The sequence below is a fragment of the Acinetobacter sp. GW821-FHT01C12 genome, from assembly GCF_059422625.1.
In genome coordinates this window covers 1-57,671 of the sequence record NZ_JBWKXD010000014.1, presented here as the reverse complement: position 1 = coordinate 57,671, position 57,671 = coordinate 1, and the positions used below count along the sequence as shown (strand labels likewise).

The following is a 57,671-nucleotide window of genomic DNA, read 5'->3' as shown; positions in this document are numbered from 1 at the left end:
CCGTTCATACGACCTAACATTTCAGCAGTTAAGCCCATCATGTTAGATGCTTTCGCATAATGCTTAGATGCTTCTGGGTTAAGGTCGATGCCGTGCATCATACCAACGTGACCCATGTGCTCTACACCACCGATGATGAATACATCACCTTGGTTGGTTGCAATTTGCGCCGCAGCAGTATGGATTGACTGCATAGAAGAACCACAGAGGCGGTTTACAGTTTGACCACCAACAGTCTTCGGTAAGTCAGCCAATAACACGATGTTACGGCCAATGTTCATACCTTGTTCTAGGGTTTGGTTAACACAACCCCAGATCAAATCTTCAACTTCATTGACATCAAACTGGTTACGAGCAACTAAAGCACGAACCAATTCAGCAGATAAGCTGTCAGCACGTACATTGCGGAACATACCGTTTTTGGTTTTACCCATTGCAGAACGTACGCCATCAACGATGACAACGTCACGTGGATTTAAAGTAGCCATTCACGTTGCTCCTTAACCGTAGAATTTTTTGTTGTTTGCAGCCATGTCACGCAACATTTGTGGCGCTTCATAAGCCTTACCTAAGTGTGCATATTTGTCGCAAAGCGCAACATATTCAGCAACACCTGTTTGGTCGATGTAACGCGCTGGACCACCACGGAATGGAGGGAAACCTACACCCATGATCATTGCCATATCTGCTTCAGAAGCAGTAGAAACAATGTTGTCCTCTAAGCAACGAACAGTCTCGTTACAGAACGCGAGCATCATACGGTCAATAATTTCTTGAGCATCAAACTCGTGCTTTTCAGTTGTTGCCATCGTTGCAACAAGCTCATACGCAGTTGGATCAATAGATTTCGCTTTCTTACCTTTACGATCAAGCTCGTATTTGTAGAAACCGATGTCATTTTTTTGACCAAGGCGTTTGTTTTCGTACATGATTTCGATCGCGCCTTTATAGTCAGGCTTCATACGGTCTGGGAAACCTTCAGCCATAACTTCAGCACCATGCACACCAGTGTCGATACCCACAACGTCGATCAAATAAGCAGGTCCCATAGGCCAGCCGAATTTTTCCATGACTTTGTCAACTTGTTGGAAGTCTGCGCCATCTTTAAGTAGAAGGTCAAACGCACCAAAGTAAGGGAACAATACACGGTTTACAAGGAAGCCAGGGCAGTCATTTACAACGATTGGTGTTTTACCCATTTTCTGAGCAAGAACAACAGTTGTCGCAATTGCTTCTTCAGATGTTTTCTCACCACGGATCACTTCAACCAAAGGCATCATGTGAACTGGGTTAAAGAAGTGCATACCCACGAAGTTTTCAGGACGAGTCAATGCATTTGCAAGACGCGTGATTGAAATCGTAGAGGTATTTGAAGCAATGATCGTATTTTCACGAACTTTTGCTTCTGTATCACGTAACACAGCTTCCTTGATTTTAGGATTCTCTGTAACTGCTTCAATCACGATGTCAACTTCTTTAAACTCGTCATAGCTTAAAGTAGGACGGATACGTGCAAGTGTTTCACCCATTTTTGCAGGTGTCATCTTTTTACGTTCAACTTGTTTAGTCAACAAGCCATTCGCTTCAGACATACCCAAAGCAAGCTGTGGGTTACCGATGTCTTTCATGATGATTGGTGTGCCTTTGCTTGCCGCTTGGTAAGCAATACCGCCACCCATAATACCCGCACCTAAAACAGCCGCCTGGTTAACAGGGTGAGCACCTTTCTCATGTTTTTTAGATGCTTTTTTCACAACTTGGTCATTGATAAACAAACCGATCAATGCGCCTGCTTGTGGTGTAATCGCAGCTTTAGCAAATGCTTCAGCTTCAATTTTTAACGCTTCATCACGTTTTTGGCTTACACCAGCTTGAAGTGAATCAAGAAGAAGTTTTGGCGCAGGGTATTGAGCAGGATTTGCTTTCGCAAGGACTACACCTTTAGATGAGTTAAATGCCATCATTTGTTCAAGCATGTCTAATTTAACAGGCTCTAATTTTTCTTGACGTTTTGCTTTCCAATCTAAACGACCAGAGATTGCTTGTTTAACAAGATCAATCGCCGCTTCTTGGAGTTTGTCAGCCGCAACAACTGCATCTACAGCACCGTCTTTCAGCGCAGCATCTGGACGTTTGTTTGCTGAAGTCGCGATCCACTCAACCGCATTGTCAATACCAATCAAACGGCTTAGACGAACAGTACCACCGAAACCAGGAATGATACCCAGTTTAACTTCTGGTAAGCCCACTGTTGCAGCATTTGACATTACGCGGTAGTCACATACCAAACACATTTCAAAACCGCCGCCCAATGCAATACCATTGATCGCAGCAACTTTAGGAATCTCTAGATCTTCAAAAGCGTTAAAAATCTCGTGAACAGGCATTGCCCATTCTACAATTGCACTTTCACCTTGCTTAAAATTTTCACCAAACTCAGTGATGTCTGCACCAACGATAAATGTTGATTTACCAGAGGTAACGATGAGACCTTTCACTTCACTGTTATTTTTTACAGCTTCAATAGCAGCTTTAAAGTCTTCAATCGTTGCACGGTTGAATTTGTTAACCGACTCACCTTGTAAGTCAAAGCGGAATTCTGCAATTCCGTCCGAAAGCAATTGGACGGTAATGGCATTGCCAGCGTGGATCATGCCCTGATCTCCTTTTTTGGAGGACTTCTTAAGTTGATGTTTTGAAGTGTGTATGCAATTCCCGCACACATTTCGACTTCACTAATCTTACGATAACTATATCTAAAAATAACCTAACAAGTTGTATCAAGCCGTGACGCAAGGGTCATCAATTTTTTTTGAGTAGAAGATTAAATTAAGCTTTTAAATTTTAAGATTTTTATAGGTTTTTTGCATAAATATTTGAAATTTATTTATTTAATGTAAATTCCTTTGTGCATTTCTTTACAAAAATGAATAAGAATAGCCATCCATAGTGATTCATTTTTTTTGTCATTTAGGTCAATTGGTGTGAAATTTAATTATTTGTTTAGAAAATCTTTATAATCTATTGAATGTTTTGTATTATATATGTAATATTTGGTTGGTATTTAATCACAAAAAGGACCTGTTATGACTACACAAAACAAAAAACTCGCATTTACAGCTATTTTTTTATCACTCTCTTTGATTGGATGCGGAGGAGGTGGTGACTCTTCATCAGATAATTCCAATACTTCAACAACACAAGACAGTTTGGATAATGGAACACGCTATTACTTTGTTGACTATGAATTAGATGATGGCTCTGATAATTTGACTATGGAATATTTTGAAATATTCAATAAACAATTTAAGAATTCTGAAGCTAACAAGTTTCTAGGTGAATATATATTAACAGCCAACAAATTGTATACTCCGCGTGAAATTGCTGTGAATACAGTAGTATTGAATTCTATGACCTCATGGACCTCAACCTTAATTGGTAATGTTAAAACTGATCTTAAATTAGAAAAAGTTGATATTTCAGGAAAAAATATTTTTGATACGGTTTTACCAGGCTATCGTAGTTTAGGTTTCGATAGTGAAAATAGTTATTCTGAAGCACGAAAATTGTTGGCTTCGTACGGTAATGATCGTTTTCCACAGGGGAGTAACTGCTATCGTTTTACCTCTCGAAAGAACAACCAAGACTATTTTAGCTTTAAGACAGATAATGAATTTAATCAGACATTTGAAGATTTTAAAGAAACAAGTTCGGACTATGTTGATTTTTTAAATCAACAACTTAAACCATTGGGCGTAACCTATCGTTATTCAAGCGGCAGTTGGCAGAATATTCCGTGGACGACTGTTTATGAAACTGATACTGGTGCAGCTAATGATGATTATGTTGCAGTTAAATATCAGAATAAAACATATTTAGCTGATTACGATAGTGAAATTGAATGGACGAATGCCAAAGAAATAAGACAATGGGAGAAATTGCTCGGAATAGCCACAACAGATAAACAAACAAGAACAGCAAAGTTAAATATTGAACAACTCAAGAAAGGGTGTGCTGTATATAATTCGAAAGCTGCATCAACTTTGGCTTCTCTAAGACTGATTGATTGGAATAATTAAGAAAATAGCTGAGAAGTCTGTCAATAAAACTTTAACCAAATTTGTAGGCACTTCTACAAATTTGGTTTATTTATAATAATAATCAATAAAAACATATAATTAGGTCGTTGTGGCTTTTTGATTTATAGATTTGTTATAATTTGTAGAAACATTCTCCCTTTTTGAGATTTAAAACTCTATCAGCACATGTTGCTTGATTAACCTGATTAATGAAAAGAGTGCTGTATGATTAAATGGATCATATTGGCGATTTTTGTGATTTCTGCTTTGTATATCCAAAATCGCGGTAAAGTGCGACATTCGTTTTATCGTCAATTTTTTGACCATTCAACGATACTCGCACCAATTAACTTTCTCATGTATATGTTTTCAAACGTGCCGAATCAGCCGTATATCGACACACAACATTTTAAAGATTTAAAGGTGTTAGATGAAAACTGGGAAATGATTCGTGAAGAGGCACAAGCGTTATATGCCAAAGGTGGAATTAAGGCTTCAAGTACATATGATGACTTAGGCTTTAATTCATTTTTTAAAACAGGTTGGAAACGGTTTTACCTAAAATGGTATGACTCAGCACATCCTTCAGCAGCAGAACTTTGCCCAAAAACAACTGAATTGCTGAAAACTTTGCCAAGTATCAAGGCAGCAATGTTTACAGAGCTTGCACCTGATAGTCGATTAGTGCGCCATCGTGATCCTTATGCAGGTTCATTGCGTTATCACTTGGGGCTCATTACGCCAAATGATGATCGTTGCTTTATTGATGTAGATGGTCAACGTTATTCATGGCGAGATGGTGAAAGCGTGGTTTTTGATGAAACCTATATTCATTATGCTGAAAATACCACGGACCAAAATCGTATTATCTTCTTTGCTGATGTAGAACGCCCACTAAAAACAAGATTTATGCAGCGCTTTAATCACTGGTTCGGTAAAAAAGTGATGACTGCTGCCAGTTCTCCAAATGAAGTAGGGGATCAAACAGGCGGGTTAAACAAAGTTTTTGGTTATGTGTATCAAATCCGCATTAAAGCCAAAGCCTTGAAAAAAACCAATCGTCAGTTGTATTACTTTTTGAAGTGGTTCTTGATGTTAGGGATTTTCTTCCTGATTTTTATTCGACCATATATGTCACAGATTATCGCATTTTTCGAAAAGATGATTTGATTTAAAGCGCCCGTCAGGGCGTTTTTTTTAATAACAAATTTTGACTTGAGTTTAACGCTCGATTTTTTTAATTTACTTTCATAATTTATAAAAGCGCTGGAAAACACAAAATGTTTAAAAATTTAGCCTCAGAAATGATGGGTATGAGTGATATTGGGACAATTATTGAGCCGCATGATTTCAATAAAACAGATATTGATGATTATATTTTTCATGAAGATAACGAGAAAATTTTCTTTGTCATCAAAAGCAAAACAGATGAATATTGCTTTACCAATGTGGCTTTTATGCACCTAGACGGTAAAAGTGCGATCAGTAAAAAACGTATGCTGTATCGCTACTTATATAAGCACAACCCAATTAAAAATGTACTTTTAGAAACTGCTGGTACCGTGGATTTAGATGCTGAAATCAAGTTCCAGTTAGGCGAACAACACTTCTCTATCGATATTGATAAAAAGCAAATTGAGAAAATTCGCGATCTCTATAAAGCATTATTTACCATTGGTGAAACCTGCAAAGAGATCAATCGTAAACGTAATGTGCTATTACAAAGCACTGACAATGTGCAGAAAATGTTTAACTTACGAGAGCTTAGTGAACAGGCAATTTTAAATTTACCTGAAATCATCAATCAGACTGCGCAACAAGTTGAAGATTATGCCAACCAGCGCATTCGACAGATTGAGAATTATGATTTTTCTGAAATTTTTGATCGCTATTTAAAAAATTGATGCTTAGACATTTAGTCAAAAATTAAAACGCTCGAAAGAGCGTTTTTTATTATGTAAATTGATGATTTTATAGTCATATTTAACTCAAAATTCAGATAGAATAATATTTTGTATGGGAAAACTTTGAAGAGCGTGATGCAAAAATTTCATACTAAAATTGATTGGTGGATTTTAGGCTTTTTAATCGCAATGACAGGTCTACTGATTCAATTGCTTTATACCATGTATGCAAAAGGCACTATGGTTGAATATCCTGAGCATACAGCGGTGTATATTTTAACTATTGCTGTGATTTGGTGGCCAGTTTTCAATACACGCTATATCATTGAAAATGAAGCATTGATTATTCATAGTCTATTTTTAAAATGGCATATCCCATTGGCAAATATTCAAAACATCAGTAAAACCAATAATTCGATTTCATCACCTGCCTTATCTCTAGATCGTTTGAAAATCGAATATATGAAAGATGGAAAAATCAAACAGGTCTTGGTTTCTCCAAGAGATCAACAGGCCTTCCGTCAGGCAGTAGAAGTCGCTCGTACTCAGATTTAAATAAATAGAGAATAGCGATCGTTTGTGATAAATCTTTTAGAATCATCATAAGACGTGAATTATACGGGTATTGAAAGTGCCTTCTCGCTTTGGAAGAAGATTGAGATGAGAGGGCTTTTATGTTTTATGGTTTTAAAATATTTATAAAAGCAGCCTAAAGTATAAGGCTTAACGGAGACGAGAATCTCGTAAAATTTACTTTAATAATCAACTAAGTGAAAATAAAAAACAGTGAAAATTTAAGCGATTTACACTTGTGATTTCATGAAATATTGGTTAATAATGATTCAAAACAAATAGTATAGTGAATCTATATAATGAAAAAAACAATATTTTTTGTAATCAATGCTTTAATTTTAACAGCTTGTGGTGGTGGATCGGATGATTCATCTGTTTATCAACCACCCGCTAAAATATATGCTATAGATACTTTTAGTGGTGAATACGATCTTACATCATTATTAGTTTTCTCAGCAGTTTATACAAATTATAAAATATATAACTTTGATTCAAATAAGGATTTTTTTGTAAAATATAGTGATAGACCTGTTTTTAAAACAGAAGCATTACGAAATTTTGTTACACAAGAGAATATTTCTACAATTGTGCCTCCTCAAATGGAAAGCTATCAGTTTTTAATAGGGGAAAAAGTCAATTTTGATGAAGAAACTCTACGATATACGGCTAGTAATTATATTGCATTTAAACCGTTAGTCTTGTCTTGGAAATATAAGAAAATTGATGTTTCAGGTCAACTCATTGAAAGTGATAAAAATAATCCAATGCATATGATTAGAAAGAGCCCAAATGCTGAAGTGTTTGCAGCAATTCTGGGGGTAGGTTATGGTACATCTAATCTATTTCCTGAAGGATCAATCTGTTGGCAAAAGCAAACAGCCCAAAGTAGTCAAGAATATATTGAGTTTTACCCAGAAAAGATTATTCGCCATGTGAGAGAGGATTCTGAAATCCAAAGGTCTGGTCTGTGGAACAAAGTAAGTTGGGTCGAGTTTAAAATAGATATTAATGAGCCTGAAAGAGCAAATGTAAAACTCATTATTGACGATAAGATTTATTGGGGATTTTATCACCCGCTAAATGAAACATTTATAATTGAACCTAATCAATTGAGTTGTGATTATATGAACGAAACCGCTTTTAAAGCAGCGATGTTCAAACCTGATGTGCTATCAGAGTTAAGAAAGATAGAATTATGGGAGACTTGGGCTACGATATATTTAGACGACTAGTTTATAACTAAAATATTCTTATTGAAGCGTAATTTTATGAAAATGAGTGGCTCATAAAGGCAGTAGAAACTAATAATATTTAAAAATTGAATCACTCATAGACTTGAAAAATGGATGATCTAACTACATCATCCATTTATAGTCCAAAGTTAAAAGTCTACTGTGAACGAAAACGCACGTGAAAATATCGAAAAGATTCTAGCCAATATGACGACTTTACCTGGTGTGTATAAAATGCTGGGAAAAGAGGGTGAATTATTATATGTCGGAAAAGCCAAAAATCTAAAAAATCGCGTACTGAGTTATTTTGTCAAAACGATTGAACATCCGAAAACACAGGCTTTGGTTGCACGTATTTATAATATTGAAACTCTTGTCGTCCGTTCTGAAACAGAAGCTTTATTACTCGAACAGAATCTAATAAAACTGCATCGCCCACCGTATAACATTATGTTGCGCGATGATAAATCTTATGTCTATATTTTTGTCTCCGCAGATAAACCTTATCCACGTATTGCTTCAGGACGGGGCAAAGGCAAACATCAAGTGGGTAAGTTTTTTGGCCCCTATCCAAGTGCTTATAATGCAAGAGATACGCTTTTAGTTCTACAAAAATTATTTAATGTTCGTCAATGTGAAAATAGCTATTTTTCACAGCGTAAACGTCCTTGTCTGCAATATCAGATCAAGCGTTGTACTGCGCCTTGTGTGGGGCTGATTTCACCCGAAGCTTATAATGAAGACGTACAAAACTCAATTCGTTTTCTAAATGGTGATACCAAAGAACTGAATCAGGAATTGATTCAAAAAATGGAACAAGCGGCAGAAAATCTAGAATTTGAGAAAGCGGTATTTTACCGTGACCGCATGGCCTTACTGCGTGATGTCCAAGCACAGCAAGCTATTTATAAAGTCAAAGGTGAAGCTGATATTCTCGCCATTGCCTATCAAGCGGGTGTGACCTGTGTACAGATCATGCATGTGCGTAATGGGAAAATGCTGGGTGGGAAAAGTTATTTTCCAGATATGTTAGATGATGATTTGGGGCAAATGTTATCTGATTTTATCGCCAATTTTTATTTTCAGGTCGCAGATGAAGTTCCAGCCGAACTGATTGTCAATGTGAATGTGACAGACCGAAAAGAACTGGAAGAGGCTTTACATCAACAGTTTGAAAAGAAAATTCAGATTAAACACAATGTTCGTGAAACTCGTGCTGAATGGCTTGAGTTGGCTGAGATGAATGTTCAGCATGCGATCAAAGGAAAATTAGCCAATCATTTAGAATTAAATGAGCGTTTTCATCAACTGGAACAAGTCTGTGGACGACCTGTTGATCGTATAGAATGCTTTGATATCTCCCATACTATGGGCGAAGCGACCATTGCATCATGTGTGGTTTTTGATGCAGGTGGCGCACGTAAACGCGATTATCGCCAATTTGCGATTGAAGATATTACTGGCGGTGATGATTATGCCGCAATGCGCCAAGCCTTAACACGCCGTTATAAAAAAGCCATGTTACCCGATTTATTATTGATTGATGGGGGTAAAGGGCAACTTCATATGGCGATGGAAGTTATGCAAGAGCTTGGTTTAGATGCATTTATGGTGGGTGTTTCCAAAGGTGAAGGGCGTAAACCCGGTTTAGAAACACTGCATTTTACCGACGGCACGAAGATTCAGCTTCCTGAAGACCATAAGGCACTGCATTTGATTCAGCAAGTTCGTGATGAAGCACATCGTTTTGCAATCACCAAGCATCGCGCTAAGCGAGATAAACGTCGTGGAGGTTCGGTACTTGAGGCTATTCCAGGGTTGGGCCCAAAACGTCGGCGTGACTTACTGACTCATTTTGGTGGGATTCAAGGTGTACTTAAAGCCTCTGAACATGATTTAAAAAATGTTCCCGGCTTAGGCGATGTTATGGCACGAATGATTTATAAAGTGTTGCATGAATAACGCCGTTATTTTAGAAATAAAGCGGAATAGGATTAATTTAGTAGTTGCTTAATTTCTGGTTACGAAAAATTCTGCACCTGAATTAAGTATATTAATTAGCATATTTCTATCAAATTCTTTATTTGCTACTGCACTAACCATCCCAAGACTTAGTTGTAAATCGGGTTGTAATATTACAGCGTCACTTTTTTGTTTAGTCAGCTCAACATCCAATTTTTTTAAACCATTGAGAATATTGGCTAATTTTCTGCTTATAAACTGATGCTGCACTTTCGTTTGAGGAAGTGTAGCATTTTGCAGTGGAATATAAGTTTCCACATTTATTAGTATAATATTTTTTTCATGAATTATTTCATAACCATCCTTATTTTTAGGGCTGACTAATAAATCACTATAGATGTATATATTTTCACAATAATGTTCTAGCTTATCAGGATCTAAAATATATGTTTGGTTTTCAATTGAAATTTTCATGAATTCTATTTTGCTTTACTTGGTTAGTAAGCGACAGTGAAACGTTGACATGCAAATTTTTTCTGTTCCATTTCATCAATTAATGCAATTGCTAAATCTTCAGCAGAAATTGTGCCTGGCTGATTTTCATTCATTAATGGTGAATCAGTACCTAAACGATATGTTCCAGTCCGAACCCCAGGATTTGCTGGCGAAAATCCAATTGGAGGGCTGATCATTGTCCAATCCAATTGCGTTTCTTTTTTCAACTCGTCAAGTAGAATTCGGGGACCATTTGCTCCCTCGAAATATTCTTTTGGGAATTCTGGAGTGTCAATTATTTGTACACCTGGTGCAACATAAAGACTACCCGCACCTCCAACGATCAAAATGCGTTTAACTTTGGCTCTTTTTACTGCATTTAGAATGGAGCGTGAGCCTTTTAGATAATCCTCACAAATATTAGGATTAGCCCAACCTGGATTAAATGCACTCACAACTATATCCACATCTTCTAAAACAGATACTAATGAATCCTCATGCATTACATCTATTTGGATAATCTCTAAATTATCTCCTGCTTTTATCGAACTTGGGTCAAGAACAAGTGCTTTTACTTGATATTTACGATCAAGCAATTCGGTAAATAAAGCTGATCCTACATATCCAGTTGCACCAATTAGAGCTATTTTCATTTCAGATTACTCAATATTAAAATTACTTCTTAATTAAAATAGTATTTGAAACTCATAAGCGAAAATAGTAGTGTTTTTGATCTACCACCTTGAAGCTGTAGTTTAAAATGGATCATTACAAACGGATGGTTATTTTCACCAAAGTTGTTGAGCAAGGCTCAATGAGTGCAGCAGGGCGGCTATTGGATATGTCACCTTCAGCTATAAGTCAGCAAATTCGCTATTTAGAAAATCATAGTGGTATCACTTTATTACACCGCTCGACTCGAAAATTGACTCTAACGGGCGTTGGTAAACGCTATTATTACTATTGTCAGCAGTTATGTCAGGCTGCAGATAATGCTCAGGCAGTATTGGAATCTGAAATAGAGGAACCCTTTGGTGAGCTTCGTATAGCAGCTCCTGTTGGGTTGGCCACTTATTTGGTCAGCAGTTTGGGAGAATGGAGTCAAGAATTCCAACACTTAAGTATAAATCTACAGGTTCATGATGACCATATTGATTTAATTGAACAAAGAGTTGATTTAGCAATACGGATAGGGGAGATGCCAGATTCTTCTTATGTCGCACATAAAATTGGAACAATGCGAATGGGGTTGTATGTAACTCCGAGATGGATAGAAGAAAATGGTATGCCTAGTCACCCAACTGATTTAAAAAATTGTGAATGGTTACACGTGCAATTCAATAGTACAGGATTGAGACAATTACATTTCTTTAATGAATATGAGTATTTGAATTTTACAGTGGAAATGAAACCGAAGTTTGTAATTAATAATATTTTACTTCTTCGGAAAATGTGTGAACAGGGGTATGGAATTTGTACTCTAAGTGAGTTTGAAGTAGAGCAATCAGTCAAGGAGCAAAGGTTGATCCGTATATTACCACAGTGGCATTTAGGAGAAACCAATATTTGGGCAGTGACAACACATAGGAAAGCACAATCAGCGAAGGTAATTCAGGTAATTGAACATATAAAAAAACAATTGATATTGAAATAGTGCTGCTCTGAATCTTAATAAGATTGTTCACAACTTTATGAGCAAAGATAATGCTTGCATAGTTGATCAAGCAATTCGTAATAGTAAAAAGCACGTTTTAGTATTTCTGGTAATGCACGATCATGTCGCCCTATTTTGAATATAAAGTAGAGCATAAATAAACGGTTATTGTTGCCAAGAGATGCTGCTTTTGGAAATATTCAAGTGCTGTAGGATTGCCTTTTTCTGCAATTAGATAGTCTATCTAAAACCAAAAAAAGATTGATTGTATATATAATACAATGTGTTAAAACCTTATTCTTATTGTTGTAGACGTGCGTCAACTGGTTTGGAATCTGAATGATCGCTATTGATCCTAAATCGCATTTGCAAAAACAACCATTGACGCATGAGTCACTGATCATTTTCATCTCACGTTAAATATGAAACAGTACAACAAAGATTGGAAAATTGGACGGATCATGTCATTAGAATCGCTATTTCAGCAGATTGAACAAGAAGAGTGGATTGATATTCCTCAAGGGTGGTTGCAGGGGCGCACCATCTTTGGTGGTCTTGTTGCAGGTATGTTGGTTTATAAAGCAATTGCAACTATTCATGATCCAGTTAAAAAGTTGTTAAGTTGTAGTGTCACTTTTGTTGGGCCTGTTGAAGAAACGCCAGTGAAATTGACTGCTGAAATTCTGAGACAGGGTAAGTCAGTTACCACAATTGAAGTCAGACTGTGGCAAAATGAAGCTGTGCAGAGTATTTTAATTGCAAGTTTTGGTAGCCAACGCGATTCTAAAATTCAAGTGTCTTTAGAGCCTCAAGCCCCTGATTTTCCGCCACTTGACCAGATTAATATTGTCCCTAAATATTTACCTTTTCCTGAGTGTGTAAAAAATTTCCAACTGGCATGGACTGAAGGGAATTATCCAATGTCAGGCAGTAAGCAGCCTGACTTCTCAGGTTGGTGTCGTTTTGACCCTGAGATACATGCCAATCGAGCAATGAATGTCTCAGATATCATGACCTTAATGGACGTTTGGCCTCCGGGTGTATTGCCAATGTTTAAACTGCCTGCGCCTGCAAGTACACTGACTTGGCAAGTAACGTTTATCCATCCTTTACAAAATCAGTTGAATGATTGGTTTAAGTATAAAGTGATTACAGACTTTGCTGAGCATGGATATGCAACAGAACATGCCTATCTTTGGGATGAACAAAATCGACTCATTGCGATTGCAAGACAGACGGTTACGGTATTTACCTAGTCGACAGTTTCATGTGAATCGTTTAAAGTACTAACGAAATAGAGCTTTACTCTAAATTATTATTTACCTTCATTCGGGTAAGTAGGGGACTCACTGGCGGTGTCTATGACTACAGGTCGTATCCTGAATATTCCAAATATCTTGACGCTTGCTCGAATCGCGTTAATTCCTGTTTTTTTAATTATTGCCTATTGGCCACCTGCAATTGGAGTGGCTGGACATACTGGTGGTATGACGCGTCATATTATCTTGACTGCAATTTTTGTTGTTGCAGCAGTCACAGATTGGTTTGATGGTTATCTGGCACGAACATTAAATCAAACCTCAGCTTTTGGACGTTTTTTAGATCCAGTTGCAGATAAATTAATGGTGGCAGCAGCATTGATTGTTTTAGTGCAATGGCAACCATCAATCACTATGGCATTTGCCGCAATTGTGATTATTTCACGTGAAATTACTGTTTCAGCACTACGTGAATGGATGGCTGAATTAGGTGCACGTACCAATGTGGCAGTCTCTACGGTGGGTAAATATAAAACAGCCTTTCAGATGATTGCAATCACGGTGTTTTTACTGAATTGGCAGCCGCTTGAAATACTGGCTTATGCCTTGTTATATACCGCGGTCATCTTGACACTCTGGTCGATGTTTATTTATTTAAAAGCAGCATGGCCTTATTTAAAACAGCCTTAATCTGCGCAATTGAATGCAATATACAGATCAAAGCCTTTCTCTCGTGAAAGGCTTTTTTTGTGCTTGAAAGTCAGTACAATGTAAAGATTGATGAACACAGATACAAATCGTTAAACATCATCTTGAGCTATATTGAAAATCAATCAAATTACAAGAAACACTGTAACTGGAATATTGAGAAACACGCCATTGCAGGTAAAATTAAGGAATACACATGGCAGCATTGCTTTATTTATCGAATCAAAATTTGTATTTATTGGATGGGAATAAAAGTATTACGGTTCCTTGCCAAGCCATTGACTTATATAAAAAGAATTTAGTTGAGATTCAACAACGTAAAGATTGGAAAACCAAAGGTACGGGCGCACAGTTCATGGGAGCATTGTCACAAAATGATGAGGTGGATTTAAACCATATTTTTCCCACAGATGTTGCTCTCACTGCTGATCATAAAATGATTTATACCGCTTGTTTGCAAGAAGGCACTTCGATCAATATCAAATCATTGACAGATTTACAAGAAACCGAAGGCTTAGTATTACGAAAGAATGATTTTGTGGTGCAGGACATGGCTTATGATGAATCTAAAAAGCGTTTAGCACTCTCCGTTCACACACAGGGCTATGAACGACATATTTGTATTCTGCCTTTAGACGCCAATCGAACACAGTATTTGACCGAAGGGGATTGTCAGGATTCAAATCCATGTTTTGATCCGCGAGATACCATGCAGTTATATTATGACTCATGTGGTTTAGCTTATGGTGAACACCGTATTGCCTATAGTCCCAAAGAAATTTTTCATTTGGATATGGGAACAGGCGATTTGCAAACAATCGCTTCAAATCCAAAATATGATTTCTTTAAACCAAAAATGGATGGGCAGGGCAATTTGTACTTTATTAAACGCCCGTATTCCCGTGATGGCGCTCATCAATCCCCGTTAACAACGTTTAAAGATATTATTTTTGCGCCTTTTAAAATTATTCGTGCGATTGTGGGGTGGTTGGATTTCTTTACTCAACGCTATACGGGTGAATCGTTAAAAACAACGTCTGGAAATAATCCAGCCAAATCGCAACAAAAGTCAGAAGAAGAGTTATTTGTTGAAGGTAATTTGATTAAGGCTCAGCAAAATTTAGAACGTAATCAGAAGGCGGGCGAAAAATATCCAGGGATGATTCCAAATTCTTGGGAGTTGATCAAGATGACAGCTTCTGGTGAGATGATTGTATTAAAAAAAGGCGTGATGAGTTTTGCTTTAAAAGACAATTCTATTTTTTATTCCAATGGAAAATATTTGGTTGAAATTGATCAAAACAACAATGAGACCTTACGGGTTGAAGCCAAGCTAATTTCAAAAATTATCTGTTGAGGTCTTGTGTTTCCACACTACATTTAAAATAAACCAAAGCTTAAATAAGACTTTGGTTTATTTGCGAACTTGTTTTGAGAAGGAGACAAAGTATCAGGCTTAATTAGTTTTTGATAATCGTCAAAGAGGTATGTTCAAAGCGCGATTTTAATTTGTCTGTATATGTTAGAGAGAATGCCCCTTTTTCAGATTCCCGAGAAAGAAATACTGAAAGTGACTGAAAATCTACACGGCTAATCAGTAAATCTTGTATAGAAACAGTCCATTTTTCACCTGAATGTAGTCGCGCAATTTGGTTCGAAATGTGGTTAAGCAGATCCATTTTATTCATCCTGATGCAAGTGATTGGAAATTTTTATCTTGAAAATAAAAACTCACTGAGTTGATCACTTAAAATATTTTTAACCTGTACACATAAGCGTTAAAGCCATCCGAGATGACTATCATGTGACATTAATATTGCATTTTCGTGACAAGTAAACTTGGACATCTGATTAAAATAAATAAACTTTATTTTTTCTCTGCAGAAAAATTCGAATTTGCCAAAATATATTCAATCTCTTCTTTTGCAGCAGTTTGTAGTTTGCTACGTAAAGCATTTAGGCTCTGTTCGATGAGCGTTTCTGCTTCTAACTCAAGACGTAGACGAACACTTTCCAACTCTGAAGTCATTTGTGCATCTGTGATGCGGAATTGCCCATTGGCATAATCTATTGCTGGATAATCAGGATTTTTAGTGTATTTTTCACTATATTCTGAAATTTCAATATCAATTTGTTGACGTAAATCTTGTAAGGTCAATTGTTGATGTTCAAACTGCTGAATTTCATCTTGTTGCAGTGCTAAATTATAGGCGTGCTGTAATGCTCGTTTTTCCGCTAAAGATTTTTCAAGTGCCAATTGTCTACGGATACGTGCTTCTTCAATCAGTTGGGCTTTTAGCTCAGCATAAGCGTGTTCAACTTGGAGTTGCGCCACTTGCATTTGGCGTTGGTCGTTACTTAGCCAGTCCTGTACATTTGTTTTAGGGCTGAGAAGGTCACAGATGCGGTTGAGGTCATCTACAAAAGTTTGGCGTACGCCTTCAGGCGTCTCTAACCAGCGCTTTTTAAAATCTTGACCGACATTTAATGCCACCACGCATCTCCTTGATATAAAATGAGAATAAAGAATTAAAGTTTAAATGTTTGAGGCGAAACACCCATTCGTCGATAAGCTTTATATTTCTCTCGACCAATTTGTTTTGCTGATTCAGCATTTTCAATAATTTCTATAATGTGACTAAATTGTGTCACTTGTTCAAGTGCTTGATTGTTAAAATTAAACACAATCCAGTCTAAAGACTCAGGTAATCTTGAAGAAATACAGATCGGTGCATCAATTTGATCAATTCCATGCGCAATAAAACTGGTCGGATCAAAACTCCATAAACGTTCATCCAGTTGTTGCTGCATTTCTATATCAGGGCAATGCAACCAAACTTTGGCTGCATTTCGTAAAATTTTACGACATAAACGACAGGCACTTTCGACCTGCCGTTCAGGGCTTTTTTCAAACAAATAAAAGCTAATTTTAGCCATTCTTTTGTACACGGTTGGCAATTAACTGCATCAACAATGGTACTGGGCGGCCTGTTGCACCTTTATTTGCACCAGAATTCCACGCTGTACCTGCAATGTCTAAGTGTGCCCAACGATAGTCACGGGTAAAGCGTTGTAAGAAACAGGCTGCTGTAACTGCACCAGCTTTTGGCCCGCCAATATTGGCAATATCTGCAAATGGCGAATCAAGTTGTTCTTGATAATCGTCATATACGGGCATACGCCATACACGGTCAAATGCAGTGTGTCCTGCTGCTGTAATTTCTTCTGCAAGTTCATCATCTGGTGTAAATAAACCTGAAACCACTGAACCTAAAGCCACCACACAAGCACCAGTCAGTGTTGCAATATCAATCACTACTGCAGGATTAAAGCGCTTAATATAGGTTAAGGTATCACAAAGGACTAAACGACCTTCGGCATCGGTATTCAGGATTTCAACCGTTTGACCACTCATGGTGGTTACAATATCACCAGGGCGAGTTGCATGGCCAGAAGGCATGTTTTCAGCAGCGGCAATTGCACCGACTACATGAATCGGGAGTTTTGCTTCACAAAGTGCACGAATCGTACCCAGCACAGATGCTGAACCACACATATCAAATTTCATTTCATCCATGCCTAAGCCTGGTTTTAATGAAATACCACCTGTATCAAAAGTCACACCTTTACCGACAAGCACGATCGGTGCTTGATCAGGATTGGCTTTATACTCAAGGGTAATCACTCGTCCCGGACGGTCAGAACCTTTACTTACTGCAAGGAAAGCATGCATACCTAGATCAGCAAGTTGTTGTTCTTCAAGTACCGTTACTTGTAAAAGCTCAGGGAATTCAGCTGCTAAAGCACGTGCTTGTTCTGCTAAATATTCAGGGAAGCAAATATTAGGAGGGCAGTTGCCTAAGTCACGAGCAAAGTTTTGCCCTTTTTGAACAGCTTCAATAAGCGTGATCTGCTCTGCACTCAGACTTGATTGCGTTGCAATAAATTCAATATTTTCTAAAGTAAATTCATTCTTCTTCGATTTGAATTCATCATAAGCATACGCAGCTTGCGTCAAATTTAAAGCAAATAGATAATGTAACTCAGACGGCAAAGCCGAAATATCAATGCTGATTTTTTGGAATTTTTTTTGTGAAGCTTTGATAATGGTTTGTGCGATTTTTGCTAATTTCGCGGCTTTAATTTCGGAGGCTTTATCTATGCCGACTAAAGTACATTGCGTAACTTGAGTTAGCTTTCCGATAAGTGGTAGAGTTTCGTTTAAACTTGCTTTGAATTGAGTGTCTTCAATTATGCTACTCAAATCATTGATTTTATATGTTTCTTGAGCTTGCTTAGCGTTTTCAGAATCCACCAGAATAAATAACGACTGGCTAGATGTAGACGCTGAAAATGACGTATTGATCGTAAGTTTCATGTGTTGTCTTTGTGCCTTTTGTACATTTCAAATCATTAAACCATTGAACCACTTCAAATGGTAGAATTTCAATCTAGTTTTATAATTTTAACTTCGGGTAAACTAGCGCTACATCACGATATTACCCTTATTTGGAAGATTAATTTGATTATTCGACGTTACCTTGTCAAACAAGTCGTTTCGACCTCTCTTGTGGTTGTCACATTATTGACAGTCATTATGATGGGTGGGCAATTGATTAAACGATTTGGTCAAGCTGCTATGGGGCGTGTAGATCCGAGTATTCTATTGAGTATTATCGGTTTTCGTTTACCTGAGTTTTTGACTTTAATTCTTCCTTTAGGTTTCTTTATTGGGTTGATGCTGGTTTTTGGTCGTTTGTATGTCGATCATGAAATGGCGGTACTGAACGGGAGTGGTATTAGCCGTATTCAAGTCGCCAGATTATTGATTCCACTGACCGTTATTTACTTGTGTGTACAAAGTGTCTTAATGATCTGGATGTCTCCATGGGGAATCCGTCAATATGAGCAACTGATCTCTACACAAGCGGTACGAACAGGCTTTGATTTAGTTCGGCCACGTGAGTTTATTTCTTCGGGGGCTTATACGATTTATGCAGGCTCTTTATCTGAAGATCGTAAAAATCTAAAAGATATTTTCTTTTATCAACGTGCTGAAAAAGAAGGCAAACCTGATGTCATGATTTTGGCAAAGGAAGCAACACGGATTGAAATTGCCAATGAAACTGCCAGCGTTGTCGATTTAGTTCAAGGCCGTCGTTATGAAATTTATCCTGGAACACCCAAATATAGTCAAACTGAATTCCAATCATATCGTTTGCGTTTAGAAAATAATAAAGAAGCCAAGTTTGAAAGTGATGAAGTCGAGGGGCTATCTTTTGGCAAATTGCTTGAAAATAGAAATGACCCCGTTGTGGCAAGTGAATTGGGATGGCGCTTATTTGTTCCATTTTCTATTATTGTCGCCTTAATGTTGGCAACCGCATTGTGTGAAGTCAGCCCAAGACAAGGTCGCTATCTCAAACTTTTTCCTGCATTATTGATTTTTGCCAGTTTAATTGTGGCACTTATGGCAATACGAACCCGTATCAGTAAGGATGAGGTGGGTGTTTGGGCATATCCTGCAGTGTTATTATTCTATGCTGTTGCTGCCGCTCTATTTTCAAGAAAGCAGAAATTAGCACCTAAGATTAAAAAGCAAATACAGCGAGTAAAATCATAATGTTAGCACGTAGAATTGTCGCAAAACATGTGACGAAAACCACCTTGCTCGCCATGTTAGGTGCGACCGCAGTCCTTGCTAGCTTACAGATTTTATTCACCTATTTGGGTGAGTTAAGTGATCTAAAACAAGGTTATACCGCTTGGAATGCACTGCAATATGTTTTATGGGGTGCACCTCGTTATTTGTATGAGATTCTTCCAATTGCTGCCTTGATCGGCGCTGTATTAGGTTTAGGCTCAATGGCTTCCAACAGTGAACTGATTGTGATGCGAGCAGCGGGTATTAGCCTATGGCGTATTGTTGGTTGGGTGATGCGTTCTGCGATGCTTTTGGTGGTGCTTTCATTTTTATTGACGCAATTTGTGATTCCTTATACCAACGAGCAAGCGAAAAGTGTTAAAAGCCATCGTAGTGTCGCGGCGCTTGGGGAAGTTAAAGGCTATTGGACACGTGAAGGGCAACGCTTTATTTATATTGATTATGCCAACTCGCAAGGGACGCTAAAACAAGTTCAAGTTGTCGATTTTGACGAAAATTATCGAATGAAATCATTGCTAAATTCGGAAGAAGGGCAGTTTTTCAAAGAGGGTCAATGGAATTTAAAAAACAGCGCCCAAGTCAATTTATTGGACAACGGTCAAGCTCAAGTTGTCAATAAAAACCAACAGGATTTAGCACTCGCATTGCAACCGAAATACGTGCATATGGTGACCATCAATCCTGAGGACTTAGCCCCTACGCAGTTGTTGAGTTTTATGCAATATATGCATGAATATAGCCAAGTACCGAAGACATATCTGTTGGCTTTCTGGAAAAATATTGGTTCACCATTTGCGTTACTTGCATTGGTGCTGATTGCCTGTTCATTTATTTTTGGGCCTTTGCGCCAACAATCGATGGGTTTTCGTTTAGTCATCGCATTATTTGTTGGTTTGGGCTTCTATTACATACAAGACTTCTTGGGCTATGCGAGTTTGGTCTATGCACCATCGCCAGCTTGGTTTGTATTTTTGCCAATTGTATTGATGTTTGGTATCGGCAGTTATTTGTTGTATAGAGCAAGATAATTTGATGAATCAATTGCTTAGATCGGTTGAATTTTAACTAGATTAGAAATTTAGATGATGGCAACCCGTTTTTGCCATAGTCATAGCATAGAGTCTGCCGTAAAAAAACGGTAAGATGTAACGATTAATTTGTAAACAGTAAAGAGTGTAAATCATGACGGATGCAACTGCTGGCAAAATCCCTCACGTTCTAGTGATTATGGATGGTGTGGGTCATCGTGAAGCGGTCGAAGATAATGCGTTTTTAGCAGCAAAAACGCCAAATCTAACCATGATGCAAGAAAAGCATCCGCATAGTTTAATTTCAGGTTCAGGTGAAGATGTGGGTTTGCCAGATGGGCAAATGGGTAACTCAGAAGTGGGGCATATGAACTTGGGTGCAGGTCGTGTGCTATATCAAGATTTTACCCGTATCACCAAAGACATTCGTACCGGCGATTTTTTCGAGCATGAAGTTCTGATTGATGCGGTAGAAAAAGCCAAAGCGGCAAATGGTGCATTACACATCATGGGGCTGTTGTCAGAGGGTGGTGTCCACTCCCATCAAGATCATATTATTGCGATGTGTGAGCTTGCTTTGAAACGTGGGGCAAAAGTCTATTTACATGCGTTCTTAGATGGTCGTGATACGCCACCACGCAGTGCAAAACCTTCTTTAGAAAAACTCGATGCTGTATTTGCACAATATCCAAATCAAGGCCGTATTGCCACGATGATTGGACGTTACTTTGCCATGGATCGTGATAATCGTTGGGATCGTGTGGAACAAGCTTACCGTCTGATGACTGAAGGAGAAGCTTTACGTGTTGTTGATTCAGCAGTTGAAGGCTTAGAGCAAGCTTATTCAACCAATGAAAATGATGAATTTGTTAAAGCAACCCGTATTGGTGAAATCGCAAAAATCCAAGATGGCGACAGTGTGGTCTTTATGAATTTCCGTGCTGATCGTGCACGTGAAATTACCAAAGCATTTGTAGAGCAAGACTTTGCAGGTTTTGAGCGTAAAGTGGTACCACATCTATCCAAATTTGTGATGTTAACGCGTTATCAAGCGACGATCGATGCACCAGTGGCATATATGCCAGAAGGTTTAAAAAATTCAATTGGTGAATACTTATCTTCTTTAGGCAAAACGCAGTTACGTATTGCAGAAACAGAAAAATATGCCCATGTGACTTTCTTCTTTAGCGGTGGCCGTGAAGATGAATATCCAGGTGAAAAACGGATTTTAATCCCATCACCGAAAGTGGCGACTTATGATCTACAGCCAGAAATGAGCGCGCCAGAAGTTACCGACAAGCTGGTTGATGCGATCAATTCAGGTGAGTTTGACCTTTTGGTGGTGAACTATGCCAATGGCGATATGGTGGGTCATACTGGCGTGTTTGATGCAGCTGTGAAAGCAGTTGAAGCGGTTGATACAAGCCTTGGTCGTTTATATGAAGCTGTAATGGCAAAGCATGGTCACATGCTGATTACCGCTGATCATGGTAATGTCGAGCAAATGCAGGATTATGTGAGTGGTCAAGTCCATACACAGCATACCACTGAACTTGTACCTTTCATTTATGTTGGACCAACCTCAGCGACGATTGCTGAAGGTGGAGTTTTAGCAGATGTTGCACCGACTATTTTAAGTTTAATGCATCTCCCTGTACCGACAGAAATGCAAGGCCGTAATTTAATTACATTGAAAGCATAAAATTATCTCTATTAAAAACTAGGTGCGTGAATGGCTCAAGCTTGGAAATATATTGCTGTATTAACAGGATTGTTGGCCTGTGGAAGCCATTCAGTTTGGGCAGCAGAAAATGCTGCCGCACTTGATTTTGATGGTGATGTCGAAGAAAGTATTGCCGAAGTGCCCATTGAATCGATTGAGCAATTTGTACAAATCTACGGCATCGTCAAAGACAACTATGTTCAGGAAAAACCAGATGATGTTCTGTTTTTACAGGCAATCAAAGGGCTGGTGGGTGGTTTAGATCGTTATTCACGTTATCTAAGTCCTGAAGAATATAAACAGCTGATGCAATACACGGAAAGTGACCTTGCGACTGCTGACTTTGAATTGGCTTTTGATAGTCATATTCATCAATGGAAAGTGAAGAATTTACGCGATAATTCAGATTCATTTAAACTCGGTTTAAAAAATGGCTTCACTATTTTTAAAATTGAAAATCAAGAACTTAAAAATTTAAATGCTCAGCAAGTCGAAGATTTATTACATGGCTCAATTGGTTCAACTTTTCAGTTGCAACTCAATGAAAAAAGCCCAGCCATCACAGTGGTCAGAAATCGCAAATTAGAAGTGGCAGATATAGAGCCGATTATGTTGCATAATCAGGTTTTAGTTCTTAAAGTCAAAGTTTTTCAACAAGATACGGCCAATGAAATTAAACGTTTAATCGAAGAATACAGCACTCAAAAAGTAAAAGCCGTGCTATTCGACTTGCGCAATAATCCTGGTGGTTTACTTTCCGCTGCTGTTGAAACGGCTGATCTGTTTTTAACTCAGGGAACGATTGTTTCGACCAAAAGTCGTTCAGAAGGCAATCAACAATTCCAAGCCTTACCGGGTGATGAGTCGTCTAATACCAAATTAGGTATTTTGATTAATGGTCGTTCAGCATCTGCTGCAGAAGTCTTTACAGCTGCAATGAAAGAGCATCAACGTGCTTGGGTCATTGGTGAAAAAAGCTATGGCAAAGGCGTTGTACAGAAATTATTTCCATTGCCAAATGGCGCTGCATTACAAATGACGGTTTCGCATTATTATACGCCTAATGGCAATATGATTGATGGGCAGGGTATTCGCCCTAATTTGGAATATCCATGGGCTTTGGATCAAAAAGAAGAAACCTATTTAAATAATGTTGCTGATCAATTATTAAAACATCGAGATAGATAAAGTTGAATGCTGAGAAGTGAATTTATAACACTGTAGCCGTTTTATGCTGCTATATCTGACATTCGGCAGTTAAATCATATTGTGGGCAAGGGGGCGTTCTACCCCCCTACCCAACGATGACATTTATGTCACTACGCTATATATAAAACCGTACAAAAAACAAAAACGCTTGAGTTGATATTATGATGAAGAATGGAGGCTACTTTTATTCATCATCATCGGTATCTAAACCAAACTTTTTCAAACGGTAGCGTAAAGAACGAAACGTCATGCCCAATTTCTTCGCAGCTAAAGTACGGTTCCAATGGGTTTGATTTAATGCAGATAACAGCACTTCTTTTTCAACCTTTTCCAAATATTGCTCTAAACCTTCTTCTGGAATGTTTTGTGCTTTATTCGGCATGACGATAGGCAAGGCTTTACTTTGTATCAGATCATGCTGTTCGACTTTGTGGATACCACGATGTGGAGCTGGTTGTAGTTGTTGAATATCAATATAGTCTTCATCACTCATGGTAATGGCTTTTTCAATGATATTGCGTAATTCACGAACATTGCCTGAGTAATGTTGTTGCAAAAGAAAAGCTTTGGCTTGTTCAGTGAAAGACTTGGTTGAAATACGCCACTCTGTACAAATTTGCTGAAGAAAATGATTGGCTAAAATTAGAATATCACAATCACGTTCGCGCAATGGCGGGAGCACAATATCCATCACATGAATTCTAAAGAACAGATCATGGCGGAATTTGCCTTGTTCAACGAATGCTTCAATGTCTTGATGTGTCGCACTGATAATACGAAAATCAACTTCGATTTCGGTATCACTACCTAGAGGACGAATTTTCTTTTCTTGCAATGCCCGTAACAGTTTGGCTTGCATCGCCAATGACAGTTCTGCAATTTCATCTAAAAACAGGGTACCACCATTGGCAGCTTGAATAAGGCCCTGTTTGTCTTGAGTTGCACCTGAAAAGCAGCCTTTTTTATGTCCAAATAGCTCACTCTCCATCAACTCTTCAGAAATTGCACCACAATTAATCGCAACAAAAGGGCTATCACTGCGGTTGCTGAGTAGATGGATGAGGTTGGCAACAACCTCTTTGCCTGTTCCAGATTCACCCGTGATAAATACGGGTGCTTGTGAACGAGCAATTTTTTTAATCGATTCTCTTAACTTACGAATCACCTGTGAATCACCGATGAGCATTGATTCCTCAAGCGGCGCATCGCTGATCGTTTCTCTTAACTGTGGTACATGCAAAGCTTTTTGTAAAAGCTGTTGCAGATGTAATTGGTTAATCGGTTTGCTGACAAAATCAAAAGCGCCTGCTTTCAGCGAGGCAATCGCAATTTCCATATTTCCATATGCAGTTAAGACTGCAATAGGCGTTTTAGGATAATGCTGCGATACATGTTTAACCAAATCTAAACCACTGCCATCAGGGAGGTTTAAATCGGTAATACAGGCATCATATTTATATTCACTAAAAAAATATTTGGCTTGTTGTAAATGGTGTGCCATATGCGTTTTGATGCCCATCCGAGAAAGGCTCATTTGCATTAACATACATAAATCTTGTTCATCATCTACAAGTAAAACCAATGGTTGTCGTGTAGTCATATCCCCAAAAACCTAATCTAATCCATGAGTGGGCATTCGATACGGAAGCACGCCCCTTGTTGTTTTTGCTCTACGTAAATTAGTTTCGCTTGATTCGCTTCGCATATCGTCTGCGATAGGTACAATCCTAAACCAGTTCCATTGATTTCGGTACTAAAAAATGGCTGAAATAATTGCGAAAGATCTTGTTTTGTGACGCCTTTCCCATAATCAATCACATCGATATATACGTGTGATTCATTTTTAAACGTTTGCACTAAAATGTGCTCAGCATTTTGATCATTGTGACGTAATGCATTACGCACTAAATTGATTAAAACTTGTCGAAGATGAGAATCATCAAAATAAATCCAAACATCAGATTGGACCTCTAATTTGATTTTTTCCTGAGCATCCCCTAGATCATGGCGTAATAAGTCATCAACAAATTCTTGAAAATTAATTTTCGATGTATGGGTCTTTTTATTTTTTGCCATATCCAAGGTATCTTTAATAATATTATTGATACGGATGGTCTGCTTGGTAATCATTTGATTTAAAATGGTTTGTTGTTCTGGGTCACTGCTGATAAAGAGATCATTGGCCTGCGCAATAGCAGCAAGTGGGTTGCGAATTTCATGGGCAATACTGGCGGACAATTGACCAAGTGCGGCAAGTTTGAGTTGTTGTACCTTTTGATTAATTTTTTGTGCATCTTCGAGGACCAAAAGCGTGAGTGCTTGATGCGGAACAATCAATTTTTGTACGCGAATATCGACCGTATACGAGGACTGATGCGATTCAAATTGGAAGCGTTCTCCATCACGTAACATGGCATCTTTTAAGATTTCATATAAGTCCGGTTGAAAGCTGGATAAATGATATTGCTCATGTGCGTAAAGTGGTGAAATACCCAAAAGCAAACAGGCGGCAGGGTTACTGACAATAATTTTGCACTTTTCATCGAGCACCAAATAACCCACTTCAATCTGTTCTAAAATATAGCGGTTAATGTTCTGTAACTTAAATAATTCAAGAGATTGGTAGGTATTTAACGACTCCAAAACTTGGAAGCGATTAATTGCAATCTGTCCAATGCCATAGACCATAAAAAATAAAAAAGCCAATAAGGCACTGTTACTAATATTATTTAAATTTGAAAAATCGAAGAAGCTGCCTAAAAACTGTTGGTAAATAATCGCAATCACAGAAACCAGTGTTACGAATAGTGCTTTATTTTTACTCAGCAGAAAATTTGCGGTAAAAACGGCAATCACGAACAAAATACTGATGGCTAAATTTGGCCCATTGAGGGCAAATACCAAGGTACTCAGAAAGGGAATATCAACAATAAAAAAACCAATAAATTGTCGTCCAACCCCATGCGGGTAGAACTTGAGCAGCATCATTTGTAATGCTGCAATCAGCGTAAATGCGGTTAGAGAATAAAAATATAAGCTGGGATATTGGTAATGTACGGGTTGATGTTCAAGGGTAATCAGAAAAATAATGACTAAGCAAAAGGCAATAACCAATCTATACCCTGAATACAGTGTGCCTAGACGGTAAATTGTTTGATAAATGGGAACCGTTACCGTAGGCGACATAAATCGTACTCAAGATAAATTATTGTTTTAATCAATTTATGGCTTAATTAGACCATAACGTATCGCAAGGTGAGTGAGTTTTACATCACTATCAAGTCCTAATTTTTCAAAGATACGATAACGATAAGTATTGACTGTTTTTACACTGACAAAGAGTTTGTCAGAAATTTCTTGTGCACTGACACAATTTACCACCATCATGGCAACTTGCATTTCACGTTCTGACAGCGCGTCAAAAGGTGAGGTTTGTGTATCTGATAAATAAGAGCTTGCAAGTTGTTCGGCAATATCGGCACTAAAATACTTACCGCCTTGCATGACTTTTTTGATTGCGCGAACCATTTCAGTGATCGGCGCGCCCTTGGTAATGTAACCACGAGCTCCAGCTTTTAATAATAACGATGGATAGGGTTCTTCAGCCAAACCACTCACAGCGAGTACTTTGGTATCAGGTGCGGTTTGTAACAAACGACGGGTAGTTTCTACACCACCAATTCCAGGCATGTTGACATCCAATAAAACCACATTGGGATGTTGTTGCCTTACAATCGTAATTGCTTCTTCACCAGATTCTGCTTGTCCAATGACTTGAATATCGGTCTGATCTTCTAACATTCTGCAGATGCCGGTTCTTACTAATTCATGGTCATCTACCACTAAAACAGTAATCACTTACACCTCCTTAAATTTCTCAATATCGACATTTTTGTTACATAAAGCAAAAAAGACTTGCAAAGACATAACAAAATTGGCAATCCTATTCCTAATATCCATTCAATATTTACGCATAATACGGCGTGATTGAAATATTTGTTTTAATATAGTCACGTTTGAGTGTAAATGTAAGTCATATTTGAGGTAATTAGCAAGTTTGTGAATACCTCCTTGAGGTGAGTAAGTTATCGTGAAAAAACCAAAAAAAACGTTAATGCATGTGCTGAGTTTGTCAGTACTACTCAGTTTGAGTTCTACCGGTTTTGCTGAAATCATTATGAACTCATCGGGGGGGAGCGGACAAGCAACTGTAAATTGGTCTTCTTCAGATGCCAGCCAGTTACTCAATGGTGACTCTCTGGATGATGATGGCGAGGATATTTCTCCAAAAGGCTCAACCACTTTAACCACAACAATTCGTGCATCAAATGCTGCACCAACAACATTAACCAATAAGTCTGTACAGATTTATGACACTAATACCTATAACAGCCAACCATCGGTAAATGCACGTGCTGCGTTGGTAATGGATGCAAAAACAGGTGAAGTCCTGTTTAGTAAAAATACTAATATGGCGTTGCCTATCGCATCAATTACCAAGTTGATGACAGCGGTGATTACCGCAGATGCCCGTCTAAATATGTCTGAAGACATCACCTTGCAACAAATCGATTTTGCGGGTGCTGGTGGTAAGAATTCAAGTTCAACTTTAAAAGTTGGCGATACCATGAATCGTGCTGAAATGTTACTTGTGGCATTGATGAAATCTGAAAATCCAGCTGCAGCGGCTTTAGCACGTACTTACCCAGGTGGTCGCCAAGCGTTTTTTGCTGCAATGAATTCAAAAGCACGACAATTGGGCATGAACTCAACCCATTATGTTGAATCTACTGGTTTAGATCCACGTAATGTTTCTTCTGCTCGAGATTTGGGGATTTTAGTCAGTGCTGCATCGCAATATGGCTTGATCCGTCAATTTTCAACAACAGCACACTATGACTTTAATTTAGGTTATCGCGTGTTGAAATCAAACAATACCAATGCCTTAGTACGTAATGGCGGCTGGAATATTAATATTTCTAAAACGGGTTATATCAATGAAGCAGGGCGTTGCGTGGTTATGCACACCACTGTAAATAGTCGTCCAGCTGTGGTGGTGTTATTAGGTGCAAGTTCTTCTCAGGCACGTACCAATGATGCAACTAATTTATTAAACTGGGTCAGTAATTTACCGAAACGTATCTAATCAGTTTTTCACGGCACTTAACCAGCCACATCACAAAAAGCTCTTCAATATGAAGGGCTTTTTTTATGCTTAAATTAAGCATAAAAAATAGATTATGAGATGTGTAAATCTGGTGTTTGGGTAGCACTTTTTCAAATCGTGCTGACAAAGCAATTGATATATAGTGCAAGAGTGAATCAGATCTAAATTATGACCAATATGAAGAAGAAGAATAATGTTGAGCTTGAGCAAATAAAAAAACCAGTTGCGCACAACTGGTTTTTTTATATGTGAATGCGTTATTACATATTTGAAAGAATAGAGTCTTTCACTTGATTCATTGTTGCATCAATAGACAGCATCACTGCATCTTCACATTGTTTAATTGCAGTATCAGGATCTTTTAGACCATTACCTGTCACAGTACATACAATCACAGAACCTTCAGCAATTTTACCTGCTTTGATATCACGAATTGCACCACCGATAGATGCCGCAGAAGCAGGTTCAACAAATACACCTTCATACATAGAAAGCAAACGTTGTGCTTCTAAAATTTCAGCATCAGTCAATTCATCAAACCAGCCATTTGAGTCACGAACGACCGCTTTGGCATGATTAAAGCTTTGAGGATTACCAATACGAATTGCTGTTGCAACTGTTTCTGGGTTTTCAACAGGACCACCACGTAAGAACGGTGCAGCACCAGAAGCTTGATAACCAACCATGATTGGGCGACCTTCAGGGTTTGGACCTGTAAACTTATCTGTTGCAGGGTCATAAACCACTTGTTCAAATGCTTCAACAGGTTGATTCGCAACTGCTTCGGTATAACCCATCCAATGCGCAGTGATATTACCCGCATTACCAACAGGTAAGCAGTGGTAGTCAGGCGCACGACCTAACGCTTCTACGATTTCATAAGCAATGGTCTTTTGACCTTGTAAGCGGTATGGGTTGATTGAGTTAACAATCGTTACCGGTGCTTGGTCTGCAACTTCTTTAACCAAACGCATGCCGTCATCGAAGTTGCCGCGAATTTGCATAGTGATTGCACCATACATCATCGCTTGTGCCATTTTACCCATGGCAATTTTGCCTTCTGGGATTAACACAAATGCTTTGATACCCGCACGAGCAGCATATGCAGCAGCAGCAGCAGAGGTATTGCCTGTAGATGCACAGATAATCGCCTTAGAGCCTTCTTCTACCGCTTTGGTCACTGCCATGGTCATGCCACGGTCTTTAAACGAACCTGTCGGGTTTAAACCTTCATACTTCACATAAATTTCAACATTCTTACCAATAATACCGGGAATATTGTCTAATTTAATGAGAGGCGTATTACCTTCATTTAAAGAAATAGCACGTGTAGTTTTCGATACTGGTAAGCGGTCACGATAGCGATCAACAAGTCCTGTATAGCGATTGGCATTAGACATGATGGTGTTCCAATTGTGTGTAGAGCAAATAAGATATTCTTTTAACCTCTAAGCCTCTACTCGGAGAGGCTGCGCCATTCATTGAATGGCGCTTTGCAGGGTATTGCTGCAAATTTAGAGGAGTTTAAAACCCGATTAGTTATCGAGCAATTCTAAACGAATTCGTACGATTTCGCCATGGATAGCAGGTAAGGCTTGAATTTGTGCAATCGCTTCATTCATTTTCGATTCGACGATCGGATCAGTCAAAATCACGATAGGAATCAGATCTTTTAAGCGAGGTTGCTGCATGATGGCATCAATACTGATCCCCGTGCGACTTAAAATTGTTGTTACATCTGCGAGTACACCAGTTTGGTCTTCAGCATTTAAACGCAAATAATAACCTGTGGTCATCTCATCACTCGATAAGATATGCAAGTCGGAAAGAGCTTCAAAGGCAAGCTGAGGAATAGTACCTGAACCATCTTCTGTGTAAATGATATCACGGACAATATCAACCACATCCGCCACAACCGCAGAAGCAGTAGGGCCTGCGCCTGCACCTGCGCCATAATACAATGTAGGACCAACTGCATTGGCTTGAACCAGAACAGCATTCTTCACGCCATTTACATTGGCAAGAAGTTCTTCTTCTGGAATTAGGGTTGGGTGTACACGAAGTTCGATGCCTTTGCTAGAACGACGTGCAATACCCAAGTGTTTGATCTTATAGCCAAGCTCTTCAGCATATTTCACATCTTGTGCGGTGATCTTGGTAATACCTTCGGTATAAACTTTATCGAACTGTAAAGGAATACCAAAGGCACATGATGCAAGAATAGTCAGCTTATGCGCAGCATCAATCCCTTCAACATCAAACGTTGGATCTGCTTCGGCATAACCAAGTTCTTGCGCTTCTTTGAGTACGTCCGCAAAGGCACGACCTTTTTCACTCATTTCAGTCAGAATGAAATTGCCTGTACCATTGATGATACCGGCCAGCCATTCAATTTTATTGGCTGCTAGGCCTTCACGAATGACCTTGATAATTGGAATACCACCGGCAACCGCTGCTTCAAAGGCAACTTGTACGTGGTGATCATCAGCCGCTTTAAACAGCTCATTTCCATGTTCTGCCAGTAAGGCTTTGTTTGCCGTTACCACTTGTTTGCCATGTTTTATGGCTTCCATCATGACTTCATAAGCAGGGTGGATACCGCCCATGACTTCAACGACAACATCAACATCAGGCTGGCGGACGATATCTAGCAGGTCGGCGCTCTGTTTAATGCTTGCTGGTAAATTTAGATCTGGACGTGGACGACGCGTACCTACGTGGGTAATTTCAATTTCTCGGCCGGTGCGACGTCTAATTTCAGCAGCGTTTTCTTGTAGTAGTTTAAGGGCACCACCGCCTACGGTTCCAAGACCGAGTATTGCCAGACGAACTGGTTTCACGTCACACTCCAATTATGTATATAAATTATATTAAGCTTAGATCATAGCTAAAAAATGCGCCAGACTCTAGAGTCTGACGCATCTTTATATTGAGCTATAAATAATAGTAAATTTACTGATAAAAATTATTTATTTAAACGGCTTTCAATTTCGTCAGCAGTCATATAACCGCCCAGATATTCACCCTCTGCATTGTAGATTGCAGGGGTACCATTTACACCCATTTTTAGACCTAAAGCATATAGGTCACGAACTGGATTTTTACAGCTTGCTGGCGGAAGTGCAGTACCGGCAATGGCTTGATTAAATGCAGCACTACGGTCTGCACTACACCAGATACTTTCCATCGTCGGTATAAATTGTTCGCCACGTGGCCATGCGATATAACGTATTTCAATACCTTTAGCCGTGATTTCACTGATATGTTCATGAAGTTTATGGCAATAAGGACAGCTTGCATCAGTAAATACATAGATGACATGTTTAACCTTGCCTTGCGCAGGGTAAACCAACAGGTCCTTAATATTTAACTCAGCAAGATATTTCTTGTTTTCTGCAGCTTGTATTTTGTCACCAATGCTACTGAGTTTATCACCACCTAAACGGATCACATCGCCTTGGATCAGGAATTTACCATCAGATGTTGCATAGACTGAGCTCATGCCTTCCATACTGATCCAATAAAGATTTGGCATTTCAGTCGGTTTAGCATCTAAAATTTTGGCTTTAACACCAGCCTTTTTGAAATTGGCTTGTAATGTTTGGATTAGACGTTGTTTTGCATCACGCTCAGTTAAATTCGATGCCTCACCTGTTGCAGGTGCTGTCGCAGTTAAAGTGTCATCTTTTTTTGAGTCTGGATTCTTTGAACAAGCACTCACTGCCATCGTGCTTGCAATAAGACAAGCCAACATCAATTTTGAACGATTCAATTGCATAAATAACTCTTTATGTTTCTTCAGCATGATTTGAGGGAATTAGCATAACAAAATTTTTAATAGTGTACTTTAAAACTTGATTAAGGGATGTAAATTGCCGATATACACGCCATGCTCAGTCATTAAGCGCGTGGATGATATTTTTCATGCAGCTGTTGCATACGGATTTGTGCGACATGGGTATAAATTTGTGTGGTCGATAAATCACTATGCCCCAAAAGCATTTGCACCACCCGTAAGTCAGCACCATGATTTAAAAGATGCGTTGCAAAAGCATGGCGTAAGGTATGTGGTGATAGCTCAGCTTGAATCCCAGCTTGTAAGGCATAACGCTTGATGGCATACCAAAAGTTTTGACGACTCATGATGCCACCATGTTGGGTTAGAAATAGATAATCGGTAGCGGATTTATACAGTTGTGGGCGAGATTCTGTTAAATATTTTTCCACCCATTCACATGCCATGCCCCCCAAAGGCACCAAACGTTCTTTATTGCCTTTACCTGTGATTCTTAAATAGCCTTGTTTTAAATTGATCAAATCTAATCTTAAATTGAGAAGCTCTGAAACACGTAAACCACAAGCATAAAGCACTTCAAACATGGCGCGATCACGCAAACCTAACGCTGTTGTGACGTCTGGTGCTTGGATCAGTGCTTCAACGTCCTGCTCCGATAAATCTTTAGGCAATGCTCGTCCGAGTTTTGGGGTTTTATGGGTCGCGACAGGATTATCTAAACGAATCTTTTGTTCACGTAAAAACTTAAAAAACGAACGTAAAGCAGAAAGTGAACGGGCAATTGACCGAGGGCTTTTGCCTTGTTTGGTGAGTTGAATAAGCACATCGGAGATGTCTTCATGTGTCCAATTCGGAAGGTAAGAATTTACACATTCACTACATTGAATTAAGTCAGATAAATAGGCGTTTCTTGTATGAGGACTGACCGTTTGCGCAATTAAATAGTCACGGAATCCCTGTAAAAAGCCTAGATTTTCAGGAATGGCAACAGCAGCAGGAATACGTGGTTTCTTATTTAGCATGGTCTTCGGTGGTGTTTAAAACTTATTAGTTGATGGAATGTAGACTAAAAGAAAACATAAGTCGAATATCGTATTTGAATGAGAATTGTAATCAAACCTTACTTGGTAATTATTCTCATTTGTATGTATAATAGTCTGTCTATCGTGTAAATTTTAGGGTTAATTGCTGTGCGTTTGTCAGACTTGAAAGTAAAGCAAACTGCCATTATCGCAAAGGTCAATCGTACCTCGCAAGATAATGTCAATCAGCCAGATTTAGTGGCGAGTCGTTTAGAAACTCTAGGTTTTGTGCCTGGCACACGTGTACAAGTGATCACAAAAGGTGTTTTTGGTGGTGATCCTATTCTCATTCAAATTGGTTTTACTCGATTTGCGTTACGCAAGATCGAAGCCGAAAAAATTGAAATACATCAGGCATTAGAAGGAGCTTCCGCATGAGCGAAACTTTACGTATTGCTTTAGTGGGAAATCCTAACTGCGGTAAAACTTCACTTTTCAACCATTTAACCGGTACGCGTCAAAAAGTTGCCAACTATGCTGGGGTGACTGTTGAACGTAAAGTGGGTACATTTAATTTACCTTCTGGTCGTGCGGTGCGTGTTCTGGATTTGCCTGGAACGTATAGCCTTGATGCAGCCAGTCCTGATGAAGCCATTACCCGTGATGTGGTTTTGGGGAAAATTGCCGGTGAACAAGATCAACAGGCATTTTTATGTGTAGTGGATGCAACCAACTTAAAATTACATTTGGGACTGGTGCTTGAAGTCATTGAACAAGGCAAACCGATTCTGCTTGTATTAAACATGATGGATGAAGCGCGTCGTCGTGGGATGCAGATCAATACCCAAAAATTATCACAGCGTTTAGGTATTCCCGTGGTGGAAACGGTTGCTGTGCGTAAGGCAGGGATTGAAAACTTGATGGGTGCTTTGGAAAATGAAAAATTCCACACACCAAGTGCAGAACTGAGTGATGTTAAGCTTTCAGGTTCCAATCATGAAAAAATTGACCAAATCTTAAAAGATGTGGTGATTTTTTTAGATCATGAAGACAAACGTACTGATTTTCTCGATAAGATTTTTTTACACCCCGTTTTAGGACTTCTTAGCCTTGCGCTGATGATGTTTATTGTTTTCCAAGCAGTATTCGCTTGGGCAGCGCCATTTATGGATGGTATTGAAGAATTTTTTGGCTGGTTTGGTGGCTGGATTGGGCAATTTATTACCCAGCCATTACTGCACAGCTTAGTGGTCGATGGGATCATTGCAGGTGCTGGTAGTGTAGTGGTGTTCTTGCCACAGATTCTGATTCTGTTCTTCTTTATTTTGGTTTTAGAAGAGTCAGGTTATCTACCGCGTGCGGCATTTCTACTTGATAAGTTGATGTTTAAAGCAGGCTTAAGTGGTCGGGCGTTTATCCCACTGTTATCCAGTTTTGCCTGTGCGGTACCTGGGATCATGGCGACTCGAAGTATCAGTGATCCACGAGATCGTTTGGTGACGATACTGGTTGCGCCGTTGATGACATGTTCAGCGCGTTTGCCAGTGTATGCCTTGCTGATTGCTGCATTTATTCCAGCGAAAATGGTTTGGGGCTTCCTTAATCTACAAGGTTTAGTGCTCTTCGGTTTATATATGGCGGGAATTGTGAGCGCACTCATTGTTGCGACCGTGCTGAAGTTTTTCCAGAAAGATAAATCACAACATGCTTTATTGATGGAATTACCAAGCTACCGTATCCCAGATATAAAAAGTGTATGGATTGGTTTGTTAGACCGTGCCAAGATCTTCTTAAAGCGTGTCGGTGGCATTATCTTCGCTTTATCGATTTTATTATGGTTCTTATGTACATTCCCTCAGCCACCAGAAGGCGCGACATTACCCGATATTGACTACTCTTTTGCTGGGATGTTGGGGCATGTAATGCACCCAATCTTTGAACCGCTTGGATTTAATTGGCAAATCTGTATTGCTTTAATTCCAGCGATGGCAGCACGTGAAGTTGTGGTTGCAGCATTGGGTACGGTTTATGCGTTATCCGCAGCGGATGATGATGCAGTCGCTCAAGGTTTATCACATCTGATCAGTCAGGGTGATTTAAGCTGGTCAGTTGCAACAGGTTTATCGTTGTTGGTGTGGTTTATCTATGCACCGCATTGTTTAGCGACATTGGCTACGGTAAAACGTGAAACAGGTTCTTGGAAAACTGTTGCTGGTATGACAGTTTATCTATTTGGTTTGGCTTATTTAATGGCTTTCCTCACTTATCAAATTGCGTCACGTTATTTTGGTCTATAAGCCAGAATCTTGAAGCAAAGGAGCTAGAGATGATTGAATTTTTGATTATTGCGGTATTGGTGATTTGGAGTGCAATTTTTGTATTTAAGAAAGTCTTCCCAAAGTCAGCGTATTCGGTGTTTTCTAAACTGGCTCAATTTTGTCAGTCGCAAGGTTGGAATCGTTTAGCCAAATGGATTCAGCCTGCGATGGTGAGTGGATGCGGTGGCGGTTGTGGTTGTAGTAGTGCTGAAACGGACAATCCTAAAAAAGTTGAAGTCCAAGCCGTAAAATGGAAATGATTAGCCTCTAAATTATTACTCTAAAAAGAAAAAAGCCATTCTAGAACATAGAGTGGCTTTTTATTTGTATATGGGAGTAGTAGTTCGTAAAAGATAATTTATATCGCTATCTGATAGACATATCTTGAATGATCCAATGCTGCAAAAAGCAATTTAATCAGTATGAGCTTCTGTCAGTTGATATAAAGCACCAACTACGCTTTAGCTATGGGTTTCTTCCTCACCATCATCTTCAAAAGTTCGTGCAATTTTTTCGATATTTAAGCTTTTAGCCATCGCATCAAAAATTTCCTTATAAGCACCATCTTGATGATAAAGATCATGATGTTCACCATGCTCAACGATTTGTCCTTCTTTCATCACATAGGTGTAATCGGCATCAATAATTTGTGAAAGGCTATGCGAGATCATAATCACAGTTCGGCCTTGTTTAATCTCATCTAAGCTTTGTTTGATTTGCTCTGAAGCGATGGCATCTAAACTCGCTGTGGGCTCGTCTAAAAAGATAATTGGCGGGTTTTTAAGGAACATTCGAGCAAGTGCGATTCGCTGTTGCTGTCCGCCAGACAATAGCAAGGCATCTGCTTCATAGGCATGCGGTAATTTTAAAATCTGCTCATGAATCGAGGCTTTTTTGGCAGCTGCGATGACTTCTTCATTGCTTGCATGGGGCTGACCATAACGAATATTTTCTAAAATTGAGCCTTGGAAAATATGATTCTTTTGCAATACTAAGCCAATATGTTCTCTTAAATAGTGTGTATCGAGTTGTTCTAAATCAATCCCATCGAGTTTGATACAGCCTGAGTTCGGGGCGTAAAATTTATCCAATAGGCTGATTAAGGTTGATTTTCCCGCACCTGATAAGCCGACTAAGGCTGTGATTTTATTGGGTTGAATAGTCATGTTAATCCGATGTAAGGCTTGATGACCATTCGGATAGATAAAATCAACATTTTCCAATTCAAATTTGCCATGAATTTGAGGTTTCATTAAACCACTGGCTTCGATTTCATGATCTGCTTCTAAGATACTAAAGAAGCTTTCTGAATAGATCATTGCCGAGTTAATTTCATCATAAATACGGTGCAAAGAGCGGATCGGTGCAGACACGTTATTGAACAACAATACATGGTACATGATCATTCCTATACTCATTTGTCCATCTAAAACAAAATAAGCAGTTAAGATAATGATCAGGACTACACCAACTTGTTCGATAAAGGTTTTTAAACCATCAAAAATATAGCTGGTTTGTCGAGTTTGCATCTGATTTTCAGTCAGTGATTTTTGTAAATTCAGTTGCTTGGTGGATTCAACAGCCTCTTTATTAAAAGATTTAATCACTGTAATTGAGTTAATAATACTCAAAATACCTTGATTCTTCTTTTCCATGTTATCGCGTAAGGCTCGACGTTTGCCAGAAAGCTTTTGTGATTGTTTAAAGGTCAGCCAAAAGTAAATTGGTACAATGATTGTCGCGACTACACCCACCCAAAAATTGGCATAATACATTAGGGCTAAAGCAATAATTGCACTGGTAAATAAAGGTAAAATATCAATAAAAAAGATTTGTACCAGTCGAGTGAGCGAGCTTACTCCACGGTCGATACGGGTTTGTAATTTTCCAGCTTGGTTATTTTTCTGATCGAAAAAGGCCAATCGATAGGTAATAAACTTTTCGATAATGCCCTGAGATAGGTCCTGTGAAATTAAAATTCTGAGTTTTTCACCAAATGATTTTTGCCCAAACTGAACAATTGCATTGATGACTTCTTTGGCCAATAAAACCACAGTAATGGTAATGATAATGTGCCATCCATCCGCTAGGCCTTGTCCTGCTTGGATCAGTTGGTTAATGCTGTCTACAGCATATTTAAGTGTAAGAGCATTGACCTGAGCTGTGAGTGAGCCAATCAACGTTAACACTAAGGTGATGATGACGAGCCAGCGGTAGGGACGTACAAAGGGGCGTAATTTTTGAAATAATTGCCATAAATTCATAGGTTTTTTGCTTTTTATCAGCTTGGTTTTAGTCTAAAGCTGAATAAACGTTGCTACAAGTGATTGCTATGTTTTGAATTGTGAAAGATTTTAATAATGTCTTACACTAGTCCAAATCTTCACGATCAAAATCCTCTTGAAATTGGTCTGCTAATTTAAATCCGAGTTCATTAAGCTTTTCAAAATACTTGAGATAGTCTTGATCTTCCATATCATATGGAAGATCATTCCATAAAAAGTGAACCAGCCATTGATACCAACGAGGTGGTGCTGGGTAACGATGCAAATAGTTGACCTTTTCAGCAAAGCTCATTTTTTGCTGACTCATCCATTCATCTAAATACATCATATGTGATTCTCCGCTTCCCATTCGCCATCCTGTAGAATAAGGATGGTATTCTGGTGCAAAAATCCATGGCGGTGGGACTTCGCCATATTTGGCTAAATAGGCTTGGACGCCTTCTATATACCACTGTTCATTTGAATATTTACCCATGATATGACCTGCTATTCTTCATATTAAAGTTGTTTAATTTTGATCAAAAATGACTTGTTTCATGTTAAATATTGATTCATTGTTGGATGACCCCGTAGCTCATTTTAGACAATGAATTTAGATTTATTTGAACCTGAAGCACACGATAATTTACTGCCTTATGATGGGGTAGTAAAAGACTTTGGCTTAATTTTGGATCATGAACAAAGTCAAAAATATTTAAACTATTTTCTACAGCATTTGGCTTGGCAACATGATGAAGTTTATTTGCATGGTCGATATTATAAAACTGAGCGCAAAGTGGTGTGGTATGGCGATGATGATTACCAATATCATTATTCAGGTATGGCAAAACAAGCCCATATCTGGAATCCCGCTTTATATCGACTCAAACAGCATATCGAGCAACTCACAGGGCAGACTTATAATTCCTGTTTGGCAAATTTATATGAAAATGGCTCACAAGGCGTGGGTTGGCATAGTGATGATGAGCCATCATTGGAAGCGCCCAATCACAATGTGGTGATTGCTTCATTGAGTCTAGGTGCTACTCGAAAATTCAGTTTTAAGCACAAGTGGAAAGCTAAAAAAGTAGATTTACTTTTACACAGTGGTCAGTTGATTGTGATGCAAGGGCAGACCCAACGTTATTGGAAACATACCCTCGCCAAATCTACACGAATTTTAGCGCCTCGTGTAAATTTGACCTTTCGTTACTTTTATCCAAGTGGATAAAGCTTGTCATCAAATTGTTCAAGTTTAGGAAAGTCTAATGCAGGTAAATTTTCTAAGTTATGTAAATATTGCTGATAATCAAGCAGGATTTGTTGACGTGCTTCATTAGAAATATAAGGGACATGGTAAGCGGTAAATGGTGGCAGCACGTCAAAGCCTGCATAAGCTAAAGTTCCACGTTGGATCGGCAGTAACAAGTCTTCAATTGAACCATGAATCGCATGATCACCAAACATATGTTCACGGCCACCCAAGGTAAAGCTTAACAAGGCTTTTTTCCCCACCATGCCGCCGTGGTTATAAAAACGTTTACCACCATAGAAAATACCTGAAACGAATACGCGATCAATCCAGCCTTTTAAGATGGCAGGTACAGATGTCCAATACATGGGGAAACTTAAAATCACTAAATCTGCTTTTTGTACTTTTTCAATTTCAATCTGAATGTCTGCGGCAATCTGCTTATTTTTATAAGCATGGCGTTGCTCCAAAGCATAATTCATATATTCAGGATGACTCAGTTCTGAGAAATCCTCTCGTGATGCGATTGGATTAAAATTCATGGCATACAAGTCTGAAACCTCAACTTGATGCCCTAATTTTTCCAAGACATCAATAGCATGATCTTTCATCGCGGTTGTAAATGAAAGGGGTTCAGGGTGTGCATGGACGATGAGGATATTCATAACATTCCTTAATTAAAATTATGCATCATTGTTATTGGCTGGTTTAGATTATTCCTCAATGAAAATGATTCGCCAATTACTCTAATTATTTTTTTAATGGCTTAAAAGTGAACTCAATGGATAAAAAAATTGCACATAAAAAAGCCTATGTTTAAACACATAGGCTTCCTTACTCTGAGGAGGAATTGTCTTCGCAAAAACAATGTCCAAAAAAATCATGGATTACTGAAGAACATAATCATATTATGAGAATATAAAAACATTATCAAGAGATAAAAACATTACAAAATGTTAAATTATCAAGATGATTGCGCTTATGGGTGAAATTCAGATAATTGGTCATTGGCAGAGAGTGCTTGATAGCGTTTTTCAATCTGTGCAGCAGACTCTTGCAAGGTCTCAATTAGTTTTGGAGTGTTGACATATTCAAAACGATTTTTTGAAGCAAGTACGGTCAATGCTAGAGGCGCTTCTTTACTTGAAAACTTCACCGGGATAGATAAGCCAGAAACATTTGGATCAAGTTCACCTTGTGAAAAATAATAACCTTGTTTTTTTATTTTTTTCATTTTATTAACAAAGGTTTCTTCATTTTCAGCAAAACCAACTTCAGTTAATTGTGTTGCAAAGCGAAGGTAATATTCATGAATTTTCTGTTTAGATAAATGCGCCATGATCACTTTAGGTGAAGAGCCCATAAATACGGGACGAGGGCAACCACGACCATAAGAAAGTAAAGTTTCATCACGATACACCTCATGATGAACATCAATACAATAGTCATCATTTAAATGTGTCAGTAAACAGCAAAGCTCTGTACGTTCTGAAATTTCTTGCATAAATGGTTTGCTGATTTGAACCAATGGATCGGTGGTTCTAGAAATATAGTCCATCACAGCAATTTTAGGACCAAGGGTGTAATCGCCTGAAGTTCCATTTAAGCGTTGCAAAATATCAGCCGAAACTAATTCTTTTAAATAGCGATAGCTGGTCGGTTTAGATAAACCAAGCTCTTCACAAATCACATCGACATTAATTACTGGGCGAGACACCGAAAATAAATCCAATACGGTGAGAATTTTGCCAAAACTGGAAAGTGCCATTGATGACCTACTCAATTAGTGAGAATCAAAAAAAAATAATAATGAATGTTACTTTATAACAAATTGTTCAAGAAAAAACAGTGGAATTTGCATTGTAAATGCAAATGATTCTACATTTTTAACTTTAGTGGTTATTTTGAGAAAAAGCACTACATTTGAACACCAAAGTAAATTATATTTAGTTGTATTATCAAAATGAGATATTTTTATTGATTATTTGTGTTTTTTTTGAGATTATTGCTGATATGAATATCCAATGGTGAATTTATACTTTTCTAGAAGTATAAATTTTTATCATAAATTGAGTCCTTCTCTACTCAATCGTTGTATTTGAGCAAATGCCTAAATTTGTTCTTCTATTCGCATCTTTTTTTTAACCACACTGTTTATTTGACTAAGCAGTGCGGTTTTTTGGTCGCTAAGAAAAGAAAATGTGATGTGTACAACAAAGCCTCATAAAAGTGGTGAATATCAGCTTCCTAGATCTTAGAGAGCTAGAGATGACAGAGAAAATCAATGAAATTGAATTTATAGTGAGTTGCTTGCATGTTACTGATCAAACCCTTATTGGCTTTTAGACCCAATAAACTCGATTGGATTTTTGCGAGCAAAACTTTCATTGCAGGAATGCTGGCACTCTATATCGCATTTGAGCTCAACCTGAGCTATCCGATTTGGGCGATTGGTACAGTCTTTGTGATTGCCAATCCTTATTCGGGCATGATGGCATCAAAAAGTATCTATCGAATTTTAGGAACCTTGATCGGAGCAATTTTTGCTATCGCAGTGATGCCTCATTTGGTTAATACCCCTTGGTTATTTACCTTTGTACTGGCAACTTGGGTGGGGATCTGTCTATATCTGTCTTTAATCGACCGATCACCACGCAGTTATGTGGTGATGTTAGCGGGTTATACCGCAGTGATTATTTGTTTTAACTCGATTTATTATATCGAGACGGTGTCTATTTTCGACATGGCTGTGGGCCGTTTCTTAGAAATCTCGTTGGGTGTGGTGTGTAGTGCTGTGGTCTCTGCCACTATATTTCCTATGCATATTGGGCCTGTAGTCGAACTCCGTGTCACTAAAACCATGCAAGACACTAAACAGGCTTTTGACTCAATTTTGTCTGATCCAGCACATACAGATAATTATACTCAGCTATTGACCAATATCACGCGTGATACAACAGATATTCATAGTATGGCTGTGCATTTAAGTTATGAAACTTCAAAGTTTAAAGGCATGACCAAACCACTCCAAGAGTTGCTACATCAAGTGACGATGTTAGTGGCTAACTTGGTCGCAATGTCAGAACGGATCAAGCAACTGGATCAAATTGATTTAACTTATCGTCCGTATCTGCTTGAGTTTCACCAAAAGATTGATGATTTTTTAGAAGGTGAGAATGCCATTCTTGAAGATGAGCTCAAGCACTTACCTGAACATTTTGACCAAGAATTTCAAACCATCACTGAACATGCAACTGCTAAACAACAGGTGATTTTGGGCAGTCTAAAAATGGATATTCGCCATTTTATTCAAAATGTTCGTGCAGTGAAGTTTATTTGGCAATGCATGCAACAAGGCAATCATAGCTTACCTGAGTCCATTGTACCTTTAACCACAACCTATCCCAGTTTACATCGTGATTATGGCGTTGCGGTACGTGGCGGGATATCGGCATTTTTAACAACCAACATTGCCTGTGCATTTTGGATTTTAAGTGGCTGGAAAATGGGCTTTATGGTGGCAGAAATGGCCGCAATTACAGCATGTATTTTGACCTTTTTAGATGACCCTGTACCTGCACTAAAAATATTTATCCGCTCCAGTATTTATGCCGCTATTTTGGTTTTTATTTATGCATATGGGATTTTTCCGCATATCACCGCATTTTGGGAGTTAGCCGTTGTATTAGCCCCCTTTATTATGTTCTGTGTAATGTTGTATTTACACCCGCCTTTACATGCACTGGGTTTACCGCTGATTATGAGTACGATTATGGGGTTAAATCTGCAAAACCGTTATTTGATGGATCAGATCACCTTTTTTGATGCTTCGATTGCAACCGTGATTGGGCCGATTATCACGGTTTGTATTATGCAAATGGTACGTTCAATGTCCCCTGAAATGACAGTAAAACGGATGTTGGCTTTACACTATAAAGCTATGCGGGAAAGTATTGCGATGTCTTATGGAACGGGCTTTAGAATTCATTTACGCAGTATGCTTGATCGTATTGGCGTGTTAAATACCAAATTGATTCAGTCAGAACAGCTCAAAATCGAAATTAATAATGCTTTGATTGAGTCGAGTGCCGCAATTGATTTAACTCGTTTGCAGGAGCTGATCCAAAAATTATCGCCTGAATCTACGACGACCAGTGCAATTGTTAAATTACAACGCTTACTTAACCAGTGGCTAAATGAAAAAGCAGTAACTCAGCCTGATGATAACTTACGACAAGCATTGATTCAGCAATTTGATCAAGTCTTGCAAGATGCGCAAGCGGTAGGTGATCAAGATATCCGACAGCGTATAGAAATTTCTGTGAATAATATTCGCAATAGTATTTGTCATATTCATCTGGTTGATGCGCAACCTTCAACTGTTCTAGTGGGAGCATAAATATGGGTGAGCTCAACATTTATGGTGTTTATGTCCCAATATTTTTAATTCAAGCAATTCTGGCATTCATCATCTGGAAAGTGGTGTGTATTGGTACAGATCGCTTGGTTGAAAAAGAATGGATTGCATTACCTGGAATTTTTAATATTTGTATCTATTTGATTTTATTATGGTTGATTCATTGGGTATTTATTCAGATGACGACTTAGCCGTTGCAATAGAGCTGATTTACTTTTAAGTTTAATGATTGGAAAATTGAAATGAATACGTTTGATATACGTAAGGCAATCCGGCCGATATCATTGGGTATCGTGGTGATTATTGCGATATTTTGTGCGCTGCATATCTGGAATTACTACAATGCAGAACCTTGGACACGTGATGGGCGTGTCCGTGGCGATGTTATTCAAGTGTCTTCTGATATTGCTGGTTTAGTCACAGAGGTGATGGTTCAAGATAACCAAACCGTGAAAAAAGGGCAGGTGCTTTTTAAAATCGATTTAGCACGCCAAACTTTAGACGTGGAACAAGCAAAATCAGATCTTGCAAAAGCCCAGTCAGGACTTGCTGAAGCAGAAGCGGGGCTTGCTGAGGCAAAAGCCAATATTGTGAAGTCAAAAGCCAATATCAATCTTGCAGATAAAAATGCACGTCGATATGCAGACCTGATGAATGGAGCGATCTCTAAACAAGAACAAGATCAAATGTTTGCTACACGAGATCAGTCCCATGCAGAGCATCAGCAATTGCAAGCTGCGGTACAACAAGCAGAAGCCAATATCAAACAACAAAAAGCCTTGATTGAGGCAGCAACCAGTAGTGTGCATTTGGCGCAATTGAATATGCAACGTTCAGAAGTGATTGCACCAGCAGATGGAACATTATCAAATTTTGATTTGCGCGCAGGGAATTATGTCAAAGTTGGGCAAGCTGTTGCCGCTTTACTTGATCGTAAACAGCTCTATGTTGTGGGATATTTTGAAGAAACCAAACTCAATAAAATACATCTAGGTGATCCTGCAACAGTACAACTCATGGGCGATTCTTTGAAATATAAAGGCCATGTTCAAGGGATTGCTTCAGGGATTGAGGATCGTGAACGGACCACTTCATCAGGCTTATTGGCCAATGTAAATCCAACATTCAGCTGGGTACGTTTGGCTCAACGGGTACCTGTGAAAATTATTTTAGATGAAGTACCCCATGATTCATTGGCCTTTGTCGCAGGGCGTACCGTGACAGTACATATTTTGGAAAAAGCAAAAAAATAACCAGCATCCATCATTAAACTTTGATCTTGAAGCCCATTGAAAAATGGGTTTTTTTTATAGATTTAAGTCTGCCATAGCGGGCATATTAATTTCTTTAACACAGCTGGCTTGACTGGTGGATAAGATAAATTTGATGGCAAGAATAACGTCTTGTAAGGGAATTAACTCATGATTACTCTGTTGTAAAACTTCATCTACAGATGTATTCAGATCAAACTCAGTCGCTAAGTAGCCTAGATTTAATATGCTTACTCCAATCTGGTCTTTGCGTAAGCTTTCTCGGAGGGAGTGGACAATGCCTCTGAGGGCAAATTTACTGGCTGAAAAGACCACTTCTTTGCCCTTATGATTATCTAGTCCCCACGTAGAACCAATCAAGATAATTTTTGCATTTGGAGACAATCTAAGATTCTCAATCAAGGATTGAATTGCCAAAATACAGGATTGAATATTGGTATGAATTAAATTTGATATTTCAATGTCAGTACATTGTTCAAAGTCATAATCTGCTTGAAAAGCTTTTGTTTCCCAGATCCCGACGTTGTAAATCAGATAATCTATAGGCTGATTTTGAATTTGATTTTTAACTAAATCCCGAGCGTGCTCAGGTTTTGATAAATCAGCAGAGATCCATTTGAAATGAACAAGGTCACACTGTGGTTGAGAACGTGAAATACCAAAAACCAGATCTTGTGTTTGAGGTACTGCGTGTAAAATAGCTTGTCCCAAGCCTTTGCTTACACCATAGATGACATAGGTTTTTGACATTTTTAATGCTCAGTTTAAGGGGTAATGCCTTCAGGGTTTCGATACCAACTTTCAATAAATAAAGCAGCTGCAATACTATCCGCTGCTAATTTCTTTGCTCGCCCTTGTGCGTGATAATGATCGAGTTCATCTCGTGCTTCACGTGTGGTTAAGCGCTCATCGACCATTAGGGTTTCAATATTGGTTTGATGACGTAAACGTCGTGCAAATTTGCGTGCGCGTGTGGATAATTCTGACTCGGAATCATCCATATTTAACGGTAAGCCAACCAGAAATAAATTCGGTTGATGCTGTTTGATGATCTTAAGTAGTTCATCCCAATTGGGGATACCATCTTTCATTGGAAAAAGTGCAAGCGGTGTTGCACTTTCAATGATGGAGGAGCCTACAGCCATTCCCGTTTTTTGTGTACCAAAATCAAATGCAATAATCAGTTGTGGGGAATTAAAATCAGGCATGTCCAATCTCAGAAGATAACCAAGTACGATCAATCCCTATTTTACGATAAGCTGCATCCCAACGGTCGGTATAAGGCAAATTAAACACCAAATCCATATCTGAATCACAAATCAACCAATCGCCACGGGTAATTTCATCTTCAAGTTGATTTTTAGTCCAACTGGCATAGCCCAATGCAATTTGATAACGACCTACACCTTCATTGTGTGCAATCGCATCTAAAATATCTTTGCTGGTGGTAATACACAGATTTTCACCCACGGCAATAGATGAATGCCAGGTCGGTTGTCCTGTATGAATCACAAAACCCGCTTCTGGGCGTAATGGACCACCTTGTAAGACTTCATGCGGATGCACATTATCTGCTTCAATTTCTAAGTCATTCAAAAGTTCTTTGACTTGAATACCTGAAGGTCGATTGATAATAATACCTTGCGCACCATCTTCATCGTGACGGGCAAGATAGATTACCGTATTGGCAAAGAAATCATCAGCAAGATCAGGTGGTGCAATCAAGCAGCGATGAGAAAGATATTGTTTTGGCACCGATATGCAACTCCTTTTCAATCCGCTTAAATATTTTTAATTGTTTAAATAAAATCTATATCTATATAAATAGCACAATTAATATCAATAGGTTGTGAATATTTTAAAAGCCTGTAAAAACAACCCAAGTTTTTCATCAATATGTTTAAAATATAAACAAAATGGTGTCCAAATAAAAATGTACATCCCTATAAAAGCGATAACAATAGGGCGAGTGAATAGATAAGAGCGCTTATATTCCAAAATAGGAATAAAAAACCAGTAACGTTGGACTGGTTTTTATAGGAGCATTCTTTTTTATACACTAGATTGAAGTATTAAGATGGCTGAAATTTCAATTGTCTTAATTGTTTTGCATGCTGCAAAGTGGTTTCACCAATTTCAATACCGCCTGTCATTCGTGCCAATTCTAAAATAAGTTGCTCTTCTTCTAGTGCAACGATGGTACTACTTGCAGGATCTGTTTGTAGTTTTTTCACCAATAGGTGTTGATCGGATTGGGCCGCAACCTGAGCTTGGTGAGTAATACATAAAATTTGAACGTGTTGCCCCAAGCCTGCCAATAAGCGCCCGACAATTTCAGCGGTACCACCACTGATTCCGACATCAATCTCATCAAACACTAAAACTTCTGCTTCAGTTTTTTCGGCATTCATCACTTGCATGACCAATGCAATACGTGACAGCTCACCACCAGAAGCGACACGTGCCAGCGGTTGAGGTGGAATACCTTTATTGGCAGTAAAGAGTAATTGAATAAAGCTTAAACCTTCCGCAGAAGCCTGTTCCAATGGTTCAAATTTAAATTCAAAATGTGCTTCTGGTAGCGCCAGTTGTTTGACTTGCTCAGTCAGTTGTTTGGCTAAAGGTTCAGCGGCATCACGACGAATCTGATCTAAATGTTGTGCTTTCTCTACAAACACTTGATGAGATTGTTCAACTTGCTCAGCGAGGGTTTCAGGATCTTCAAGTTGATGTAGTTGCTCTAATTCATTTTGCCATGTTTCATATTGCTGTTTGAGTTCATCGGGCTGAATACGGTACTTACGTGCCAAGCGATGAAAGACTTCGAGTTGTGTATTTAACTCATCCATACGTTCAGGATCAAAACTTTGACGGTCTATAAACTGACGTAAATTTGCTGTTGCATCATCAATTTCACTTTGTGCGTTGATCAATGAATTGTAAATTTCAGACAGTAGTTCACTACGCCCAGCATGGGATTCTAAACGTCGAATAATTGAAGAAATTTCTTGGGTAATATTTTGTTCAGATTCATCAAGAACATTTAAGCTATAGCCACAGTCTTGCATGATGTGTTCATGGTGACTTAAACGATCAAATTCTTGTTCGATTTCTTTATAATCAATACGAATGACATCTTCGAGTTCTTCAAGTTGTAATTTTAAAGTGTCAATACGTTGCAGGCGATTGGCTTGTGCATCAATCGCCGCCTGATGTGTACGAATATTTTTTTGCCAAGTGCTATATGCATCCCGCACATCTTGGGCAGGCTGATAAAAATTACTATAACGATCTAACCAATGCTTTGGGTAGGGCGGTTCAAGCAGCTGTTGTTGGCTATGTTGACTGTATAGTTGTACCAAGAGGCGTCCAAGTTCTTTTAATTCAGCGAGGCTACTGGGACGACCATTGATCCATGCTTTGCTGCGACCTGTTGCAAAGATCACCCGTCTTAAATGAATTTCACCAGATTCATCGTCTAATTCATGAGTGTTGAGCCAATTGGCTTCTGGACTCTGTACTTGATAGCTAAAAACCGCCGTAATATCGGCTTTTTCAGCACCATAACGCACATAATTGGTATCGGTACGCTCACCTAAACAGGCTGACAACGCATCTAATAATAATGATTTACCCGCACCTGTTTCACCTGTAAGCACGTTGAACCCTTGCTCGATATCAATAGCAAGGTTATCAGCTAAAGCAAAATTGATCAGATTTAAGTGTGTCAGCATAAACGCATCCAAGCTGCGAACGGTGAAGTTCTAAGATAGTGAAGTTTTGTTGTGGTCACAAGTCAGAACGCATTCTAATACGAAGTAATTTTAAGCATTCTAAATAATTTTAATATGAAAATGTAATTTCCTTTGCTTAAGTTGCCAGTAAAAACATCAAAATAGATAAATCCTGTTGAATTAGATAAAAAAATGAAGCAAATATCTAGATTTTTTATGACTGATTTATTCAATAGACATTTGAATCTATTGATCTGCATCTTTTATCAGCCAATATTGAAACAAGACATTTCTTCAGTCTAAGTAGGGAATAAATTGAGCATCCACAGGATTGGTATTCTTGGTGACGTGTATTGTGGTTTTGGGTCTTTATTGTTAGAGAAGCTTAAGCTTTGATCTAAGCGGACTGATAAAGCAGAGCAAAAATAGAAATAGCTTAACCTTAAAAACATAGATTGATTAGTTTGCGGAGCAACATTAAACTACATCGAACATAATTTTTATAAATGCGCATTATCTGGAGAATACGCATGTCAGCTCAGTATGATCATGTATCAGTAGTTAAAAAATCTAATGTATATTTTGGCGGTTTATGTATTAGCCACACTGTGCAGTTTGAAGACGGAACCAAAAAGACTTTAGGGGTCATTCTTCCAACAGAAGAAGCTTTAACATTTGAAACACATGTGCCTGAACGTATGGAAATTATTTCTGGTGAATGTCGCGTTAAAATCGCAGACAGTGAAGAAAGTGAGTTGTTCCGCGCAGGTCAGTCATTCTATGTGCCTGGCAATAGTCGTTTTAAAATTGAAACGGATGACGTTTTAGACTACGTTTGCCATTTAGAAGGCTAATGAAAAAAGCTTTGCTTAAAACAGACACTAAATTAGGCAAAGAATTTTTAAGCTAAATCGGTTAGACTAAAGCATCAAATAGAATCCTGTAAAGTTGGCTTTGCAGGATTTTTCATTTCTATCATCATGTTGTTAATGAGGTTGTTCATGGCGAAGTCCGAATATTATTATGGCGTTCATTCAGTGGAGTCATTATTGGAGTTAGAACCTGAACGTGTTTTAACCTTATTTACCTTAAAAGGTCGTGATGATCAGCGTTTACAGCGCATTCTCCAACTTGCAGAGCCTTTTGGAATCAGTGTCCAAAAAGCAAGTCGTGACAGCTTGGAAAAGTTGGCAGGTCAACCTTTTCACCAAGGCGTGGTCGCAGCTGTTCGCCCCCATCCTGTATTAAATGAAAAAGATTTAGATCAGCTTTTAGAGTCAACCCAACAACCTTTATTGTTGGCTTTAGACCATATCACAGATCCGCATAATCTAGGTGCATGTATCCGTACAGCGGCAGCTATGGGTGTGGAAGCAGTGATTGTTCCGCGTGACCGTGCAGCAACATTAACCCCGACTGCACGTAAAGTTGCAGCAGGCGGTGCTGAAAAGGTGAAGTTTATTCAAGTGACCAATTTGGCGCGTACGCTTGGACAAATCAAAGAAAATTATAATGTTCGTGTGGTCGGCACTATGCTCGATGAAAAGGCGTTGCCTATTCAGAAGTTTGATTTTACAGGAACACCAGTATGTGTGGTAATGGGCGCGGAGGATACAGGATTGCGTCCAATCACCCAATCGCAATGTGATCAAACCGTATTTATCCCGATGGCTGGAAACTTACAAAGTTTAAATGTAAGTGTGGCTACCGGAATGGCGTTATATGAAGCATGCCGTCAACGCCAACAAAGTGAATGATTTAGTTTAAATTGTATCGGTAAGATTAGAGAAGCAACATGATGACCTCCCGTACCCAAGGCTACATGTATGTCGCCATTACAATGTGTATTTGGGGAGGTTTTACGATTACCTCAAGACTGAATGCAATTTGGCATATCAGTCCATGGGATATCACCGCATTACGCTTTTCTTTGGCATTTTGTATTTTGATGCCGATTTTAATCTATAAAAAAGACACGGCTTTCCTATTTAACAAACAACCCTTTATTTTGGCGATGATTGGCGGTGTTGCCTATTGTTTGACGTCATATAGCGCGTTTCACTTTGTCCCTGCGGCACATGCTGCCATTTTTTTAAATGGTTGTATTCCATTGTGTACAGCTTTGGCTGGTTTCTTACTTTACCGTCAACCATTTGATAAACATATATGGATCAGTTTAATCATCATGCTCTCTGCGATTGCTGTGATGAGTTTTTTGATGTATAGCGAAACAGGCGTTGCTTTTGGTATTGGTGATTTACTGTTTTTTATCAGTGCAATTTGGTGGGGAACTTTTACTGTATTACTGCGTCAATGGCAACTTTCCGCATGGCACGCCATGGCAGGTGTTGCGATTTGGTCAGCGATCGTTTATGTCCCAATTTATTTGTTGTTTTTACCTAAACACTTAGATCAAGTGTCCACACCACATTTGGTCATGCAAACGTTGTTTCACGGTATTTTCGTGGTGATCATTGCGACTTTGGCTTATGTCGAAGCAATTAAACGATTAGGTGCTTTTAAAACAGGCAGTATCGTCACACTTGCGCCTTTTATTGCCGCAATTATCGCTGTACCTTTGTTAAATGAACCGATAAGCCTTGCAATGCTGTGTGGCTTGATTGGTATGGGCATTGGTGCTTTACAACCGTGGCGTTGGTTTACACATAAAGACAGTTTGCAGCAGCAGTTAGATAAGAAGAAATAGATCAAACAGGTTAAATGGATACAAAACTGATTGATAAAAACCTATTTTAAAATGATGAGACACACAATTTACTGCTGTGCCTGTTTTAGATACTGTTGATGTAAAGACTCTAATTTTGCATATAGATGATCAATATGCCCATCATTGAGCACAATATCATCTGCTAATTTTTGCTTTTCATGACGTGGCATTTGTGCTGCAATAATTTTTTGAATTTGTTCGATGGATTGGCCATCTCGTTGTGCAGCACGTAAGATTTGCATGTCCTCACTGGCATCAATCAATAGCGTGCGTTGAGTGAGTTCATGTTGATTGGTTTCAAACAGTAGCGGTGAAACCAAAATCACATAAGGACTGGTTGCTGCTTGTAATTGTTGAATAATCTCAGCGCGAATCGCAGGATGGGTAATCGATTCAAGTTGTTGTCGTGCTAATGGGTCTTTAAAAATATGTTCTCTCAATGCACGACGATCAAGTTCACCATTGCTTAATAGTACCCAATCCCCAAAAACCTCTTTAATTTTTTGAAGCGCGGGTTGTCCTTTTTCAACAATTTCTCTTGCAACAATATCAGCATCAACAACTATAATCCCTTGGGTTTCAAACCACTGACTTGCTGCGGATTTACCGCTACCAATTCCACCTGTTAAACCCAAGATAAACGTCATTGCGCATTCCTAATACTGTGTTGAAATTATTGACCTAAATATACTTTCATAATTTGCTCACCCCATAAAAATGCAATCCATCCTGCAATTGCAATATAAGGACCAAAGGCAAAAGGGACATTTTCTTTACGAATCTTAAGTAAAATAATACCAATGATCGCACCCACTATAGAAGACAGTAGGATAATTAACGGTAACATCAAGGGCCCCATCCAAGCGCCAAGTGCAGCAAGAAGCTTAAAGTCACCATAGCCCATGCCTTCTTTGCCTGTCACTATTTTAAATAGATAGTAGACAATCCAAAGACACAGGAAACCAATAATATATCCCCAGATTGCAGCACTTGCTGTTGTATAGAGATGAAATGAGTTAATACCTAAACCTATTGCAGCTAAGGTTAAGGTAAAGCGATCTGGAAGTAACTGAGTGTCAAAATCAATAAAAGTAAGCGTGATCAGCACCCATGTCAGTAACACACCAAAAACCATTTGTAGCGTTGGACCGTAAACAGCAACGACTGTCAATGAACACACCGCAGTTAAAAGTTCAACCAATGGATAACGAATACTAATCGGGTTTTGACACGAAGCGCATTTGCCTCTTAAAACCAACCAACTGATAATGGGGATATTTTGATACCAACGAATTGGAGTTTTACATTTGGGACAGGTAGAGGCTGGTTGACTGAGACTGAGCTTTTCTTCATCAATCACAATCTGTTGTGAGCCTGCCAGTAGTTGGCATTCTGCATGCCATTCCTGTCGCCATTCTTTTTCCATCATCTTGGGGGTACGGTAAATGACTACATTTAAAAAACTACCAACACATAAGCCTAAAACACCAATAGTCAGATAGAGTGCTATTGGTGATTGAATCAGAAAATTTAACAAATCATGGAACATATTCATCATTATCAACCAACCACTGAACCCATTTGGAAAATAGGCAGATACATCGCAATCACTAGACCACCAATAAGAACACCTAATATCGCCATGATTAATGGCTCCATCATTGAGGTTAAACCATCCACCGCATTGTCGACTTCATTTTCAAAATGCGTTGCAACTTTATCTAACATCGCATCAAGCGCACCCGATTCTTCTCCAATCGCCACCATTTGAATGGCCATAGAGGGGAATTTATTGGTGACACGCATGGCAAAGTTCAATTGTTGCCCAGTGGCGACATCCTCGCGAATTTTCATTACCGCTTGTTCATAAACCACATTATTGGTTGCACCCGCTGTGGATTCTAAAGCTTCAATTAAAGGGACCCCCGCGGCAAATGTTGTGGCAAGGGTACGGCTATAGCGTGCAATGATGGCTTTATAAACCAGATCGCCAAAAATAGGCATTCTCAGTGCTGTCCGATCTAGAAAATCCTGAAATTTTTTACTGCGTTTTTTGGCTTCTAAAAAAGCAGTAATCACAACAGCAATAAAGATAATCAAAATAAACCAATAACTTTGCATCCAATTGGACATATTCACCACCATTTGAGTAAATGCGGGGAGGTCTGCACCAAAAGAGCTAAATAGGCCTTGAAAGACAGGAACCACTTTCACCATTAAAATAATAGTAACGATAATTGCGACTGCAATTACAGTCATTGGATATTTCATGGCTTTTTTAATTTTTTGCTTGAGTAATTCACTTTTTTCTTTGTAGATTGCTACACGATCGAGCATAGTCTCTAAGGCGCCAGATTGTTCGCCAGATTCAACCAATGAACAAAACAAGCTGTCAAAATAGCGAGGGTATTTTTTTAATGCGCCAGCAAAGGTATTTCCCCCTTCAACTTCACTTTTAATCCCCAGTACAATTTCACGCATAGAGGGATTTTCTAGTCCTTCTGCAACGATTTCAAAACTTTGCACTAATGGCACACCCGCTTTCATCATTGTGGCGAGTTGCCGAGTGAAAATGGTAATATCTAAAGTAGAAATGCGTTTTTTCATTAAACCTTCAAGAATATTTTTCTTTTTTTCTCGAATGGTTTTAATGGTGATGCCTTGTTTTCGTAAGGTAACTTTGGCAAGCGCCATATTGCGAGCAGGTAGTTCGCCTTTGATTTTGATCCCTTTACGATCAACCCCGTCATAAGCAAATGTAGGCATCATTTGAGCTTTTTTAGCTGCCATCATAATTTCCTTGAATATTGATTATATTTATTCGCTGGTCACACGGTTAATTTCTTGTAAAGAAGTTAAGCCATTGATGACCTTAATTAAACCTGAACGTCTTAAATTATCAAACCCCAATTTCTCCGATGCCGCCGCAATTTGCAGCGCATTGCCATCTTCCATGATAATTTTTGAAATTTCAGGTGTTACTTTCATCACTTCGTAGATCCCGACACGACCTTTATAGCCTTCACGGCATTCATTACAGCCCACAGGTTGAAAAATTTGTAAGTCAGGATTGCTTAAGTCTTGTTCGGTAAAGCCCATTTCTAACAGACTCTGTCTAGGGATTTCAACGGGTGCTTTACAATGATTACATAAACGTCTTGCTAATCGTTGTGCAATCACAAGGTTGACTGAGGTGGCAATATTAAATGAGGGCACGCCCATATTACGTAAACGGGTTAATGTTTCAGGTGCGCTGTTGGTATGTAGGGTAGACATCACCATATGCCCCGTTTGAGCCGCCTTGATCGCAATTTCGGCAGTTTCGAGATCTCGAATCTCACCGACCATGATAATGTCAGGATCTTGACGCAGGAATGATTTTAGTGCGACCGAAAAGCTGAGACCTGCTTTAAGATTAACGTTGACTTGATTGATCCCTTCCAAGTTAATTTCAACTGGATCTTCGGCTGTGGAAATATTTGAACTTTCTGTATTGAGGATATTTAAGCCCGTATAGAGAGAAACAGTTTTACCTGAACCTGTGGGGCCAGTAATCAGTAACATGCCTTGAGGTTTTTCTAAGGCCTCCATAAATAATGCTTTTTGCTTTTCTTCATAACCCAGCGCATCAATACCCAACATTGCGCTGGAAGGGTCAAGAATACGCAGTACCAATTTTTCGCCAAATAATGTCGGTAGTGAATTCACACGAAAATCAATGGCTTTGGTCTTTGATATTTTTAACTTAATACGGCCATCCTGCGGAACACGCTTTTCAGAAATATCCATTCTAGACATCACTTTTAGACGTGATGCCAAACGGCCAGCTAATTGCAAGGGGGGATTGGTAATGGTTCTTAGTACCCCATCTACACGATAACGCACCCGATAACTTTTTTCATAAGGTTCAAAGTGTAAATCTGATGCACCCATACGAATCGCATCGATCAAGAGTTTATTGATATATTTAACAATAGGTGCTTCTTCTTCTGAAGCCTCATCGTCATCATCTTCTGATGGAGGGTTGTCATCAGTGGCAATGATATCAACATCAAAATCTTCATCACCAAAATTAAAGCTTTCCTCTACAGTAAAGTGCTTTTCTAAATATTTTTCTAATTTATGATGTTCAACAATGATCGGTTCAATATTCAAACCGCAGTTAAAACGAATGGCATCCAGCGCTTCTATATTGGTCGGATCACTGGTGGCGACATATAAAATATTGCCACGTTGTACCAAAGGAATCACTTTATGTTTAGTGACTAAATTTGGCTCAATAAGCTCCTTGGGCAGCATGTCAGGATTAAAGCTGTCCAGATCAAAAATGGGTTCTCCAAATTCTTGGGAGATCATTTCAGCAATGATCAGTGGCGGTATATTTAGTTTTTCACTGAGATAAGCAACAATACTCACTTTATTTTTTTGAGCGTTACTGAGCGCATCTTTCATTTGCTGGGCAGATAAAAAACCTTCGTCGACTAAGCGACGGATATACCCCGAAAACTTAGGTGAACCATTTTGCATAGACATCCCCAAAACACATTAAATTTCATTTTATAATTTGAATACGAAAATTATACGATGATCCTTAGAAATATCTAGAATTAAACGTATTTTTTATAGAAACATATTTGAAAATAACTTGAGCCAATCAGGCTTTTTACCGTTATCTTTGAAATGATTTATGTTTCATTCCTTATTATTAAAGCATGACTTTAAATGAGATGACTGAATTGATAAAGAAAAAATACTTTAAAAATATAAATTCCGTGTAGAATGTGCACATTTTCGATAAAAGGTTAGATGTATGTCGGGTTCGACTATTACTCCTTGGGTTGTCGGCAATTGGAAAATGAACCCAATGCAAGCGAATTCGCAACAACTCATTCAAGATTTAAATCAGTATTTACAACAATCACCGATTACAGAACAACAATGTCATCTTGGTGTTGCGCCTATTTCTATTGCATTACTGTCTGTGCAAAAATTATTTAAAGATGCACATTCGCCAGTCAAAGTTGTCGCACAAGATCTTTCTCAAATAGCAGGCACAGGCGCTTATACCGGCGAAGTGAGTGCTGAACTACTCAAAGACAGCCAGATTGATTATGTGTTGATTGGGCACTCAGAACGTCGAGAAATTTTTGGCGATGATGTTGCAAAAATTAAAGCGAAATTATCAAATGCTTTAAATGCTGGGCTTCAAGTGATTTATTGTGTAGGTGAAAGCTTAGAACAACGTGAAGCAGGGCAAGCAGAGCAAGTGGTCTTACAACAAATTTGTGATCTTGCAGCAGTTGTAAAAGCAGAGCAATGGCACAATATTGTGATTGCCTATGAGCCAATTTGGGCGATAGGAACAGGCAAGACAGCTTCTCCACAAGATGCTCAGGCAATGCATGCAAAAATTCGCGAAGGTTTAACTCAAATTACGGCCCAAGCTCAACATACCGCGATTTTGTATGGCGGTAGTGTCAAACCTGAAAATGCAGTAGAGTTAGCTGCTTGTCCAGATATCAACGGTGCGCTGGTTGGTGGTGCATCACTTAATGCTGAGTCATTTTATAAAATTGCTCAAGCATTTGCTAAAACAGAAGAATAGGAGTTCAGCATGCATACATTTGTGCTGGTTGTACATATCATCTTGGCCGTTTTGATGATCGGGCTTATCCTCGTTCAACATGGTAAGGGTGCAGATGCAGGTGCATCATTTGGTGGCGGTGGTGCTGCAACAGTATTTGGTGCTTCAGGCTCTGCAAGCTTTTTAACTCGTTTAACTGCGATTCTCACGGCTTTGTTTTTTATCACCAGTTTAAGTTTGGCGGTGTTTGCTAAAAAACAAACTTCGGATGCGTATGGTTTAAAATCTGTACAGACCAGCGCTCAAACGGCACCAGCTGCACCAGTCAATACGGGTGAAACTTCACCAACTGCACCAAAAACTGGCGAATAATGCCATTTAGTTCTTTCTTTTTCTGAATGATGCGACTAGAATGCGTCACAGCTGCGGTGGTGGTGGAATTGGTAGACACGCTACCTTGAGGTGGTAGTGCTTTCGGGCGTGGGGGTTCAAGTCCCCCCTTCCGCACCAACAATGAACCAGATTGTTGGTGTTAGCAGCTGAAAAAACATTGATGCGGGATGGAGCAGTCTGGTAGCTCGTCGGGCTCATAACCCGAAGGTCGTTGGTTCAAATCCAGCTCCCGCT

Annotated in this window: 54 protein-coding genes and 2 tRNA genes (1 of these 56 running past the window's edge); 29 read left to right on the top strand and 27 right to left on the bottom strand. The window is 38.8% G+C overall.

Annotated features, from left to right (window positions below; genetic code table 11):
- Positions 1-488: the 5' end (the start) of an acetyl-CoA C-acyltransferase FadA gene (gene fadA, locus AC07WY_RS20110; protein ID WP_004718442.1), read on the bottom strand. The gene continues 685 nt to the left of window position 1, outside the view; 488 of the gene's 1,173 nt are visible here — the first part of the coding sequence; it begins with the start codon at positions 486-488; its stop codon lies beyond the left edge, outside the window.
- A 12-nt stretch (positions 489-500) separates the two neighbouring features.
- The gene (fadB, locus tag AC07WY_RS20105) at positions 501-2,654 is read right to left on the bottom strand and encodes a fatty acid oxidation complex subunit alpha FadB (RefSeq protein ID WP_004818537.1); all 2,154 of its coding nucleotides are present in this window, start codon (positions 2,652-2,654) and stop codon (positions 501-503) included.
- Positions 2,655-3,086: 432 nt separating this feature from the next.
- Between fadB and AC07WY_RS20100 the strand changes: the two genes are divergently transcribed.
- The 6 genes from AC07WY_RS20100 (at position 3,087) to uvrC (ending at position 9,750) form a co-directional block, all read left to right on the top strand.
- On the top strand, positions 3,087-4,079 hold the full coding sequence (locus tag AC07WY_RS20100; RefSeq protein ID WP_494736992.1) for a hypothetical protein: 993 nt from the start codon (positions 3,087-3,089) through the stop codon (positions 4,077-4,079).
- 225 nt (positions 4,080-4,304) lie between these two features.
- The gene (gene lpxO / locus AC07WY_RS20095) at positions 4,305-5,249 is read left to right on the top strand and encodes a lipid A hydroxylase LpxO (RefSeq protein WP_262084839.1); all 945 of its coding nucleotides are present in this window, start codon (positions 4,305-4,307) and stop codon (positions 5,247-5,249) included.
- A gap of 110 nt (positions 5,250-5,359) precedes the next feature.
- The gene (locus tag AC07WY_RS20090; RefSeq protein WP_004718435.1) at positions 5,360-5,983 is read left to right on the top strand and encodes a PH domain-containing protein; all 624 of its coding nucleotides are present in this window, start codon (positions 5,360-5,362) and stop codon (positions 5,981-5,983) included.
- Positions 5,984-6,118: 135 nt separating this feature from the next.
- Positions 6,119-6,538 (top strand): PH domain-containing protein, encoded by a 420-nt coding sequence (locus AC07WY_RS20085; protein ID WP_262084840.1) that lies wholly within the window; start codon positions 6,119-6,121, stop codon positions 6,536-6,538.
- A gap of 317 nt (positions 6,539-6,855) precedes the next feature.
- Positions 6,856-7,788: a hypothetical protein gene (locus AC07WY_RS20080; protein WP_262084841.1), complete on the top strand. Its 933-nt coding sequence runs from the start codon at positions 6,856-6,858 to the stop codon at positions 7,786-7,788.
- 162 nt (positions 7,789-7,950) lie between these two features.
- The gene (gene uvrC, locus AC07WY_RS20075; protein ID WP_494736991.1) at positions 7,951-9,750 is read left to right on the top strand and encodes an excinuclease ABC subunit UvrC; all 1,800 of its coding nucleotides are present in this window, start codon (positions 7,951-7,953) and stop codon (positions 9,748-9,750) included.
- Positions 9,751-9,798: 48 nt separating this feature from the next.
- Here uvrC and AC07WY_RS20070 read toward each other — a convergent pair whose 3' ends face one another.
- Both AC07WY_RS20070 and AC07WY_RS20065 read right to left on the bottom strand, forming a co-directional pair.
- Positions 9,799-10,224 (bottom strand): hypothetical protein, encoded by a 426-nt coding sequence (locus tag AC07WY_RS20070; RefSeq protein WP_262084843.1) that lies wholly within the window; start codon positions 10,222-10,224, stop codon positions 9,799-9,801.
- A gap of 23 nt (positions 10,225-10,247) precedes the next feature.
- Entirely contained in the window at positions 10,248-10,898 is a 651-nt protein-coding gene (locus AC07WY_RS20065) for an NAD(P)-dependent oxidoreductase (RefSeq protein WP_262084844.1), read from the bottom strand.
- Between the two features lie 107 nt (positions 10,899-11,005).
- On the opposite strand from AC07WY_RS20065, the gene AC07WY_RS20060 reads away from it, so the two are divergent.
- The 4 genes from AC07WY_RS20060 (at position 11,006) to AC07WY_RS20045 (ending at position 15,223) form a co-directional block, all read left to right on the top strand.
- Complete coding sequence (locus AC07WY_RS20060) at positions 11,006-11,899, top strand: LysR family transcriptional regulator (RefSeq protein WP_494736990.1); 894 nt, start codon at positions 11,006-11,008, stop codon at positions 11,897-11,899.
- A 461-nt stretch (positions 11,900-12,360) separates the two neighbouring features.
- The gene (locus AC07WY_RS20055) at positions 12,361-13,155 is read left to right on the top strand and encodes a thioesterase family protein (RefSeq protein WP_262084846.1); all 795 of its coding nucleotides are present in this window, start codon (positions 12,361-12,363) and stop codon (positions 13,153-13,155) included.
- 105 nt (positions 13,156-13,260) lie between these two features.
- Complete coding sequence (gene pgsA, locus AC07WY_RS20050) at positions 13,261-13,848, top strand: CDP-diacylglycerol--glycerol-3-phosphate 3-phosphatidyltransferase (protein ID WP_004718416.1); 588 nt, start codon at positions 13,261-13,263, stop codon at positions 13,846-13,848.
- 214 nt (positions 13,849-14,062) lie between these two features.
- The gene (locus AC07WY_RS20045) at positions 14,063-15,223 is read left to right on the top strand and encodes a hypothetical protein (RefSeq protein WP_262084847.1); all 1,161 of its coding nucleotides are present in this window, start codon (positions 14,063-14,065) and stop codon (positions 15,221-15,223) included.
- Positions 15,224-15,326: 103 nt separating this feature from the next.
- Here AC07WY_RS20045 and AC07WY_RS20040 read toward each other — a convergent pair whose 3' ends face one another.
- The 4 genes from AC07WY_RS20040 to AC07WY_RS20025 form a co-directional block, all read right to left on the bottom strand.
- Complete coding sequence (locus AC07WY_RS20040) at positions 15,327-15,545, bottom strand: hypothetical protein (RefSeq protein ID WP_494736989.1); 219 nt, start codon at positions 15,543-15,545, stop codon at positions 15,327-15,329.
- A 188-nt stretch (positions 15,546-15,733) separates the two neighbouring features.
- A complete protein-coding gene (gene blhA, locus AC07WY_RS20035; RefSeq protein WP_494736988.1) occupies positions 15,734-16,363 on the bottom strand; it encodes a cell division protein BlhA in 630 nt (209 codons plus the stop codon).
- 32 nt (positions 16,364-16,395) lie between these two features.
- Complete coding sequence (locus tag AC07WY_RS20030) at positions 16,396-16,803, bottom strand: DNA polymerase III subunit chi (protein WP_151956265.1); 408 nt, start codon at positions 16,801-16,803, stop codon at positions 16,396-16,398.
- Positions 16,796-18,244 carry a leucyl aminopeptidase gene (locus AC07WY_RS20025; RefSeq protein ID WP_494736987.1) on the bottom strand — a complete coding sequence of 483 codons (1,449 nt, stop codon included), beginning with the start codon at positions 18,242-18,244 and terminating at the stop codon, positions 16,796-16,798. The genes AC07WY_RS20030 and AC07WY_RS20025 overlap by 8 nt, the downstream gene beginning before the upstream one ends.
- Positions 18,245-18,388: 144 nt before the next feature.
- On the opposite strand from AC07WY_RS20025, the gene lptF reads away from it, so the two are divergent.
- From lptF to AC07WY_RS20005, 4 genes are all read left to right on the top strand, one after another.
- Positions 18,389-19,489, top strand: a complete 1,101-nt coding sequence (gene lptF, locus AC07WY_RS20020) for an LPS export ABC transporter permease LptF (protein WP_035371793.1) — start codon at positions 18,389-18,391, stop codon at positions 19,487-19,489.
- Complete coding sequence (lptG, locus tag AC07WY_RS20015; protein ID WP_234623360.1) at positions 19,489-20,559, top strand: LPS export ABC transporter permease LptG; 1,071 nt, start codon at positions 19,489-19,491, stop codon at positions 20,557-20,559. Before lptF ends, lptG begins: the two co-directional genes overlap by 1 nt.
- A 154-nt stretch (positions 20,560-20,713) precedes the next feature.
- Complete coding sequence (gene gpmI / locus AC07WY_RS20010) at positions 20,714-22,261, top strand: 2,3-bisphosphoglycerate-independent phosphoglycerate mutase (RefSeq protein ID WP_419335465.1); 1,548 nt, start codon at positions 20,714-20,716, stop codon at positions 22,259-22,261.
- Positions 22,262-22,291: 30 nt separating this feature from the next.
- Positions 22,292-23,470 carry a S41 family peptidase gene (locus AC07WY_RS20005; RefSeq protein ID WP_004818558.1) on the top strand — a complete coding sequence of 393 codons (1,179 nt, stop codon included), beginning with the start codon at positions 22,292-22,294 and terminating at the stop codon, positions 23,468-23,470.
- Positions 23,471-23,675: 205 nt separating this feature from the next.
- Here AC07WY_RS20005 and AC07WY_RS20000 read toward each other — a convergent pair whose 3' ends face one another.
- Genes AC07WY_RS20000 through gacA form a run of 3 tightly spaced genes read right to left on the bottom strand, consistent with a single transcriptional unit; the run spans position 23,676 to position 27,349 of the window.
- Complete coding sequence (locus AC07WY_RS20000) at positions 23,676-25,091, bottom strand: sigma-54-dependent transcriptional regulator (RefSeq protein ID WP_419335466.1); 1,416 nt, start codon at positions 25,089-25,091, stop codon at positions 23,676-23,678.
- Between the two features lie 17 nt (positions 25,092-25,108).
- On the bottom strand, positions 25,109-26,677 hold the full coding sequence (locus AC07WY_RS19995; protein ID WP_239046605.1) for a sensor histidine kinase: 1,569 nt from the start codon (positions 26,675-26,677) through the stop codon (positions 25,109-25,111).
- A gap of 36 nt (positions 26,678-26,713) precedes the next feature.
- A complete protein-coding gene (gene gacA, locus AC07WY_RS19990) occupies positions 26,714-27,349 on the bottom strand; it encodes a response regulator transcription factor GacA (protein WP_004718392.1) in 636 nt (211 codons plus the stop codon).
- A 232-nt stretch (positions 27,350-27,581) separates the two neighbouring features.
- Between gacA and pbpG the strand changes: the two genes are divergently transcribed.
- Entirely contained in the window at positions 27,582-28,637 is a 1,056-nt protein-coding gene (gene pbpG, locus AC07WY_RS19985) for a D-alanyl-D-alanine endopeptidase PBP7/8 (RefSeq protein WP_004718389.1), read from the top strand.
- A gap of 281 nt (positions 28,638-28,918) precedes the next feature.
- Here pbpG and thrC read toward each other — a convergent pair whose 3' ends face one another.
- From thrC to xerD, 4 genes are all read right to left on the bottom strand, one after another.
- Positions 28,919-30,058, bottom strand: coding sequence for a threonine synthase (gene thrC / locus AC07WY_RS19980; protein WP_004818568.1), 1,140 nt, complete (start codon positions 30,056-30,058; stop codon positions 28,919-28,921).
- Positions 30,059-30,193: 135 nt separating this feature from the next.
- Positions 30,194-31,498: a homoserine dehydrogenase gene (locus AC07WY_RS19975; RefSeq protein ID WP_004718385.1), complete on the bottom strand. Its 1,305-nt coding sequence runs from the start codon at positions 31,496-31,498 to the stop codon at positions 30,194-30,196.
- A 125-nt stretch (positions 31,499-31,623) separates the two neighbouring features.
- The gene (locus AC07WY_RS19970; protein WP_004818569.1) at positions 31,624-32,436 is read right to left on the bottom strand and encodes a thioredoxin fold domain-containing protein; all 813 of its coding nucleotides are present in this window, start codon (positions 32,434-32,436) and stop codon (positions 31,624-31,626) included.
- Between the two features lie 122 nt (positions 32,437-32,558).
- Complete coding sequence (xerD, locus tag AC07WY_RS19965) at positions 32,559-33,476, bottom strand: site-specific tyrosine recombinase XerD (protein WP_004718381.1); 918 nt, start codon at positions 33,474-33,476, stop codon at positions 32,559-32,561.
- Between the two features lie 168 nt (positions 33,477-33,644).
- On the opposite strand from xerD, the gene AC07WY_RS19960 reads away from it, so the two are divergent.
- The 3 genes from AC07WY_RS19960 to AC07WY_RS19950 are packed head-to-tail and all read left to right on the top strand — an operon-like array spanning position 33,645 to position 36,054.
- Positions 33,645-33,914 carry a FeoA family protein gene (locus AC07WY_RS19960; RefSeq protein ID WP_004718380.1) on the top strand — a complete coding sequence of 90 codons (270 nt, stop codon included), beginning with the start codon at positions 33,645-33,647 and terminating at the stop codon, positions 33,912-33,914.
- Positions 33,911-35,773 carry a ferrous iron transport protein B gene (gene feoB / locus AC07WY_RS19955; RefSeq protein WP_494736986.1) on the top strand — a complete coding sequence of 621 codons (1,863 nt, stop codon included), beginning with the start codon at positions 33,911-33,913 and terminating at the stop codon, positions 35,771-35,773. Before AC07WY_RS19960 ends, feoB begins: the two co-directional genes overlap by 4 nt.
- A gap of 29 nt (positions 35,774-35,802) precedes the next feature.
- Positions 35,803-36,054, top strand: coding sequence for a DUF6587 family protein (locus AC07WY_RS19950; protein WP_004818576.1), 252 nt, complete (start codon positions 35,803-35,805; stop codon positions 36,052-36,054).
- 201 nt (positions 36,055-36,255) lie between these two features.
- On the opposite strand, the gene AC07WY_RS19945 is transcribed toward AC07WY_RS19950, so the two are convergent.
- A complete protein-coding gene (locus AC07WY_RS19945; RefSeq protein ID WP_494736985.1) occupies positions 36,256-38,058 on the bottom strand; it encodes an ABC transporter ATP-binding protein in 1,803 nt (600 codons plus the stop codon).
- A 106-nt stretch (positions 38,059-38,164) separates the two neighbouring features.
- The gene (locus AC07WY_RS19940; protein WP_494736984.1) at positions 38,165-38,554 is read right to left on the bottom strand and encodes a hypothetical protein; all 390 of its coding nucleotides are present in this window, start codon (positions 38,552-38,554) and stop codon (positions 38,165-38,167) included.
- 111 nt (positions 38,555-38,665) lie between these two features.
- Between AC07WY_RS19940 and AC07WY_RS19935 the strand changes: the two genes are divergently transcribed.
- Positions 38,666-39,289, top strand: coding sequence for an alpha-ketoglutarate-dependent dioxygenase AlkB family protein (locus AC07WY_RS19935; protein ID WP_494736983.1), 624 nt, complete (start codon positions 38,666-38,668; stop codon positions 39,287-39,289).
- On the opposite strand, the gene AC07WY_RS19930 is transcribed toward AC07WY_RS19935, so the two are convergent.
- Positions 39,274-39,975, bottom strand: coding sequence for an NAD(P)H-dependent oxidoreductase (locus tag AC07WY_RS19930; protein WP_419335471.1), 702 nt, complete (start codon positions 39,973-39,975; stop codon positions 39,274-39,276). The genes AC07WY_RS19935 and AC07WY_RS19930 overlap by 16 nt on opposite strands.
- Before the next feature lie 314 nt (positions 39,976-40,289).
- Complete coding sequence (locus tag AC07WY_RS19925) at positions 40,290-41,078, bottom strand: IclR family transcriptional regulator (RefSeq protein WP_004818582.1); 789 nt, start codon at positions 41,076-41,078, stop codon at positions 40,290-40,292.
- A gap of 546 nt (positions 41,079-41,624) precedes the next feature.
- On the opposite strand from AC07WY_RS19925, the gene AC07WY_RS19920 reads away from it, so the two are divergent.
- Genes AC07WY_RS19920 through AC07WY_RS19910 form a run of 3 tightly spaced genes read left to right on the top strand, consistent with a single transcriptional unit; the run spans position 41,625 to position 44,980 of the window.
- A complete protein-coding gene (locus tag AC07WY_RS19920; RefSeq protein WP_494736982.1) occupies positions 41,625-43,709 on the top strand; it encodes an FUSC family protein in 2,085 nt (694 codons plus the stop codon).
- A 2-nt stretch (positions 43,710-43,711) separates the two neighbouring features.
- The gene (locus AC07WY_RS19915) at positions 43,712-43,918 is read left to right on the top strand and encodes a DUF1656 domain-containing protein (RefSeq protein ID WP_151957579.1); all 207 of its coding nucleotides are present in this window, start codon (positions 43,712-43,714) and stop codon (positions 43,916-43,918) included.
- A 51-nt stretch (positions 43,919-43,969) separates the two neighbouring features.
- On the top strand, positions 43,970-44,980 hold the full coding sequence (locus AC07WY_RS19910; protein ID WP_034613594.1) for an HlyD family secretion protein: 1,011 nt from the start codon (positions 43,970-43,972) through the stop codon (positions 44,978-44,980).
- Positions 44,981-45,034: 54 nt separating this feature from the next.
- Here AC07WY_RS19910 and AC07WY_RS19905 read toward each other — a convergent pair whose 3' ends face one another.
- From AC07WY_RS19905 to recN, 4 genes are all read right to left on the bottom strand, one after another.
- Positions 45,035-45,748 carry an SDR family NAD(P)-dependent oxidoreductase gene (locus AC07WY_RS19905; protein WP_494736981.1) on the bottom strand — a complete coding sequence of 238 codons (714 nt, stop codon included), beginning with the start codon at positions 45,746-45,748 and terminating at the stop codon, positions 45,035-45,037.
- Positions 45,749-45,762: 14 nt separating this feature from the next.
- A complete protein-coding gene (gene ruvX, locus AC07WY_RS19900) occupies positions 45,763-46,206 on the bottom strand; it encodes a Holliday junction resolvase RuvX (protein WP_494736980.1) in 444 nt (147 codons plus the stop codon).
- A complete protein-coding gene (locus AC07WY_RS19895; RefSeq protein ID WP_004718361.1) occupies positions 46,199-46,753 on the bottom strand; it encodes a YqgE/AlgH family protein in 555 nt (184 codons plus the stop codon). The genes ruvX and AC07WY_RS19895 overlap by 8 nt, the downstream gene beginning before the upstream one ends.
- Before the next feature lie 317 nt (positions 46,754-47,070).
- Positions 47,071-48,732 (bottom strand): DNA repair protein RecN, encoded by a 1,662-nt coding sequence (gene recN, locus AC07WY_RS19890; protein ID WP_262084864.1) that lies wholly within the window; start codon positions 48,730-48,732, stop codon positions 47,071-47,073.
- A 530-nt stretch (positions 48,733-49,262) separates the two neighbouring features.
- Between recN and ppnP the strand changes: the two genes are divergently transcribed.
- From ppnP to AC07WY_RS19875, 3 genes are all read left to right on the top strand, one after another.
- Positions 49,263-49,586: a pyrimidine/purine nucleoside phosphorylase gene (gene ppnP / locus AC07WY_RS19885; RefSeq protein WP_004718357.1), complete on the top strand. Its 324-nt coding sequence runs from the start codon at positions 49,263-49,265 to the stop codon at positions 49,584-49,586.
- A gap of 147 nt (positions 49,587-49,733) precedes the next feature.
- Positions 49,734-50,489 carry a 23S rRNA (guanosine(2251)-2'-O)-methyltransferase RlmB gene (gene rlmB, locus AC07WY_RS19880; RefSeq protein WP_004818598.1) on the top strand — a complete coding sequence of 252 codons (756 nt, stop codon included), beginning with the start codon at positions 49,734-49,736 and terminating at the stop codon, positions 50,487-50,489.
- A gap of 38 nt (positions 50,490-50,527) precedes the next feature.
- On the top strand, positions 50,528-51,439 hold the full coding sequence (locus tag AC07WY_RS19875; RefSeq protein ID WP_494736979.1) for a DMT family transporter: 912 nt from the start codon (positions 50,528-50,530) through the stop codon (positions 51,437-51,439).
- A gap of 68 nt (positions 51,440-51,507) precedes the next feature.
- On the opposite strand, the gene coaE is transcribed toward AC07WY_RS19875, so the two are convergent.
- The 4 genes from coaE to pilB are packed head-to-tail and all read right to left on the bottom strand — an operon-like array spanning position 51,508 to position 55,993.
- Positions 51,508-52,107, bottom strand: coding sequence for a dephospho-CoA kinase (coaE, locus tag AC07WY_RS19870; protein WP_419335476.1), 600 nt, complete (start codon positions 52,105-52,107; stop codon positions 51,508-51,510).
- A gap of 26 nt (positions 52,108-52,133) precedes the next feature.
- A complete protein-coding gene (locus AC07WY_RS19865) occupies positions 52,134-53,015 on the bottom strand; it encodes a prepilin peptidase (protein ID WP_262087431.1) in 882 nt (293 codons plus the stop codon).
- A gap of 5 nt (positions 53,016-53,020) precedes the next feature.
- Positions 53,021-54,250, bottom strand: a complete 1,230-nt coding sequence (locus tag AC07WY_RS19860) for a type II secretion system F family protein (protein ID WP_494736978.1) — start codon at positions 54,248-54,250, stop codon at positions 53,021-53,023.
- A gap of 27 nt (positions 54,251-54,277) precedes the next feature.
- Positions 54,278-55,993: a type IV-A pilus assembly ATPase PilB gene (gene pilB / locus AC07WY_RS19855; RefSeq protein ID WP_494736977.1), complete on the bottom strand. Its 1,716-nt coding sequence runs from the start codon at positions 55,991-55,993 to the stop codon at positions 54,278-54,280.
- 277 nt (positions 55,994-56,270) lie between these two features.
- Here pilB and tpiA point away from each other — a divergent pair, with 277 nt between their 5' ends.
- The 4 genes from tpiA to AC07WY_RS19835 all read left to right on the top strand — a co-directional run bounded on the left by tpiA (position 56,271) and on the right by AC07WY_RS19835 (position 57,671).
- Positions 56,271-57,065: a triose-phosphate isomerase gene (gene tpiA / locus AC07WY_RS19850; RefSeq protein WP_494736976.1), complete on the top strand. Its 795-nt coding sequence runs from the start codon at positions 56,271-56,273 to the stop codon at positions 57,063-57,065.
- A gap of 9 nt (positions 57,066-57,074) precedes the next feature.
- Positions 57,075-57,416 carry a preprotein translocase subunit SecG gene (secG, locus tag AC07WY_RS19845; protein WP_494736975.1) on the top strand — a complete coding sequence of 114 codons (342 nt, stop codon included), beginning with the start codon at positions 57,075-57,077 and terminating at the stop codon, positions 57,414-57,416.
- 53 nt (positions 57,417-57,469) lie between these two features.
- Positions 57,470-57,554: transfer RNA gene (locus tag AC07WY_RS19840), tRNA-Leu, on the top strand.
- Positions 57,555-57,599: 45 nt separating this feature from the next.
- A tRNA-Met gene (locus tag AC07WY_RS19835) sits at positions 57,600-57,671 on the top strand.

Bases quoted from the DNA above. Each gene is read 5' to 3' on its own strand.
- fadB (WP_004818537.1), bottom strand. From the start codon at position 2,654: ATGATCCACGCTGGCAATGCCATTACCGTCCAATTGCTTTCGGACGGA.
- AC07WY_RS20100 (WP_494736992.1), top strand. From the start codon at position 3,087: ATGACTACACAAAACAAAAAACTCGCATTTACAGCTATTTTTTTATCA.
- lpxO (WP_262084839.1), top strand. From the start codon at position 4,305: ATGATTAAATGGATCATATTGGCGATTTTTGTGATTTCTGCTTTGTAT.
- AC07WY_RS20090 (WP_004718435.1), top strand. From the start codon at position 5,360: ATGTTTAAAAATTTAGCCTCAGAAATGATGGGTATGAGTGATATTGGG.
- AC07WY_RS20085 (WP_262084840.1), top strand. From the start codon at position 6,119: ATGCAAAAATTTCATACTAAAATTGATTGGTGGATTTTAGGCTTTTTA.
- AC07WY_RS20080 (WP_262084841.1), top strand. From the start codon at position 6,856: ATGAAAAAAACAATATTTTTTGTAATCAATGCTTTAATTTTAACAGCT.
- AC07WY_RS20070 (WP_262084843.1), bottom strand. From the start codon at position 10,224: ATGAAAATTTCAATTGAAAACCAAACATATATTTTAGATCCTGATAAG.
- AC07WY_RS20065 (WP_262084844.1), bottom strand. From the start codon at position 10,898: ATGAAAATAGCTCTAATTGGTGCAACTGGATATGTAGGATCAGCTTTA.
- AC07WY_RS20060 (WP_494736990.1), top strand. From the start codon at position 11,006: ATGGATCATTACAAACGGATGGTTATTTTCACCAAAGTTGTTGAGCAA.
- AC07WY_RS20055 (WP_262084846.1), top strand. From the start codon at position 12,361: ATGTCATTAGAATCGCTATTTCAGCAGATTGAACAAGAAGAGTGGATT.
- pgsA (WP_004718416.1), top strand. From the start codon at position 13,261: ATGACTACAGGTCGTATCCTGAATATTCCAAATATCTTGACGCTTGCT.
- AC07WY_RS20045 (WP_262084847.1), top strand. From the start codon at position 14,063: ATGGCAGCATTGCTTTATTTATCGAATCAAAATTTGTATTTATTGGAT.
- AC07WY_RS20040 (WP_494736989.1), bottom strand. From the start codon at position 15,545: ATGGATCTGCTTAACCACATTTCGAACCAAATTGCGCGACTACATTCA.
- AC07WY_RS20030 (WP_151956265.1), bottom strand. From the start codon at position 16,803: ATGGCTAAAATTAGCTTTTATTTGTTTGAAAAAAGCCCTGAACGGCAG.
- AC07WY_RS20025 (WP_494736987.1), bottom strand. From the start codon at position 18,244: ATGAAACTTACGATCAATACGTCATTTTCAGCGTCTACATCTAGCCAG.
- lptG (WP_234623360.1), top strand. From the start codon at position 19,489: ATGTTAGCACGTAGAATTGTCGCAAAACATGTGACGAAAACCACCTTG.
- gpmI (WP_419335465.1), top strand. From the start codon at position 20,714: ATGACGGATGCAACTGCTGGCAAAATCCCTCACGTTCTAGTGATTATG.
- AC07WY_RS20005 (WP_004818558.1), top strand. From the start codon at position 22,292: ATGGCTCAAGCTTGGAAATATATTGCTGTATTAACAGGATTGTTGGCC.
- AC07WY_RS20000 (WP_419335466.1), bottom strand. From the start codon at position 25,091: ATGACTACACGACAACCATTGGTTTTACTTGTAGATGATGAACAAGAT.
- AC07WY_RS19995 (WP_239046605.1), bottom strand. From the start codon at position 26,677: ATGTCGCCTACGGTAACGGTTCCCATTTATCAAACAATTTACCGTCTA.
- thrC (WP_004818568.1), bottom strand. From the start codon at position 30,058: ATGTCTAATGCCAATCGCTATACAGGACTTGTTGATCGCTATCGTGAC.
- AC07WY_RS19970 (WP_004818569.1), bottom strand. From the start codon at position 32,436: ATGCAATTGAATCGTTCAAAATTGATGTTGGCTTGTCTTATTGCAAGC.
- xerD (WP_004718381.1), bottom strand. From the start codon at position 33,476: ATGCTAAATAAGAAACCACGTATTCCTGCTGCTGTTGCCATTCCTGAA.
- feoB (WP_494736986.1), top strand. From the start codon at position 33,911: ATGAGCGAAACTTTACGTATTGCTTTAGTGGGAAATCCTAACTGCGGT.
- AC07WY_RS19950 (WP_004818576.1), top strand. From the start codon at position 35,803: ATGATTGAATTTTTGATTATTGCGGTATTGGTGATTTGGAGTGCAATT.
- AC07WY_RS19945 (WP_494736985.1), bottom strand. From the start codon at position 38,058: ATGAATTTATGGCAATTATTTCAAAAATTACGCCCCTTTGTACGTCCC.
- AC07WY_RS19940 (WP_494736984.1), bottom strand. From the start codon at position 38,554: ATGGGTAAATATTCAAATGAACAGTGGTATATAGAAGGCGTCCAAGCC.
- AC07WY_RS19935 (WP_494736983.1), top strand. From the start codon at position 38,666: ATGAATTTAGATTTATTTGAACCTGAAGCACACGATAATTTACTGCCT.
- AC07WY_RS19930 (WP_419335471.1), bottom strand. From the start codon at position 39,975: ATGAATATCCTCATCGTCCATGCACACCCTGAACCCCTTTCATTTACA.
- AC07WY_RS19925 (WP_004818582.1), bottom strand. From the start codon at position 41,078: ATGGCACTTTCCAGTTTTGGCAAAATTCTCACCGTATTGGATTTATTT.
- AC07WY_RS19920 (WP_494736982.1), top strand. From the start codon at position 41,625: ATGTTACTGATCAAACCCTTATTGGCTTTTAGACCCAATAAACTCGAT.
- AC07WY_RS19915 (WP_151957579.1), top strand. From the start codon at position 43,712: ATGGGTGAGCTCAACATTTATGGTGTTTATGTCCCAATATTTTTAATT.
- AC07WY_RS19910 (WP_034613594.1), top strand. From the start codon at position 43,970: ATGAATACGTTTGATATACGTAAGGCAATCCGGCCGATATCATTGGGT.
- AC07WY_RS19905 (WP_494736981.1), bottom strand. From the start codon at position 45,748: ATGTCAAAAACCTATGTCATCTATGGTGTAAGCAAAGGCTTGGGACAA.
- ruvX (WP_494736980.1), bottom strand. From the start codon at position 46,206: ATGCCTGATTTTAATTCCCCACAACTGATTATTGCATTTGATTTTGGT.
- recN (WP_262084864.1), bottom strand. From the start codon at position 48,732: ATGCTGACACACTTAAATCTGATCAATTTTGCTTTAGCTGATAACCTT.
- ppnP (WP_004718357.1), top strand. From the start codon at position 49,263: ATGTCAGCTCAGTATGATCATGTATCAGTAGTTAAAAAATCTAATGTA.
- rlmB (WP_004818598.1), top strand. From the start codon at position 49,734: ATGGCGAAGTCCGAATATTATTATGGCGTTCATTCAGTGGAGTCATTA.
- AC07WY_RS19875 (WP_494736979.1), top strand. From the start codon at position 50,528: ATGATGACCTCCCGTACCCAAGGCTACATGTATGTCGCCATTACAATG.
- coaE (WP_419335476.1), bottom strand. From the start codon at position 52,107: ATGACGTTTATCTTGGGTTTAACAGGTGGAATTGGTAGCGGTAAATCC.
- AC07WY_RS19865 (WP_262087431.1), bottom strand. From the start codon at position 53,015: ATGAATATGTTCCATGATTTGTTAAATTTTCTGATTCAATCACCAATA.
- AC07WY_RS19860 (WP_494736978.1), bottom strand. From the start codon at position 54,250: ATGGCAGCTAAAAAAGCTCAAATGATGCCTACATTTGCTTATGACGGG.
- pilB (WP_494736977.1), bottom strand. From the start codon at position 55,993: ATGTCTATGCAAAATGGTTCACCTAAGTTTTCGGGGTATATCCGTCGC.
- tpiA (WP_494736976.1), top strand. From the start codon at position 56,271: ATGTCGGGTTCGACTATTACTCCTTGGGTTGTCGGCAATTGGAAAATG.
- secG (WP_494736975.1), top strand. From the start codon at position 57,075: ATGCATACATTTGTGCTGGTTGTACATATCATCTTGGCCGTTTTGATG.